Genomic DNA, 55431 nt, shown 5'->3' with positions numbered 1-55431 from the left:
CAGCATCAGGATCGGCGTCACCGCCCAGGGCGCGAAGGCGCTCAGCAGCAGGGCGCCCGGCAACAAGAACAGCAGCTTGTTGCGGAACGAGCCGACCGCGATCTTCCAGACGATCGGCAGCTCGCGATCCGGCGTGAAGCCCATGGCGTAGCCGGGCGTCACCGCCGCGTCGTCGACCACCACCCCCACCGCCTTGGACCCCGCCTTGCCGGCCGCCCCCGAGACGTCGTCCAGCGAGGCGGCGGCGAGCTTGGTGATGCCGGCGATGTCGTCGAGCAGGGCGGCGAGGCCGGAGGGCATGGGCGTTCTCTAGGCGCGTGGACGATCCCCTGGCGAATAGACCGGACCGCGCGCCCGGGTCGAGCCCTGATCCGGACCTGCCGGGATGGGCGTCGATGTTTTTTCGCTCAGCGCTTGGGATGGGCGGTCCCCAGCGCCTCGGGCGCCGCGTCGTCCTCGTCGCCGTCGGGCGTGACGATCTCGGCCGGCTCGTCCTGCCGGGCCAGGTCGCGGGCGCCGACCCCGCCGCCCTGCTGGATGTTGCGGTTGGCCTCGACCGTCGAGGGGTCATAGGCGTCGTCGGCTTCATCGCCGTTGGTCACGTCAGGTTCGGCCATGGGAGGTTCTCCGGCATCCCAAGCCAACGATGGGACGCCCAGGACGTTCCCTCAGGCGAATCCCGACCATCACCGCGGCATTTTCGCCCGAGTCCGCGTCCCTTGCGCCAATCGCTGCGTTGGGTCTTCACCGGGCGGCGCGCAGCGGATACAGGCTTAACCATGAGCGAGACCAACGATCACTGGAAGACCGTCCTGCAGCGCGGCGTGGCGGCGCTGGACTTCCGGATCACCAGCCTTCCCAACGCCCTGCCGGCCATGGCCGGCGAACCGGCGCCGCGCAAACGCGCCCTGCCCGTCATGGTCCAGAACGCCGTGGCCGCCGCCGCCGTGGTCGACGGCTGGGTGGCCGGGGGCGAGGGCGAGGTGCTGATCGACCGCCCAGCGATCCTGGCCCGCCAGCGGCTGCTGGGCGCCAAGGCCGCCGAACCGCCCGGCAGCACCCCCTCGCCGTTCTCGGCCGGCTACGCCGCGGCCTACAAGCTGGAGCTGGCCCGCCTGCTGTGGCTGGCGATCATCGACCACCCGTCCCGCCGGCTGGAGTCCCTGGCCGCCGCCTACGCGCCGGAACCTGGCGTCAAGCTGGTCTAAACCCTACCAGACGCCGGTGTTGGGCATCGAGGCCCAAGGTTCGGCCGGTTCCAGCGCGCCGTCCTGCAGCAGCTCCACCGAAATGTCGTCGGGCGAGCGGACAAAGGCCATGTGGCCGTCGCGCGGCGGCCGGTTGATGGTCACGCCCATGTCCATCAGCCGCTGGCAGGTCTCATAGATGTCGTCGACCCGATAGGCCAGGTGGCCGAAATTGCGGCCGCCCTGATAGTCCTCGGGATCCCAGTTGTAGGTCAGCTCGACCAGCGGGGCCTTGCGCTCGCGGGCCAGCTCGACGTCCTCCGGGGCAGCCAGAAACACCAGGGTGAAGCGGCCCCGGTCGTTCTCGGTCCGGTACATCTCGATCAGGCCCAGGCCGCCGCAATAGAACCGCAGCGAGGCGTCGAGATCCTTCACGCGGACCATGGTGTGCAGATAGCGCAAGGGCGGCTCCAGGGGGCTTGGACGGGGGCTGACCAGGATATAGCGCGCGCCGGCCGTCGCACAATTCGGCGGGCGCAAAGGGATGGTCCTTAGTCGGCCGTCCGCGCCACGTCGCCCTGCAACACCCGCCGGGCCCGCTCCACGGCGTCCATCAGATGACCCAGGGCCAGGCCTTCGGGGCTGTCGGCGCGATAGATCTCGCGCAGGGCCGGCACGCGATCCTGGCAGGCGGCCATGGCGTCCAGGGCCCGATCGATCTTTCGCGTCAACATGACAATAACCGCCGTTTCAGTTCTGCTTTTGTTCTAGGCCGACCAGCGCCGGAGTCAATCTCCGCCCTACTCGGCCGCCACCGGTTTCTCGCGAGTCTGCCGCCGCCACAACGCCGCATATTCGCCGCCGGCCTCCAGCAAGGCCGCGTGGGCGCCGCGCTCGACCACCTTCCCCCGGCGCAGGACGATGATCTCGTCGGCGTCGGCGATCGTCGACAGCCGATGGGCGACGACCAGGGTGGTGCGGCCGGCCCGGGCCTTGCGCAGGGTGGCCTGGATGGCGGCCTCGGTGCGGCTGTCCAGGGCGCTGGTCGCCTCGTCGAGGATCAGCACCCGGGGATCGGCCAGCAGGGCCCGGGCGATGCCGACCCGCTGGCGCTCGCCGCCCGACAGCTTCAGGCCGCGCTCGCCGACCTTTGTGGCCATGCCCTCGGGCAGGTTGCGGATGAACTCGCCCAGCTCGGCGGCCTCGGCCGCGGCCCAGACGTCGCCTTCGGAGGCCTCGGGCCGGGCGAAGGCGATGTTGGCGATCAGGCTGTCGTTGAACAGGGCCACGTCCTGCGGCACCAGGGCCACGGCCCGGCGCAGCGACGCCTGTTTCAGGGCCTTGAGGTCGTGGCCGTCGAGGGTGACGCGACCGCCCTGCGGGTCGATCATCCGCAACGCCAGGCGCACCAGGGTGGTCTTGCCAGCGCCGGAAGGCCCGACAATCGCAGTGGTCGCGCCCGGCTCGACCGCGAAGGTCACGTTCTGCAGGCCTTCCGAGCGCGCGCCATGGCGGAACGACACCGCCTCGAAGGCCACCGCCCCGCCGCGCCGGTCGGCGGCCGGCGGCAGGTCGATGGCGTCTTCGGCGTCAGCCACGTCCGGCTGGGCGCGGCGCAGGTCGAGCATGGCCTCCATGTCGATGAACGACTGGCGGATCTCGCGATAGGCGAAGCCCAGGATGTTGAGCGGACCATAGAGGTTGACCAGGATCAGCACCGCGGCGGTGACGTCGCCGGGCCCGATGCGGCCGCCCGCCGCCTCGCTGCCGGCCAGGATGGCCATCACCCCCAGACCCAGGCTCATCACCGCCGACTGGATGGTGTTGAGCAGGGTCAGTGAATTGGTCGCCTTGATATTGGCCGCGCCATAGGCCCGCAGGGCGCGGTCATAGCCGTCCACCGCCCGGTCCTCGGCCCCGAAGGCCTTGACCGTTTCATAGTTCAGCAGGGCGTCGACGGCCCGGCCGGCGGCCTCGGCGTCGGCCTCGTTCATCTCGCGGCGATGGCCGATCCGCCAGTCGGAGATCGCGAAGGTCAGGACGCCATAGACGGCCACGGTGACGATGGCGGTCAGGGCGAAGCGCCAGTCATAGGCCTTGGCCAGCACCACGGCGGCCATCAGCAGCTCGACGGCGGTCGGGGCGATGTTGAACACCAGGCCGCGCAGCAGAAAGTCCATCGATCGCGCGCCGCGGTCGATCACCCGCGACAGCGAGCCGGTGCGCTTGGTCTGGTGGAAGTCGATCGATAGCGACAGGGCGTGGGCGAAGGTCTCGACCGCCGCCCGGGTCTGGGCCGCCTGGGCCACGGGGGTGAACACCGCATCGCGAGCCTGGGGCGCGACGGCCGAGATGAAGCGGATCAGCGCCCAGCCGGCGGCCAAGCCCGCGAAGGCCAGGCCGACCTGGGCGACGGCGCCCCTGCCGGCGCTCAGTTCGTTGACGGCCTTGCCCAGCAGCAGCGGCGCGACCACGCCTAGGAACTTGCCGGCGAAGGTGAAGGCCAGGGCCAGGGTCACCCGCCAGCGCAGGCCGGGGGCGTTGGAACGCATGACCAGCCGGGCCAGGTCGGCCAAGGCCTTCCAGCCGTTGGGCTTGACCTCGGGGGCCGACACCGCGCCGGCCACCGGCCCCGACCGAGCCGCCATGCCCCTCACTGGGCGGCGTCCAGCAGTTGGGTGGTCTGGACCCCGCCGCCCGGCGTCATCCAGTCCACCCGCCAGCCGAGCGCGGTCTGGATTGAGCGCACCGGCCCCTTGGTTGGCGGCTGCGGCGGGGTGACATCCAGCACGATCTGCTGCTCGCCGCCCTCCCCGGCCACCTGGATGGTCCGAGGCCCGGCCTCCAGCGGCTGGCTGAGCGAAATGGTGAAGCGTCCGGCGTCGTCGGCCTTGCCCTCGCCCCTTGTCGTGCGGTCGACGCGGACGCCCAGGCCCGCGCCGGGCGCGGCGACGCCGGAGATCACCGCCCCGCCGCTGTGGTCATAGTCGATGGCCAGGATATGCGGCGAGGACGAGGCCTGGGCCATCACCTCGGCCCCGCCCCCGGCCCGCAGCAGCACGCCGCGGCCGTTGGGGGTGACCATCAGATAGCCCTGGGCCTGGACGGTGCGGCCCTCCAGGGTCATGGACAGGCCGTAGAGCCGCGGCTCGGCGGCCAGCGGAACCACCAGCCGCCAGCGCCCGGCGCCGTCGGCCTTGCCCAGCAGGGCCTCGCCCGTCGGCGCGCCCAGCCGGACGCTGGCCAGGGGCGTGGCCTCGCCGGCCAGCGCCACGCCGCCGCCCTGGCGGACGGCCGAGATCACCCGCGGCGGCTTCAGATAGTCGGCCTGAGGCGGCGTCGGCTCGGACTGCGCCGCGGCCGGATCCTGCCGCCAACCGTTCTCGCCGCGGCCGCAGCCGCCCAGCGCCAGCACGGCGACCGCCGCCATGGCCGAGGCCGACTTGAAACCGATCTTGCGAATCCTGATCATGACGTATCCAACGGCCGCGACGCCCCGGCGGCCCTTCTTGGCTGTTCACGTGCGGCGCGCCGGGCCTGTCCACAAGGACCGGCGCGCTGTTTATTTCTCTGGAGTGGACGACGATGCCCGACCTGTCCAGCCGGCAAGCCGGCGCCGCGACCCGCGCCCTGAGTTCGGTCTGCGTCTATTGCGGCTCGTCGAACGCCGCCGATCCGGCCTTCCTGGAGGCGGCCTTCGAGATCGGCGCGGCGTTCGCCGGGGCCGGGCTGAAGCTGGTCTATGGCGGCGGCGGGGTCGGGCTGATGGGCGCGACCGCCCGCGGCGCTCATCAGGCGGGAGGCCGGGTGCTAGGGATCATCCCCGACTTCCTGCGCGGCCGCGAGCAGCCGTTCGACGACGTCGAGACGGTGATCGTCGCCTCGATGCACGAACGCAAGATGCTGATGTTCGAACGTTCCGACGCTTTCGTGGTCCTGCCCGGCGGCATCGGCACTCTGGAGGAGATCATCGAGCTCTTGTCCTGGCGTCGGCTCGACCTGCACCGCAAGCCGATCATCTTCCACAATCCGCGCGGTTTCTGGGACCCGCTCTTCGCCCTGCTGCGGCACACCATCGACGAGGGCCTGACCCCGCCCAGCCTGGCCGACTGCTGGCGCAGCGTCGAAAAGGCCGAGGACGTCACCCCCGCCCTGCTGGACTGGCACGCGGAACCCGGGCAGACAGGCGACGCGGACGCGCTTCGGTTGTTGACTTAGTTTCGAAAAGAAACGAACCTGTACTCTGGATCGGCCTCCCGTTGTCGGTCCGGGGATAGAGGAAACAGCCATGCGAATCTTCATCGCCGCGCTCGTCGCGGCCTCCAGCCTGTCGACCGCCGCCCTGGCTGCGGAAGGCGCGATCATCAAGCTGCAAGGGCCGGCCAAGGTCGCCAGCCTGATCCAGGACGGCGCCGCCTGGCGCTGCGCTGGCGACACCTGCGCCGCCCCCCAGGTCAAGTCGCTGCCGATCGGCCGCGCCTGCCGCAAGATCGCCGCCGAACTCGGCCCTGTGGCGGCCTTCACCTATCGCGGCGCGGAACTCGACGCCGCCGGCCTGGCCGACTGCAACACCGCCGCCAAGCCGTCGTGACGCCCGGGAAGCATCGGGGATAAGGACCAGCAAGGGCGGCGCGCGCGGCGGGCCGCCCTTTTCTTCGCCTACTTGCCGCCGGTCGGCTTCGAGGTCGGCTCGGTGACCGGCGGCTTGGGCGCCGACCGGCCCCCGACCAGCATCCCGCCCATCAGGGCGAAGGACAGCATGGCGTGGTTCATCTTCGATACGTTCATGGCGGCGTCTCCCAGACAGGCCGTTGGACCAGGAGACGCGCGCGGCTTACAGGGGCTTGCACCCTCCTAGTCGTCAGCGCGTCGCCCAGAATCATGCGCTGACGCTTGCCGAACGCAAGAAAAATAATCCGAACACGGATTAAATCAGTCCACGGACGATCGAAGTCGACAGGCCGTTCCCGGCCCGATTCCGCTCCCCGCGCGCACGGACGAAAGCCTGTTTGCGGCCGGCGGGGCGGCGCACAACCGCTCCGGGCCGGCGATCCGTTGCAGGCCAAGGCCTTCCCTCCTGGCCTGGATCGTCGACGACCACACCACCAAAAGAAAAGCCGCCCGCGACGGCGTGCCGCGGGCGGCGCCCCGCCCAACCATCGGTTGTCTGTAGGCGGTTTTACGCCGCCGCGCCGAACGACAGCGATTCGTAGCGCCTGAGGTGATGGTCGACCGAGCCGAACAGGCCTTCGATGATCGTCGCCCGCTTGAAATAGTGGCCGATCGCCAGCTCGTCGGTCATGCCCATGCCGCCGTGGATCTGGATCGCGTTCTGGCCGACGAACCGGCAGGCCCGGCCGATCCGCACCTTGGCGGCCGAGACCGCCTTGGCGCGTTCGGCGTCGTCCTCGTCCAGCTTGAGCGTGGCCATGTAGGTCATCGACACCGCCTGCTCGACCTCGATGAACATGTCGACCATCCGGTGCTGCAGCACCTGGAAGTTGCCGATCGCCGTGCCGAACTGCTTGCGCTGACGGGCGTAGTCCAGCGTGCCTTCGTGCAGCCGGCGCAGCACGCCCACCGCCTCGGCCCCGACGGCGGCCGTAGCCTCGTCGACCACCTTCTCGACCAGGGGCAGTCCCCCGCCCTCCTCGCCGATCAGGGCGTCGGCCGGGATCGAGACGTTCTCGAAATAGACCTCTGAGGCGCGGCCGCCGTCGACGGTCGGATAGTCGCGGGTGACTATGCCCTTCAGGCTCTTGTCGACCAGGAACACCGAGACGCCGCCGGCGTCGCGCTGGCCGCCGCCGGTGCGGGCGGTGACCACCAGGTGGCTGGCGAACGGCGCCCCGACCACCACGGCCTTGTGGCCGTTGAGCACGTAGCCTGCGCCCTCTTTCCGGGCGGTCGTCTTCAGGTCCTGCCAGGTGTAGCGGGCCTGCGGCTCGGCATAGGCGAAGGCGATCGTCGTCGTGCCGGCGATGATCGCCTCGATCACGCTGGCCGCCCCGGCGTAGCCCGAATGCTTGAGGAAGCCGCCGCCGATCACCACCGTGCCCAGATAGGGTTCGATGACCAGGGCTTTGCCGAACTCCTCCATGACGATCATGTTGTCGACCGCCCCGCCGCCCAGGCCGCCCAGCTCTTCGCTGAACGGCGCGCCCAGTATGCCCAGCTCCTCGGCGATGGCGCGCCAGTAGTCGGCCTGCCAGCCGCTGTCGGACGCGACGATCTTGCGGCGGGTCTCGAAGTCGTACTTGTCGCGCAGGAAGCTGGCGACGGTGTCGCGCAGCATCGACTGCTCTTCGCTGAAGTTGAAGTCCATGAGGGCGGTTTCCTCTTATGGCTCCCCTCCCTTGCGGGGAGGGGAACTGCAAATGCTCAGGCCTTGATCACAGCCCCAGAACCATCTTGGCGATGATGTTGCGCTGGATCTCGTTGGAGCCGCCGTAGATCGAGGTCTTGCGGACGTTGAAATAGGTCGGCGCAGCGCGGTGGGCGAAGTCGGGGCCGATCGGATGGGCGTTGTCGCCGTCGGCCGGGAAGCCGCGGAAATAGGGCGCGGCGTAGTGGCCCGAGGCCTCCAGCGCCAGTTCGGTGATCCGCTGCTGGATCTCGGTGCCCTTGATCTTCAGCAGGCTGGATTCCGGCCCCGGCCCCTTGCCGGCCGCCTCGCCGGCCAGGGTGCGCAGTTCGGTATATTCCAGCGCCGTCAGGTCGATCTCCAGCTCGGCGACCTTGCGCCGGAACATCGGGTCGTCGATCAGCGGCGCGCCGTCGTCGCTGACCTCCTCGGCGGCGATCTGGCGGATGCGGGCGATGCCGCGCTTGGAGCGCGCCACCCCGGCGATGCCGGAGCGCTCGTGGGCGAGCAGGAACTTGGCGCAGGTCCAGCCCTTGTTCTCGTCATAGATCCGGTTCTCGACCGGAACCTTGACGTTCTCCAGCCAGACCTCGTTGACCTCGTGCTCGCCGCCCAGGGTGATGATCGGGCGCACGGTGACGCCCGGCGACTTCATGTCGATCAGCAGGAACGAGATGCCCTCCTGGATCTTGGCGGCCGGGTCGGTGCGGACCAGGCAGAAGATCCAGTCGGCGTGCTGGGCCAGGGTGGTCCAGGTCTTCTGGCCGTTGACCAGGTAATAGTCCTCGCCGTCGTCGCCGCGGATGCGTTCGGCCTTGGTCTTCAGGCTGGCCAGGTCCGAGCCCGCGCCCGGTTCAGAATAGCCCTGGGCCCACCAGATGTCGCCCGACAGGGTCGGCGGCAGGAAGCGCTGCTTCTGCTCGGGCGTGCCGAAGGTGTAGATCACCGGCCCGACCATGTTGATGCCGAACGGCAGGATTTGGATGCAGTCGGCGCGGGCGGTCTCTTCGGACCAGATGTAGCGCTGCACCGGCGTCCAGCCGGGGCCGCCGTATTCGGCAGGCCAGGCCGGCGCCACCCAGCCCTTCCGGGCCAGGATCCGGTGCCAGGCCAAAAAGTCCTGCTTGGCCATCTCCTCGCCCTCGTCCTGCTTTTCGCGCAGGTCGGCGGGATAGTTCTCGGCGATGAAGGCGCGGACTGCGTCGCGGAAGGCGACGTCTTCAGGCGAGAAATCGAGGTTCATGGTCGGCTCCCGGAATCGGCCTCTCAGCGGGCCGTCTTTGGCTTCCGGGTCATGATAGGGTTCGAACGAACGTTTGGAAAGATGACCCTAGCGTCAACGTAAACGCCGATCAGTTCCCGGCCGGCGCTAGCGAACCTCGCAGGCCAGCCGCACCAGGGCCAGGGCCGTCGCGCCCCCGACGCCCTCCTCCTCGGCGACGTCCAGCGCGACCAACGGGCGCTTGCCCAGCATCTCCAGCAGCCGGCCATGACCCTTGGCCGTCCCCAGGTGTGCGGCCAGGCAGTGATCGATCAGAGCGGGATCGAGGGCGTGCAGCACCGCGGCGGCGGCGCAGGCGGCGTAGCCGTCCAGCAGCAGCGGGATCTTCTGGACCCGGGCGGCCAGGATCGCCCCGACCAGGGCCGCGGTCTCGCGGCCGCCCAGCTGGCGCAAGGCCGCCAGGGGGTCGGAGAGGTCGTCCTCGCCAGCGGCGCGGGCCACGGCGGCGGCGACCGGTTCGGGCGCCTCGCTCCAGTCGGAAGCCTCGCCGCCGAACAGCGCCAGGGCCAGGGCTGCGGCCGAACGCCCGGCCTCGGCGGCGATGACGCCGGGGATCAGCAGGTCGGGCTGCTTGGCCAGGGCCTCCATGCCGAAGGCCATGGTCGCCGCGCATTCCTTCTCGCTCATCGCCGCCTTGGCCACCGGGTCGGGCGTCGGCCGATCGACGGCGAGGTCGAAGGCCTCCAGCCCCGCGCCCTGGACGCCGGCCAGCCGGCAGACATTGGCCCCGCCCGCCGCCACGGTCTCCAGGCGCTCGCGGGCGTAGCCCTGCGGTCCGACGCCCTGGCGGGCCCCGGCATAGAGAGCCACGACCGGCCGCAGCACCGTCGGCGGCGTCTTGCCGGTCCAGGCCGTCAGCCAGGCGGAAACCTCGGCCAGCCGGTCGCCCGTGAAGGCGTCGGCGGCCCAGGGCGAGGCCGGCGCGTCGGCGGCCAGCTGGCGGATGTCGTCGAAGGGGGAAACGGTCATGGCGCGGACTTAAGCCAGCCCGCGCCCGATGCAAAGGGCGCCCACGCGATGATCCATGCGCGGCTTGCCCTTGCGCGGTTCGTCCGGAACGCCGAAATTGGCGGTCATGACCTCGCCCGCCGCCACGCCGCCCCGCGCCATCGCGACGCCCTGCGTCAAGGTCTGCGCGGTCGACGGCCTGACCGGCGTCTGCCTGGGCTGCCGGCGAACCCTTGCGGAGATCGCCGGCTGGTCGCGGTTGAGCGACGCGGAACGGGCGGCGGTCATGGCCGCCCTGCCCCTCCGCCCCGACCCCGTGGCCAGCCTGGTCATTGACCAGGCCTGAGCCTTCTAGTTGGCGGTGTTGACGGCGGCGCCGGTGGGCGCGCCGCTGAGCCAGGCCGAGCAGGCGCTCGACCGTTCGGCCAGCAGCTTTTCCTTCTTGGCGCCCTCGGCCTTGTCGCCCTCCTTCTGGGCGCCGACGATCTTGTTGTTGGCCGAGACGCGGATCGGCAGGTCGCGATCGCCGGTTTCCTGCTTCAGGAAGGCGTCGATATTGGCGGTGTCGAGCTTGCCCAGGCCTTCCGAGGCGGCCAGGCCGCGGCAGCGGGCGGCCTTCAGGAAGTCCAGGTTGCTGACCGTGGTCCCCGCCTGGGCGGCGCCGGCCAGGGCCGAAACGGCGACAACGGTCGCGACGATGATCTTGTTCATGGCGGTATTCCCTCGATACGCGTTCATATTTCGAGGGTCATGAATGGCCCGAAAACACCGCAGCTTGAAGTTAAATCGAAGTCATGTTGCACATTACGCAAGTTTAATACTCAACACTCCAAGTGTTACGTATTTTTAATTTGCCATTCACTTAGATACTTGTTAACCGTAAACGATCGTCGCTTGGCCGATTCACGGGTTGAAAACCCCTTGGCGACTATTCTCCCCGCAACAGCCGTAGAAACGGCCGATAAGCCTGTCATGGCGGGGTGATTGAATGCTCAAGTTCGCGACCATCGCGATCGTCGGCGCGCTCTCGGCGGTCGGGGCGGCGAAGGCCGTCGTGTCGCTGGACGACCTGCGCCAGCCGGACCTGCGCGGGCCCGCCCCGGCGGCGGCCGCGACCGACGACGGCGCCGCCCAGATCGTCAAGGGCGCCGACGGCCATTTCTGGGCCGAGGCCAAGGTCGACGGCCGGGCCGTGCGCTTCCTGATCGACACCGGCGCCACCACCGTCGCCCTCAGCCAGACCGACGCCCAGCGCCTGGGCATCGACATCCACAGCCTCGACTACCGCTACAAGGTGATCACCGCCTCGGGCCAGACCCGCGCCGCCTCGGTCAAGCTGGCCAGCGTCGCCGTGGCCGGCGCCCAGGTGCGCGACGTCGACGCCATGGTCATCGAGAAGGGCCTGGAGACCTCGCTGCTGGGCATGAGCTATCTGGGCCGGCTGTCCAGCTTCCAGGCCACGCCCAGGGCGCTGATCCTGCGGTCGTAACGGCTCGAGCGACCGGCCGACGCACCCTCGTCAGCCAGCTTTCTCAGCCAGCGGCGTATCGGGCGCCGCTTCGAGACCCGCGATTCGATCGAGGTTGGCGATCAGGCGCGTCAGCAGGGCGACGAGCAGTTCGGCCTCCTCCTCCGTGAAGTCGCGCAGCACCTCTTGATTGCCCCGAAGCAGGACAGCCACCGCCTCCGGCAGGCGCGCTTCCGCGGCTTCCGTCAGCGTAATACGGCGGCTGCGCCCATCGGCAGGATCGGGCGCGTACTGAATCAGGCCGTCCCGCGCCATTCGGGCGAGCATCTGCGCCATCGGCGGCTGCTCGATCCTGGCGAAGCGGGCGAGATCGCGTTGGGTGCTCGCCCGGCCGTCCTGCAGCGCCACCAGCACCGGCAGGTGTCCGACGCCGAAGCCCAGCGGCTTCAGCCGCGCTTCGCTGAGGCGGGCGAACCCGCGCGCGGCGAGACTGATCAGGTGTCCCGGCGTCGAGAGCACGTCCAGATCCATGGCGCTTCCCCTTGCCGAACCCATATACATACGTGCATATGTATATGGGTTCGGCGCGAATGCAAACCGCGCGCGGCAGGGAGAGGTCCGATGGACGATGACATCAAGATTCTCGAAGGCCTCTACGATCGCTTCAACGCCCGGGACATTGATGGCGTGCTGGCCGCCCTCACCGAGGATGTCGCCTGGGCCAACGCCATGGACGGCGGCCATGTCGATGGCCGCGAGGCGGTCCGCGCCTACTGGACGCGCCAGTGGGCCCTGGTCAGTCCGCAGGTCGAGCCGGTGGGCTTTCATCGAACGGCCGATGGCGCGGTCGTCGCGGAAGTCCGGCAGACCATCCGCGATCTCGACGGCAAGCTGCTTCAAGGACAGACGCATGGACTTGAGAACAAGACGGTCGAACATGTTTTCCGTCTTCGCGCCGGCAAGGTGGCGCGCTTCGACGTCCAGGACGCTTGATCGCCTAGCCCCGTTCAGAACCGGTAGTTCACCCCGACCTGGACGATCGGGAAGTACTTGAAGCCCTTGGCGTCATGGCGGACGTCATCTTCCTCCCGTTGCAGTTCGGCCTGGAAGGTCGGATCGCCGGCCAGCGTGCCGTCCGTGGCCGTGAGGTCGACCTTGGGCTTGTCGCTGAACGACACGCCGCCCAGCACCCGGAAACCCCAGCGGCTGTTGCGAACGAAGGTATTGTCCCAGCCCAGGCCCAGGAACGGCTGGGTCTTCGACATTTCGACATCGCCACGGATCGTGCCGATCTGCTCGGGCGTGAAGGTCAGGTCGCCGATCTGGGTCGGCCCGGTCGGCCGGCCGTCCAGCCGGGCCTTGCGCTCCCCGAAGTAGCTGCCTCCCGACAGGAAGAAACCGCCGCCGCCCGGATGCCAGTCGAGGAACGCGCCGCCGGTGGCGGTCTTCAGCTTGGCCGAATAGTTGACGCCGCTGTAGCTGTGGTCGTGGTCGAATTTCATCCAATCGCCGCCGCCGCGGACGACCAGGTTGTCGCTGAGCCGGTATTGCAGTTCGACGCCCAGGCCGGGCGTGCCGATATTGCCGCCCACGGCGAAACGCTCGTCCTGGGCCCAGGCGCCCGTCGCGCCGGCTAGGAGCGTGGCGCCAAGCACCGCGGCCAGGGAAAGACGTAACATCGCATGACCTCGCGTCAGGTTTTCCCCGACCCATAGGTTCAAACCCGACGTCCGCCCGGCTTGTTCCCAAGGCCTAGCCCGCGACGGCGTCCAAGGTCCGCGCCTCGCGCGCGTCCACCGCCTGGCGGACGGCGGCCAAGGCGCGGTCGACGACCTCCAGCCCCGCGCCGGCCGCCACGCCCTCGACCGTCAGGATGCGGCGCCAGGCGCGCGCCCCCGGCATGCCGTGGAACAGGCCCAGCATGTGCCGGCTCATGGCCGCCAGATGCACGCCCGCCGCCAGCTGCGCGGTCATGTAGGGCTTGTAGAGCTCGACCGCCTTGAAGGCGTCGATGTCGCGGCCTTCGCCGAACACCCGGCGGTCGACCTGCCCCAGCAGGCCCGGCTCGTGATAGGCGGCCCGGCCCAGCATCACGCCGTCGACATGCTCCAGCTGGGCCAGAGAGGCGTCGAGATCGGGAACGCCGCCGTTGATGACGATGGTCAGGTGCGGCCGCTCGGCCTTCAGCCGGTGGACCAGCGGATAGTCCAGCGGCGGCACGTCGCGGTTTTCCTTCGGCGACAGCCCCTTCAGCCAGGCCTTGCGGGCATGGACGACGAAGCTAGTCACCCCGGCCTGGGCCGAGCGGTCGACCAGCTCGAACAGGCTCTGCTCCGGATCCTGGTCGTCGACCCCGATCCGGCACTTGACGGTGACCGGCACGGACACCGCCGCCGCCATCGCCGCCATGCAGTCGGCGACCAGGGCCGGCTCGCGCATCAGGCAGGCCCCGAACCGGCCGCTCTGCACGCGGTCGGACGGACAGCCGACGTTCAGATTGATCTCGTCATAGCCGAAATCCTCGCCGATCCGCGCCGCCGCCGCCAGTTCGGCCGGTTCCGAACCGCCCAGTTGCAGGGCCACGGGGTGCTGGCCGGCGTCATAGCCCAGCAGCTTGTCGCGGTCGCCGTGCAGCACCGCGCCGCTGGTCACCATCTCCGAATAGAGCAGCGCCCGGCGCGACAGCACCCGGTGCAGCGACCGGCAATGCCGATCGCTCCAATCCATCATCGGCGCCACCGAGAGCCTATGGGCTTGGAACTGCTGCATCACCGTCGATTCAAAGACTCCAACCGCCGCTCGGCGGCGCGAGGGGCGCTATATAGTCCAGGCGAGGCCTCAAGGCGAGCAGGCCGGGGGCGTCTTCGGTTCCGGGAATGGCCAGTCGCGCCGCGTTCGGCCCCGGGGGGCGCGCAAATTTCAGGCAGCGCCGCGCTCGCCGGCGAAAGTTCGATATTACGTATTGCGATATTGGTAATAACTCGCCTAGATCGAGCGATGGACAGCCCTCCTTCCACCCTCGCCCGCCTCAGCGTCAGCCTGCCGGCCGAGCTGCTGGTGCAGCTGGACGCCATGGTCGCCGAGCGCGGCCTGCCCAGCCGCTCGCAGATGATCGCCGAACTGATCCGCCACGAGCTGGCCGAGCACACCGGCGCGCGTTCCGACGCCGTACTGGCCGGCACCATCACCCTGATCTACCGGGCCGAAAGCGGCCGCGTGCGCCACGCCCTGGCCCAGACCCAGCTGAGCTATGTCAAAGAAGTGATCTCGGCCCAGAACGTCTTCCTGGAGGACGATCAGGCCATGGAGGTGCTGCTGGTCCAGGGCCCGTTCGAGCGCCTGCAGCAGCTGTGCGACGACCTGCGCAAGGTGCGCGGCGTGCAGCAGATCAAGCTGGTCACCACCACCGCCCTGCTGCCGCCGCTGCACTTCCATGGCGAGGAAGGGGACGCCGTCTGATGAGCGACACCGCCAATCCCTACGCCGCCCAGGCCCACGCCCGGGCCCAGGCCGGAACCCGGGCCGAGGCCATGCCCACCGTCCCGGCCACGGCGGCGGTCGACCTGCCGGCCGGCGTCGCCGCGCAGGACGTGGTCTGGGACGAGACGATCGCCCCCGGCGGCTACGCCGGCCGCCAGATCGCCCGCGGCGCCCGCCTGCGGCTGACCGACCTGGCCGGCGACGCCAGCGCCTCGCTGCTGCTGTTCAACGCCGAGCGCCCGGTCGAGCGGCTGAACATCGCCGACACCCTGAAGGTGCAGTGGAACGGCTATCTGGGCCAGGGCCGGCTGCTGCTGTCCGACATGGGCCGGGTGCTGGCCAGCCTGGTCGAGGACACCGCCGAAGCCCACGACGCCTTCTGCGGCGCCTCCAACGAGGCCAGCAACGCCCGCAAGTACGGGGACGGCTTCAACCATGGGGCCCATCCCAGCGCCCGCGACCGCTTCTCGCTCGGCGTGGCCAAGTTCGGCCTGGGCCGCAAGGACATCCATCCGTGCCTGAACCTGTTCAAGCCGGTGCGGATCGCCCAGGGCGGCGACACTGCGATCGATATCGGCCCCTACCCGCCCGGCCGCTTCGTCACTCTGCGGGCCGAGATGGACCTGATCGTCGTGGTCGCCAACTGCCCGCACGTGCTCGACCCGCGCCCGGCCTACGCCGTCACCCCGCTGCGGGCCACCGCCTGGCGCGGCCCGGTGACGCCGGAAGCCGATCCGATCCGCAACGCGACGCCGGAGGGCCTGCGCGCCTTCCTCAACGTCGAAGACTATTACCGCCGGTGAGCGCCATGACCCTTTCGCCCCCGCCGCTGGCCGGAACCGTAGTCCATGACGAGGTCGTGCCCGCCCGCGCCCCGTGGCTGCACACGGTCAAGGCCGGCCAGACCCTGCGGATCGTCGACCTGGAGGGCAACCAGGCCGTCGACTTCCTGGCCTACAGCGCCGCTGACGACAGCGAGCGCTACAGCGCCCAGGACACCATCGCCGCCCAGGGCAACGTCTTCCTGCGCGAGGGCTCGGTGCTGCTGTCCAACGAGGGCGCGGCGATGATGACCGTCACCGCCACCGCCGTGGCCTATCACGACACCATCGGCGGGGCCTGCTCGTGCGAGAGCAACACCCTGCGCTACGGCCACCACACCAAGGCCCAGCACGCCTGCGTCGAGAACTTCCTGACCGCCAACGCCCGCCACGGCCGCGGCAAGCGCGACATGGTCAGCAACGTCAACTGGTTCATGAACGTGCCGGTCGAGGCCGACGGGGCCCTGGGGATCGTCGACGGCATCTCGGCCCCCGGCCTCTATGTCGATCTGCGGGCCGAGATGGACGTGGTGGTGGTGGTCTCCAACTGTCCGCAGATCAACAATCCCTGCAACGGCTTCGATCCGACGCCGGTGCGCATGATCGTCTCGGGCTAGGACCGCCATGTTCGACAAGGTCCTGATCGCCAACCGCGGCGCCATCGCCTGCCGGATCATCCGCACGCTCAAGGCCATGGGCGTCAAGTCGGTGGCGGTGTTCAGCGACGCCGACGCTGGCTCCCTGCATGTCAGCCTGGCCGACGAGGCGGTGCGCATCGGCCCGGCGCCGGCCGCCGACAGCTATCTGCGCGGCGACCTGATCCTGGCGGCGGCGCAGGCGACCGGCGCCCAGGCGGTTCATCCCGGCTACGGTTTCCTCAGCGAAAACGCGGACTTCGCGCAAGCTTGTGAAGCGGCGGGGATCGCCTTCATCGGCCCGACGCCCGACAACATCCGCGCCTTCGGCCTCAAGCACACGGCGCGAGACCTCGCCCAGGCCCACGGCGTGCCCCTGGCGCCCGGCACCGACCTGCTGGTCGACCCGGCCGCGGCCCTGAAAGCGGCCGAGCGCATTGGTTTCCCCGTCATCCTCAAGGCCACGGCCGGCGGCGGCGGCATCGGCATGCGGGTCTGCGAGACGGCCGAGGCCGTCAGCGAAGCCTTCGCCGCCGTCCAGCGGCTGGCGACCGGCAATTTCAGCGACGGCGGGGTGTTCCTCGAGCGCTATGTGCGCCAGGCCCGCCACGTCGAGGTCCAGGTGTTCGGCGACGGGGCCGGCAAGGTCCTGGCCCTGGGCGAGCGCGACTGCTCGCTGCAGCGGCGCAACCAGAAGGTCGTCGAGGAGACCCCCGCCCCCGGCCTGCCCGCCGCCACCCGCGCCGCCCTGCTCGAGGCCGCCGTCCGCCTGGCCTCGGCCGCCGGCTACCGCTCGGCCGGCACGGTCGAGTTCCTCTACGACGCCGAGCGCGACGACTTCTTCTTCCTGGAGGTCAATACCCGCCTGCAGGTCGAGCACGGCGTCACCGAGCAGGTGACCGGCGTCGACCTGGTCGAATGGATGGTGCGCGGCGCGGCCGGCGACTTCGCCTTTCTCGACGCCCCAGCGCCCGAGCCCAAGGGCGCCGCGATCCAGGTGCGGCTCTATGCCGAGGACCCGGCCCAGGACTATCGACCCAGTTCCGGCGTGCTGACGCAGGTGCGCTTCCCCGACGGCGTCCGCGCCGACGGTTGGGTGGTCGACGGGACCGAGGTCAGCGCCTTCTACGACCCGCTGTTGGCCAAGCTGATCGTCACGGCGCCGGACCGTCCGGCGGCGGTGACGGCGCTGCAGACGGCGCTGGACGACACCCGCCTGGCCGGCATCGAGACCAATCTCGACTGGCTGCGGGCCGTGGTCCGCAGCCCGCCCTTCGTCACCGGCCAGGTCTCGACCCGGGCCCTGGAGACCGTGGCCTGGGCGCCCGACACCGTCCAGGTGCTCAGCGGCGGCCCGGCCACCACCGTCCAGGACTGGCCGGGGCGGCAGGGCTACTGGGACGTCGGGGTGCCGCCGTCGGGACCGATGGACGACCTGGCCTTCCGGCTGGGCAACCGCCTGCTGGGCAATGGGGACGACGCGGCCGGGCTGGAGATCACCGCCCTCGGCCCAAGCCTGAAGTTCAACCGCCCGGCCGTCGTCTGCCTGACCGGCGCGGCCTTCGACGCCAGGCTCGACGGCGTCCCGGTCCCGGCCTACGCCCCGTTCGCGATCGCCCCCGGCCAGGTGCTGAAGATCGGCCGCGTGGTCGGCGCCGGCCTGCGCGGCTACCTGCTGTTCCAGGGCGGGCTGGACGTGCCGGCCTATCTGGGCAGCCGCTCGACCTTCACCCTCGGCGGCTTCGGCGGCCATGCCGGCCGCAACCTGACGGCCGGCGACGTGCTGCGACTGGGCGACGGCGGTGCGGCGGCGGCGGCCGCCCCGGTCCTGGCCGAGGCCCCGCGCCCGGCCACGACCAAGGCCTGGACGATCCGCGTCCTGCCCGGCCCGCACGGCGCGCCCGACTTCTTCACCCCCGCCGACGTGGCGATGATCGCCGGGACCGACTGGAAGGTCCATTACAACTCCAACCGCACCGGCGTGCGGCTGGTCGGCCCCAAGCCGCAATGGGCGCGGCGCGACGGCGGCGAGGCCGGGCTGCACCCGTCCAACATCCACGACAACGCCTATGCGGTCGGCGCGGTCGACTTCACCGGCGACATGCCGATCATCCTGGGGCCGGACGGACCCTCGCTGGGCGGCTTCGTCTGCCCGTTCGTGATCATCCAGGCCGACCTGTGGAAGGCCGGGCAGCTGGCGCCCGGCGACACCGTGCGGTTCGCGGTCGTCGACGACGCCGCGGCGGCCCTGGCGCTGGATGAGCAGGAAGGCCTGCTGGCGACGCTGCGAGCGGCTCCGGCCCCGGATGCGGCGCCCGCCGCCCATGCGTCGGCCAGCCCGATCCTCGCCGAACTGCCCGAAGACGGCCACCGCCCGCACGTCACCTACCGCCGCCAGGGCGACCAGCACCTGCTGGTCGAATACGGCCCGATCGTGCTGGACCTGGAGCTGCGGCTGCGCATCCACGCCCTGCTGCTGGACCTGCAGGCCCTGGCCCTGCCCGGCGTCATCGACCTGACCCCCGGCATCCGCTCGCTGCAGGTCCACTATGACAGCCGCCGCCTGACCCAGGCCGAGCTGCTGGCCGTCCTGGTCGCGGCCGAGCAGCGGCTGGGAGGGCTGGACGATTTCGAGATCCCGTCGCGCGTCGTCCACCTGCCGCTGAGCTGGAAGGACCCGGCGATCTACCAGACGATCGACAAGTACATGCAGGCGGTCCGCGACGACGCGCCCTGGTGTCCGGACAACATCGAATTCATCCGTCGCGTCAACGGCTTGTCGAACATTGATGATGTGAAGCGGATTGTCTTCGACGCCCGCTACCTGGTGATGGGGCTGGGCGACGTCTATCTGGGCGCGCCGGTCGCCACCCCGGTCGATCCGCGCCATCGCCTCGTGACCACCAAGTACAATCCCGCCCGCACCTGGACCCCGCCCAACGTGGTCGGCATCGGCGGGGCCTATATGTGCATCTACGGCATGGAGGGCCCGGGCGGCTACCAGCTGTTCGGCCGCACCATCCAGGTGTGGAACACCTGGCGCCAGACCGACGCCTTCACCGGCGGCAAGCCGTGGCTGCTGCGGTTCTTCGACCAGATCCGCTTCTTCCCGGTCAGCGCCGAGGAGCTGGTCGAGTGGCGGCGCGACTTCCCGCTCGGTCGCCGCCAAATCCGCATCGAGGAAGAGACCTTCCGCCTGTCGGACTACCGCAGGATGCTGGCGGAGAACGCTGAAAGCATTGAGGCTTTCCAGACCACTCGCCAGGCCGCCTTCGACGCCGAGCGGGCCGACTGGGTGGCCCGCGGCGAGTTCGCCCGGGTCGAGGCCCTGTCGGGCGTGGCCGACGAGGCCGGCGAGGCGGCGGCCGTCACCGTCCCCGACGGCAGCGACCTGGTCGAGGCCCCGCTGGGCGGCAATGTCTGGAAGGTGCTGGTCGCGCCGGGCCAGCGGGTCGAGGCCGGGGCGGTGATCGCCGTGATCGAGGCGATGAAGGCCGAGTGCGACGTCAACAGCCCGGCGGCCGGGATCGTCACCGCCGTCTACGCCCAGCCGGCCCAGGCCATCGCCGCCGGCGCCCCGATCGTCGCCATCGCCCCGGACTTGTCCGGTCTTGGGCCCGATCTTGGGGACGACGCCGCATGAGCGATTTCCAGCGCTTGTCGGTCACCGCCATAGCCGAGGCCGTCAACGGCGGGGCCAGCGCGGTCGCCGTGGCGCAAGCGGCGCTCGACGCCGTCGCCGCCTATGACCTGGTCCAGCCCCAGGCCTGGATTCTGCGCCTGCCGCCCGAGGCGGTTCTGGCCCAGGCCCGGGCCGTCGAGGCCAGGGTCGCGGCCGGCGAGGCCCTGCCCCTGGCCGGGGTTCCCTTCGCCGTGAAGGACAATATCGACGTCGCCGATTGGCCGACCAGCGCCGCCTGCCCGGCCTTCGCCTATGTCCCCGCGCGCTCGGCGACGGTGGTCGAGCGGCTGGTCGCGGCCGGGGCGGTGCTGGTCGGCAAGACCAATCTCGACCAGTTCGCCACCGGCCTGGTCGGCGTCCGCAGCCCCTATGGCGCGCCGCTGTGCGTGTTCGACCAGGCCTATGTCAGCGGCGGCTCCAGCTCCGGCTCGGCGGTGGCCGTGGCCGCAGGCCTGGTCGCCTTCGCCCTGGGCACCGACACCGCCGGCTCGGGCCGGGTGCCGGCCGCCTTCAACCACCTGGTCGGGCTCAAGCCGAGCAAGGGCCGCTGGAGCACGCGCGGCGTGGTCCCCGCCTGCCGCTCGCTGGACTGCGTCAGCGTGTTCGCCGCTGACCTGGCCGGGGCGGCGCGGGTCGACGACGTGCTGGCCGCCTTCGACGCCGAGGACGACTATTCGCGCCGCGCGCCGGCCGCACCGCCCGCCGCGCCCGTCGGGACCTTCCGCTTCGGCGTCCCCCGCCCCGACCAGCGGCTGTTCCTCGGCGACGACCAGTCCGCCGCCCTCTACGCCGCCGCCATCGAGCGCATGACGGCGGCCGGCGGCACGCCCGTCGAACTCGACATCGCCCCGCTGCTCGACTGCGCCAAGCTGCTCTACAGCGGCCCGTGGGTGGCCGAGCGCACGGCGGCCGTCGAGACCCTGCTGCGCAACACCCCTGGCGTGATCCATCCGACCGTGCGGGCCATCGTCCAGGGCGGGCTGGCGGTGACCGGCGTAGAGACCTTCAAAGGCCTCTACGCCCTGGAGGCCTATCACCGGGCGGCCGAGCCGATCTGGGACGCGGTGGAGGTGATGCTGCTGCCCACCGCCCCGACCATCTACCGGCTGAAGGAACTGCTGGCCGAGCCGATCGCCCTGAACGCCAATCTGGGCCTCTACACCAATTTCGTGAACCTGCTCGACATGAGCGCCCTCGCCGTCCCGGCCGGCTTCCGCGACAACGGCACGGGCTTCGGCGTCACCCTGATCGGGCCGGCCTTCGCCGACCGCGCGCTGCTGGCCCTGGCCGAGCGCTACCTGGAGACCTTCCCCATGGCCGACACCCCGCCGCTCGACCTGACCCCGCGCAAGCCCGGCGTGAAGCTGGCCGTGGTCGGCGCCCACCTGGCCGGCATGCCCTTGCACTGGCAGCTGACCTCGCGCGAGGCCCGACTGGTGTCGGCCACCCGCACCGCCCCGGCCTACCGGCTCTACGCCATGGCCGAGACCACCCCGCCCAAGCCGGCCCTGATCCATGTCGGAGAGGGCGGGTCTTCGATCCTGGTCGAGGTCTATGAGCTGGATTTCGAAGCCTTCGGCTCGTTCGTCGCCGAGGTCCCCGCGCCGCTGGCCATCGGCACGGTGACCCTGGAGGACGGGACCTCGGTCAAGGGCTTCGTCGCCGAACCCCGCGCCCTGGACGGCGCGACCGACATCACGGCCCTGGGCGGCTGGCGGGCCTATATCGCGTCGGCGGGTTAGCGCGGATGAGGCCAGATAGAAACCTCCATTATATTCCGTCTCCCCGGCGAAGGCCGGGGTTCAGATCGTAAGGCCGTGTGTCTCGGGTCAGCCTCTGGCGCCACGGCTGAATCTGGGCCCCGGCCTTCGCCGGGGAGACGGGCTTAGAGAGGCTTCGGCCCTCCGGCCCTAGCGCGGCCGGACAAAGGCCTGCTGCCAGTCGATGCCCATGGCCAGGAAGGTGAAGGACGCCGACCAGCCGATCAGGATCAGCCCGACCAGGGGCTCCAGGCTGGCGACCAGCCGCAGGGGGCCGACCGGATAGACGTCGCCGACCCCCTGGGTCGTGAAGGCCTCGATCGAGAAATAGAAGAACTGGCCGATCTGCATGTGCGGCGCGCCGAAGAAGGCCCCCAGGTGCAGCCAGTCCGCGCCGATCCAGTAGCCGCCGGCGAACACCAGGGCCTCCAGGCTATGGGCGGCGATCAGGCCGAAGATGATCACCAGGATCTTGAAGTGGCCGGAGGCGGCGACCCGCTCCTGCCAGGCGGAAAGCCCAAGGAGCGCCTGGAAATGCACGGTGACGACCGCCAGGATCAGCACCAGCGAAAGGCCCAGCGCGGCGAGGTCGGCCATGGAGCACTCCTTCATCGGTTCGACGAGGAAGTTCACGGCGCTCGGGCGAAATTGTGATGGGCCGCTTTCCTTCTCCCCTTGCGGGAGAAGGTGGCGCGAAGCGCCGGATGAGGGGTCTCTCAGAAGGCGGCCGCCGCACCCAGCCGTTCCGCCCGTCGCAGCTGTACCGCCTATCGACCCCTCATCCGACCTCGCTCCGCGAGGCCACCTTCTCCCGCAAGGGGAGAAGGAAAGGTTGTGCCCATCCTCGGAGAATCCGGGATAGATATGAGTTAAATCAAAGCCTTAAAATTTCTCGACCCGATTTGCTCCGCACCCTTCCAGGCCGCCGCCATAATGCTCCTCGTCCCACCGCAGGGGAGGCCGTCCAGCTGGCGACCTGACGGGCGGCGGGGGCGGTCGAGCGGGAAGCGTCCGTCGGCCGGTTGCGTGGGGCCCTCCGGGTCGGCGCGGGAGGATGGAGGATCCGGATGGACCTTCAGTCTTCCGGTCGGACGGCGGGAACACCCCCGCGGAGCCGAAAGACGGTCGCCACAGGCGCGGGCTGAAATCGCCCGCGCGGTCCGGACGGGGTCGCTGCCCCTCCGCCCGCCGGGGGCCTCCATCGGAGCGGGTTAAAAATCCGCGATCCGAAGGCTTCCGTCCACCGGCCGCGCGGAGCGCCCGTGTCCTGTCGAAACGGTACTCTCCAAAATACAATTCCGGGCATGGCCCGGGCGCTCCGCCGCCTCCCCAGCCCCGCCGGCGTCTTCCGGCGGAAGGGCGCCGGCGTGCGCCTGCCTAGATGCCGTCGCCCACGTTCGGCGCAGCGCCGGGGGCGCGGGCGACGTGGATGCCGCATTCGGTCTTGTCCTGCCCGGCCCAGCGACCGGCCCGGACGTCGGCGTTGGGGTCGTCGACCGGCTTGGTGCACGGCCAGCAGCCCACCGACGGAAAGCCCTGGCTGACCAGCGGATGGGCCGGCAGGGCGTGCTCGGCGACATAGGCGTCCAGCTCGGCCTTGCCCCAATTGGCCAGCGGGTTGAACTTGATCTTGCCGTCGGCTTCCTCGACCACGGCCAGGCGCAGGCGGTCGCCGCCGTGGAAGCGCTTGCGGCCGGTGGTCCAGGCCTCAAACCCGCCCAGGGCGCGGTCCAGCGGCAGCACCTTGCGGATGTGGCAGCAGGCGTCTGTGTCGGTGCGCCACAGGTCGGACTTGGGATCGGTGACCGCCAGGTCGGTATAGGCCGGGCGCAGGTCGCGCACGTCGGCCAGGCCCAGCTGGCCGGCCAGGGCCTTGCGATAGTCCAGGGTCTGGCCGAACAGCATGCCGGTGTCGAGGAACAGCACCGGAATGGTCGGCGAGACCTGGGCGGCCAGGTGCAGCAGCACCGCCGACTCGGCCCCGAACGACGAGACCAGGGCCAGCCTGTCGCCGAAGGTCTCATAGGCTTTGCGCAGGATGGTCAGGGGATGGGCGTCGCGCAGTTCGGCGTCCAGTCGCGCGGCCAGGTTCCTGGCCGTCGGCTGCTGAGCGGCAGTCGGCTTCACCTCGGTCGCGGTCTGGTCATAGGCCATCAGACGGCCCTCTCCTCGAAGGCGACGGGACGATCGTCCGCCGCGCGCTGATAGACATGGCGGAAGCGATGGGCGGCCTTGGTCCAGGCCTCCGGCGTCGCGCCGTCATTGGGTTCGAAGGCGTCGAAGCCGCAGCGGACCATGAAGCCGGCCTGCTCCTGCAGCACGTCGCCGACCGCCCTCACCTCGCCGGTATAGCCCAGCCGCTCGCGCAGTAGGCGGGCCGAGGTGTAGGCGCGGCCGTCGCGATATTTCGGGAAGGCCAGGGCCACCACGGCCAGGCGCGGCAGGTCATAGGCCAGGGCCTCGACCTCCTGGTCCGGCTCGATCCGCACCCCCACCCGGCGGCTGTTGGACAGCAGGATCTCGCCCTCGGCCTGGAAGCGGGTCAGGGACAGGATCACGTCGCCCTCGGGAATGGCGTCGTCGTCGGCCACATGGACGAAGCCGTCCTCGGCCCATTCGGCGCCGGCTCCGGCCAGCTTAATCAGCCTGGGCATAGACCGCCTCCTTGAAGGGTTCGAGACCGACGCGGCGATAGGTGTCGAGGAAGCGCTCCTCGCCGGTGCGGAACGACAGATAGGCCTCGACCAGGGTGTCGATGGCCGGCGCGACCCGGTCGGCCGGCAGGGCCGGGCCGAGGATCTTGCCGATCGAGGCGTCCTCGGCTCCCGAGCCGCCGAGCGACAGCTGGTAGAATTCCTCGCCCTTCTTGTCGACGCCGAGGATGCCGATGTGGGCGACGTGATGGTGGCCGCAGGCGTTGATGCAGCCGCTGATCTTGATCTTCAGCTCGCCCACCCGCTCGGCCCGGTCGGGGTCGGCGAACTTCCTGGCGATGTCCTGGGCGATCGGGATGGCCCGGGCGTTGGCCAGGGCGCAATAGTCCAGGCCCGGGCAGGCGATGATGTCGCTGGCCAGGTCGATATTGGGCGTGGCCAGGCCCGCCGCCGCCAGGGCCGCGTGCACGGCCGGCAGGTCGTCGAGCCTGACGTGGGGAAGGACCAGGTTCTGGGCGTGGGTGACCCGCAGGTCGTCCAGGCTGTAGCGCTCGGCCAGGTCGGCGACCAGGTCCAGCTGGTCGGCGCCGGCGTCGCCGGGCGTCTGGCCCGGCGCCTTCAGCGACACCTCGACGATGGCGTAGCCGGGCTGCTTGTGGGCCTTGACGTTGTTGCGCACGAAGCGGGCCAGGGCCGGGCTGGCGGCCTTGGCCGTCTCGAAGGCCTCCGAGCGAGCCGGCAGGGCCTCGAACCGGGTCTGGGCGAAGGCGGCGCGGATGCGGGCCAGCGCCGCGGCCGGCAGGTCGGCGCGGGCCAGGTCGATCTTCTCCCACTCGGCCTCGACCTGGCGGGCGAACTCCTCGGCCCCCAGGGCGGCGACCAGCACCTTGATGCGGGCCTTGTAGATATTGTCGCGACGGCCGTGGCGGTTATAGACCCGCAGGATCGCCTCGACATAGCTCAGCAGGTGCTCGGCCGGCAGGAACTCGCGGATGGTCGGGCCGACATAGGGCGTGCGCCCCTGGCCGCCGCCGACGATGACCTCGAAGCCCAGAGAGCCGTCGCGGTTCTGGCGCAGGATCAGGCCGACGTCGTGCACCTTGGCCGCCGTGCGGTCCTTCAGGGCGCCGGTGACGGCGAACTTGAACTTGCGCGGCAGGAACGAGAATTCCGGGTGCAGGGTCGACCACTGGCGCAGCACCTCGGACCAGACGCGCGGATCGTCGATCTCCTCGGCCGTGGCGCCGGCATAGGGGTCGGCGGTGACGTTGCGGATGCAGTTGCCGCTGGTCTGGATGGCGTGCAGGTCGACCTCGGCCAGGGCGTCGAGGATGTCGGGCACGTCCTTCAGCTTGATCCAGTGCAGCTGCAGGTTCTGGCGGGTGGTGAAATGGCCGTAGCCCTTGTCATAGGTCCGGGCCACCCAGGCCAGGCGGCGGACCTGGCGGCTGTTGAGCGCGCCGTAGGGCACGGCGATCCGCAGCATGTAGGCGTGCAGCTGCAGATAGAGGCCGTTCATCAGCCGCAGCGGCTTGAACTGGTCCTCGGTCAGCTCGCCGGCCAGGCGGCGGGCCACCTGATGCCGGAACTCGTTGGAGCGATCGGTCAGGAACTCGCGATCGATGACGTCGTACTGATACATGCGGCTATTTCCTGCGGATCAGGTCGACGCGGCCGGTCGAGCGGGCGGCGCCATGGGCGTGGCGCAGGGCCTCGATCACCGCGCCGCCGACGGCCTGCTTGCCGTGGGTGGGTTCGTTGGTGGGGCCAAGCGCCCGGATGCGCTCGCGGTAGCTGACGGGAGCCAGGCCGCCGTCGACCGGGGCCAGGTCGATCGCATAGGGATCGACGATCACCGTCGACTGGGCCTTGCCGGTCGCGACGGCGGTCTCGACCTCGGCGGCCTGGTCGTCGTCGAACAGCTGGGCGTCGCCGAAGCCCTCGACCCAGGCGCCCGCCTTCCAGAACACGACCTCGCCGTCGATCAGGCGATTGGCGGTGATGGCTTTCATTCAAAAACCCCGTTCATCCCGGCGAAAGCCGGGACCCATTCTGACTCGCCGCTTGGGTCCCGGCTTTCGCCGGGATGAACGGAGAGAGGTTGCGCCATCGCCATGGCCTCGCCGACCATCAGCAGCGCCGGGCCCTTCAGGCCTTCAGCGGCGACGGCCAATGTGTCCAAGGTGGTGAGTATCCGCCGCTCGTCGGGGCGGCTGGCGTTCTCGACGACCAGGGCCGGGGTCGAACCCGCCCGGCCGGCGGCGGTCAGGCGCTGCGCGATCAGGCCGGCGGTGCTGACGCCCATATAGACCACCACGGTCTGGTTGGGACGGGCCAGGGCGGCCCAGTCGAGATCGGGTTCACCATGAGCGGCGTGGCCGGTGACGAAGGTCACGGCCTGGGCCGCGCCGCGATGGGTCAGGGGCGCGCCGGCTCCGGCGCTGGCGGCCAGGGCGGCGGTGACGCCGGGAATCACCTGGCAGTCGATCCCGGCCTGGCGGCAGACGGCCAGCTCCTCGCCGCCGCGGCCGAACAGGAACGGGTCGCCGCCCTTCAGCCGCACGACGTTCAGCCCTTCGCGGGCCAGGGCCACCAGCAGCTGGTTGATGTCGTCCTGCGGCAGGGTGTGGCGCGACTTGCGCTTGGCCACGTCGATCCGCCGGGCCGAAGCCGAGGCCAGGTCGAGGATCTCGGACGAGACCAGGCCGTCATGGACGATGACCTCGGCGGCCTGCAGGGCCTTCAGGGCCTTGATCGTCAGCAGTTCGGGATCGCCGGGGCCGGCGCCGACCAGGGTCACGCGACCCGGGGCGCGCACGCTTTCCCCGCCGCCGAGGGCGACCAGTCCGGTCCGGGACCGGGGGGAAGCGGATCGGACCGTCGGCCGAGCCATGATTCAGGTCCTCTATAAGCCAAGCGCCGTCGACAAAAGGCCGGGCCGGCCTTGCGGCCAAACCGGTTGCGCCCAATGAATTGCGGGGCGAACCCTAGGGTCCGCCCCGCTCGCGTCCATCGATGAAAAGGGCCGTTCCATCAGCGAACGCTTGCAAATTGGGCAAAGGCGGGCCACTTCGCAAACAAGGTCTTCTGCCGGGGCGTTCAGTAAAACTCATGGAAAGACAGTCGGAACGGCGGCGCCTGCCTCCCCTCAACGCCCTGCGCGCCTTCGAGGCCGCGGCCCGGCACCTGAACTTCAGCCGCGCCGCCGACGAGCTGTCGGTGACGCCCGGGGCCGTCAGCCAGCAGATCCAGAACCTCGAGGACTATGTCGGCGCGGCCCTGTTCAAGCGCACGCCCAAGGGCCTGCTGCTGACCGACGCGGCCCAGACCGCCCTGCCCGCCCTGCGGGAGGCCTTCGACCGCCTGGCCGAGGCCGCCAGCCTGCTGACCGCCGCCGTCGACGGCCGCCGCCTGACCCTGACCGCCGCCCCGTCCTTCGCCGCCAAGTGGCTGGTGCCGCGGCTGGGCAAGTTCGAGCAGGCCCAGCCCCAGGTCGACGTCTGGCTGTCGGCCGGCATGGAGGTCGTCGATTTCGCGGCCGGCGAGGTCGACCTGGCCATCCGCTACGGTTCGGGCCGCTATCCGGGGCTGGAAGTCATCCGCCTGCTCAGCGAGACGGTGATTCCGGTCGCATCGCCTGAACTTCTGGCCGCCAACCCCTTGGAATCGCCCGAGGACCTGTCGCGCCACATCCTGCTGCACGACGGCTCGCCCGACGCCGACGACAGCTGCCCCGACTGGGCCATGTGGCTGGCGGCGCGCGGCATCCGGTCGGTGGACGGGGCCCGCGGCCCGCGCTTCAACCAGTCCAGCCTGGTGATCGAGGCCGCCGCCAACGGCCGCGGCGTCGCCCTGGCCAAGCAGACCCTGGCCCAGGCCGACCTGGATTCCGGCCGCCTGGTGATCCCCTTCGAGATTCCCACGGCCGTGGACTTCGCCTATTACGTCGTCCATCCCAAGGCCAAGGGACGGCTGCCGCAGGTCAAGGCCTTCGTCGCCTGGCTCAAGGAAGAGGCCGCCGCGCACGAGGCGGCCCTGCTCACCATGGACAACGGCGCGGGTATCTAGGGTTAGATGGTCAAGACGATGATCGAGGTCGGCGAACGGCGGGTTCCCGGCGACTGCCAGTCCATGGCCGAGGTCCGCCAGGGGGTCGACGCCCTCGACCGGGCCCTGGTCCAGCTGCTGACCGAGCGCCAGGGCTACATGGACGCCGCCGCCCGCATCAAGGCCGACCGCTCCAAGGTGTTCGACCAGGCGCGGATCGAGGACGTGGTCGACAAGGTCAAGGCCGCCGCCCGCGAGTCGGGCCTATCGGAAGCCATCGCCGAACCGGTCTGGCGCACCCTGATCGACCGCTGCATCGCCTATGAGTACGACAGCTGGGACCGGACGAAGGGTTAGACGGCCAACGCCGGACGCCCCCTCCGTCCGCTTCGCGGCCACCTCCCCCGTCTCACGGGGGAGGAAAAGATTCTCCTCACCCGCATCGCGGGAGAGGTGGCGCGGCGCGAATACGCGCCGTGACGGAGGGGGCGTCCTGCGCCTACCCCTTCAGCGACCGCAGCGCCCGTTCGTGGGCGTAGGCGGCGATGTCCATCAGGGCCACGTCCAGGGCGTTGCGCACCGCGTCCAGGCTCTGGGTCCCGGCCTCGGCCCCCTCGCAGACGTCGCCCAGGGCGAAGGCCCCGACGCCCCGCGCCGCGCCCTTGACGGTATGCACCGCGTCGCCCCAGCCGGGATGGCTCTTGTCGAGCATCGGGGCCCAAAGCGCGGCCTGTTCACGGAACAGGGCCAGCACCTCGTCGATGACCCCGGAATCGCCGGCCGCGAACCCTTCCAGATAAGCGAAATCGACAGCGCCGCTGATGTCTCGTCTGGCCAAAAAATAGTCCCTTGCGTTCCAAGATTCTTTGCGTATGTTCCGCGCCTCGCCGCCGGGGCAAACAAAGCTTCGGACCGAGCGGGCGCATAGCTCAGTTGGTAGAGCAGCTGACTCTTAATCAGCGGGTCGTAGGTTCGAATCCTACTGCGCCCACCATTTTCCTCAAAATCCCGACGACTTGAAGACACTCCCTTCGGGGAGACCATCAAGTCCCGCCCGCTGCGGGCCTGACGTCCTAGCTCAACCCTGACGTACGACGGCGAGCCGAAAAACGCCAGCCGTGCAGGCCGCCGACGCCGGCTTCGACCCGCGCCGAATCGCGAATCGCCGGTTCCAGGCGCCGGACGCCCGCGATTCGAGCGTCGCTCCCGAGGGCGGAACCGTTTGCCGGGGCGAGGTGTTCGACGGCGAGCTTGGTTCGCTTGCGACCTATGCTATGGACCCCTCCAATTCCGCAGGGCTCGCGCCCGACCGAGCAACCACGCGCATGTCCGATCCCGCCGTCGAGTCCGAGAGCGTCATCGACGCCCCGCCGCCTGCGCCGGCCGCCAGGAAGCGGCCGCTGTGGAAGCGCCCCGTGTGGCTGGTCGCCGCCGGCCTGCTCGTCGTGCTGGCGGCTGTGGTCGGGTGGCTGTTGTGGTCCCTGCCCCTGGGCCGGGCGCTGGAACCCCTGGCCAACCCGACCCTGATCCTGGAAGCTTCCGACGGCCGGCCGATCGCCCGCCGCGGCGCCTATAAGGAGGCGCCGGTCGACGCCGCCAAGCTGCCGGCCTACGTCCCGGGGGCCTTCATCTCGATCGAGGACCGGCGCTTCTACAGCCATATCGGCGTCGACCTCAAGGGCGTGGCGCGGGCCATGGGCGCCAACGCCCGGGCCGGCGGCGTCTCCGAGGGCGGCTCGACCATCACCCAGCAACTGGCCAAGAACGCCTTCCTGTCCAATCGCCGCAGCCTGAGGCGCAAGGCCCAGGAGGCGCTGATCGCCTTCTATCTCGAGGCCCGGCTGTCGAAGAACGAGATCCTGTCGCGCTACCTGTCGTCGGTCTATTTCGGCGACGGCGCCTTCGGTCTGCGGGCTGCGGCCCGGCACTATTTCGACAAGACCCCTGAGACCCTGTCGGTGGGCGAGGCGGCGATGCTGGCCGGCTTGGTCAAGGCCCCCTCGCGCCTGGCCCCGACCGAGAACTTCGCCGGCGCCAAGGCCCGGATGCGCACCGTCCTGGCGGCCATGGTCGACACCGGCGCCATCACCCAGGTCCAGGCCGACCAGGCGATCCGCGACATCCACGTGCAGTCGGGCCGGCCGAAGCTGCCGACCGGCTCCTATTTCGCCGACTGGGTGTTCCCCCAGGCCAAGGCGGCGTTCGAGCGCGTCTATGGCGAGACCGAGGTCCGCACCACCCTGGATTCCGACCTGCAGGCCCGGGCCGAGCGCATCCTCGACGCCGCCCTCGACCGCGACGGCAAGGCCCTGAACGTCAGCCAGGGCGCGATCGTCGCCATGCGGACCGACGGCCGGGTGGTCGCCATGGTCGGCGGCCGCGACTACAAGGCCAGCCAGTTCAACCGCGCCGACGCCGAGCGTCCGCCGGGCTCGTCCTTCAAGCTGTTCGTCTATCTGGCCGCCCTGCGCGAGGGCTGGACCCCGACCAGCCCGATCCTCGACGCCCCGGTCGAGGTCAGCGGCTGGAGCCCGAAGAACCACGAGAGCAAGTACGCCGGCCGCGAAGTGCCGCTGATCACCGCCTTCGCCGCCTCGTCCAACGTCGCGGCCGTCCGCCTGGCCCAGCAGGTCGGGCGCGACGACATCGTCCGCACCGCCCGCGACCTCGGCGTCACCGACCCGATCCCCGACGACCTGACCCTGGCCCTGGGCACCGGCCCGATGAGCCTGGTGCGGCTGACGGCCGCCTACGCCGCCATCGCCGCCGGCGAGGCCCCGGTGGTCCCGCACGGCCTGGCCGCCTGGCGCAAGCCGCCGACCCATCCGCTGGGCAAGGGCGAGCTGGCGGGCATGCGCGACCTGTTGCGCTCGGCCGTGCATCACGGCACCGGGGTCGAGGCCGCCATCCCCGGGGCGTTCGGCAAGACCGGCACCAGCCAGAACTACCGCGACGCCCTGTTCGTCGGCTATGTCGGCGACCTGGTGGTCGGGGTCTGGGTCGGCAATGACGACAACAGCGCCATGAACGGCGTGGTCGGCGGCGGCCTGCCGGCCAAGATCTGGCGAGAATTCGCCAGCTACGCGGTCGGCCGCGGCGCGCCGCGCCTGGCGCCCGCCGACGACCCGCCGCCGCTGACCGAAGAGGACCTGATCGACCCGGCCCTGGCGCCCGACGCGCCGGACGAGGCGGTTCCCGCCGTCGACGCCGCGCCGATCGCCACCGACCCCGCCGTGCCGCCGCCGGATTCCGCCGCGCCGCCCGCCGACACGTCGCCGCCGGTGATCGCCCCGCCAGTCCCCGCGGCCTCGCGGCCGAACAACTAGCCCGTCGTCGCTGTCGCCAGGACGGCGCCGGATGACCCCGCGCGGGCAACCGGGCGCAAACCCGCGCGGCCGGGCCTGCGCCCTGTTGATCCGCTCCCGCGGCCGTCCAAGTCTCGTCGCCGGACTGAACCGTCGAGGGTCGGGTGAAACAGAGTCGCGCCGAAATCGTCGCCTTCGTCGGCGGCCAGATCCTGCCGCACGAGGCGGATGTCCGGGCCTGGCTGCGGCGGACCGGCGCCCTGGCCGCTGATGTCGACGACATCATCCAGGAGACCTATTGTCGGCTGGCGGCCTTGGAAACCGTGACCCACATCGTCAGCGGCCGCGCCTACTTCTTCCGCACCGCCCGCAACATCGCCATCGAGAAAATCCGCCGGGCGCGCATTGTTCGCATCGACTGCGTCACGGAAATCGACGCGCTGAACGTCGTAGATGATGAGCCCTCGCCAGAACGCGTCGTCGCCGGACGGCGCGAACTGCTCCGGGTTCAGCGCCTGATCGAGGGATTGCCCGAACGTTGCCGACAGATCTTCACCCTCCGCCGCATCCAGGGCCTCTCGCAGCGCGAGGTGGCCGCCCGGCTCGGCGTGACCGAGAACGTCGTCGAAATGCAGTCGATGCGGGGCTTGCGTTTAATACTGCGCGCCTTAACGGAGACTTCAGCGCAAGATCAGCCGGCAGCCGACAAGGGTCATGACTTCATTTCAGTCCGCAAACGAGATCGATGACGCGGCGGCCGACTGGGCCGCCCGCGCCGATGCTCGCGGACTCGACGTCGAGCACGATCCCCAGCTCCAGGCCTGGCTGGACGGCGACCCGCGCCGGCGCGGCGCCTTCCTGCGCGCCCAGGCGGCGATCAGCTTCCTCGACCGCGGCCGCGCCCTGGCCGGAACCCCGGCGGCGGCGCCCAAGGCCCCTGCCCGTCCCGACCGCCGCGCCCTGATCGCCGGGGCCGGCGGCGCCTGCGCCGCGGCCCTGGTCGGCGGCGTCGGCCTGTGGGCCGCCCGGCCCCAGCGCCTGGACACCCGCCTGGGCGAGATCCGCCGCGTCCCCCTGGCCGACGGCTCGCTGGTGGCGATCAACACCCAGACCGCCCTCGACGTGGCGATGAAGACCGGCTCGCGCCAGATCGTCCTGCGCCAGGGCGAGGCCTGGTTCCAGGTCGCCAAGGATCCCGAGCGCCCCTTCGTGGTCGCCGCCGGCAAGGTGCGGGTGCGGGCGGTGGGCACGGCCTTTTCGGTGCGGCGCGGCGACCGCGAGGCCGACGGCGTCGACGTTATGGTCACCGAGGGCGTGGTCGAGACCTGGATCCAGGGCGAGGCCGCCCCCCGCCAGCGGCTGGCCGCCGGCAGCAAGATCCTGCTGGCCAGCACGGCCTCGCCCCAGGTCGCGCAATCCCCCTCCGAGATCGAGCGGAGCCTGGCCTGGCGCAATGGCGAGATCGCGCTGGACGGCGAAAGCCTCGGCGAGGCCGCCCGGCTGTTCAACCGCTACAACAGCCGCCAGATCGTCATCGACGACCCGCGACTGGCCGAGGAGCGCTTCATCGGCCTGTTCCAGACCAACGACCCCGACAGCTTCGCGGCGGCGGTGGCGGCGACCCTCGACGCCAAGGTCAGCGACGATCAGCGGACCATCCGGATCAGTCGCGACCGTGTTTCCTGAACAAAGACGCCGCGGTCGATAATCAGCAGATCGAATATGCGCCATCAGTTTCGACGATATGAGCAAACCTTATTCATGTCTGATTTATACTGATTGAGCATCTGTGGCCGAGTCCCGCCTATCCTCCAGAACAAACCTGGGGATAGTCATGAAGAACCCGCGAACTGTATCGACGGATCTCGCCACACCCGCTGCGCCCGGTCCAGCCGAGACCGCGCACGCGAAACGGGCGCCGGGTGTCGCCGAGGGGGCAAAAGCGGGCTTGTTCGGCCGTGGCCGGAACAATCGCCCGATCCGACGCCGGAAAATCGGCCCGCAACCCTCGTCCTGTCAGGAGGCCGCGTTTGGCGGGCTCCGGATCGATGGGGGATTGTCGATGGGCGATTGGACGAACCGTTCCGCGAGACGCAGGCTGCTGTGCGCCGCGTCAGCCGTGTGGGCCCTGAGCGCCGGGGCGGCTTTCGCCCAGGCCATGCCGTTCAAGATCAACGCCCAGCCGGCCGCCACCGGCATTCCCCAGTTCGCCCGCCAGGCCGGGGTGCAGATCCTCATCCAGTCCGAAGCCGCCCAGGGTCGGCGCACCGCGCCGGTGCAGGGCGCCCTGTCGGTGCCCGAGGCGCTGGACCGGCTGCTGGCCGGCACCGGCCTGGTGGTGGTGTCCAACGACGGCAAGACCATCATCCTGGCCCCGCCGCGCACCGGCCTGGTCAAGGCGCGCTGGTCGGCCGCCCCTGACGCCGCCCCGGCCGCGGCGCCCGAACCGCCCCCCGCGCCCGACGAGCCCAGCGTCATCGAGGAGGTGATCGTCACCGGCACCCGCTCGACCTCGCGTACGGTCACCGAAAGCATGGCCCCGATCGACGTGATCTCGGCGGCCGAGCTGAGCAAAAGCGGCAAGCAGTCGACCCGCGACCTGATCTCGACCCTGGTGCCGTCGGCCAACACCTCCAACAGTGGCGCCGGCGCCAGCTTCGCGGTCAAGACCGTGTCGCTGCGCGGCCTCAGCGCCGACCAGACCCTGGTGCTGGTCAATGGCAAGCGCCGGCACAACACCGCTATCCTGTTCGTCAACGGCACCACCCAGAACGGCCAGTCGCCGGCCGACCTGGACCTGATCCCCTCCGCCGCGGTCGAGCACATCGAAGTGCTGCGCGACGGCGCCTCGGCCCAGTACGGCTCCGACGCCCTGGCCGGGGTGATCAACATCATCCTCAAGAAGAGCCCCGAGGGCGGCTCGCTGTCGGCCCTGTACGGCAAGACCGCCGAGGGCGACGGCGAGACCGGCCAAGTCTCGGGCAATATCGGCATGAGGCTGGGCGAGGCCGGCTACCTGAACCTGACCGGCGACGTGCGGATCAACGACCTGACCGACCGCGGCGACAAGACCCCTAACACCACGGTGATGTACTTCCCGCGCAACGCCCAGGGCCAGCCGGTCAGGGTGGGGACGCCGGGCGCCACGCCCGACCCGCGCGAGGCCACCGCCAACCGCCACACCAGCCACCCCGGCTCGCCGGCCGTGCAGCTGTTCTCGCTGGGCTACAGCGCCGGGACGCCGATCACCGACGACATCGACCTCTATTCGTTCGGCACCTTCGCCAGCCGCAACACCGCCGCCTGGCTGACCTTCCGCAATCCCAACGCGGTCAACAACAACGTCGCCGTCACCCCCGACGGCTACACCCCGCGCCTGTTCCTCAAGGACCGGGACTTCCAGGTGACGGCGGGCGCCGAGGGCAAGGCGCTGCTGGGCTTCGACTGGGACCTCAGCTCGTCCTTCAGCCGCGACAGCGTCGGCTATCACGAGAACTCCCTCAACGCCTCGATGGGGCCGGCCAGTCCGACCCGCTTCTACATCGGGACCCTGAAGTTCCAGGAGTGGACCACCAACCTCGACGTCACCCGCGAGATTCCCACCGCCTGGTTCGCCAAGCCGCTGTTCCTGGCCGGCGGCCTGGAATATCGCGCCGACCAGTTCCAGATCGAGGCGGGCGAGCCGGCCTCCTACGTCAACGGCGGCTATGTCGCGCCGGCCGGCAGTCCGCAGGCCGGGGTGGTGTTCGCCGGCGGCTCGCAGGGCGTGACGGGCTTCCCGCCGTTCTCGGCCGGAACCTTCAAGCGCAACAACGCCAGCGCCTATCTCAACATCGAGCAGAGCCTGACCGATAAGTGGGAAGTCGCCCTGGCCGGCCGCTTCGAGCACTATTCGGACTTCGGAAACGCCAAGACCTTCAAGCTGTCCAGCCGCTACGCCTTGACGCCCTGGCTGGCGGTGCGGGGCACGGCCAGCACCGGCTTCCGCGCCCCGTCCCTGCAGCAGCAGCACTACGCCTCGTCCAGCACCATCGGCGTCATCGTGCCGCCGGCCACCACCACCCAGCTCTATCCCGTGCAGCTGCTGCCGCCCGACAACCCGGCCGCCATCGCCCTGGGGGCCAAGCCGCTGGAAGCGGAAAAGTCGACCAACTACTCGGTCGGCCTGGTCGCCCGGCCCCTGCCCCGCCTGAACGTCACCCTCGACGTCTACCAGATCAAGATCGACAACCGCATTCTGCAGAGCGGCAATCTGGGCCCGAACGCGGCGGTCAGCGCGGCCCTGGCCAGCCAGGGCCTCAATCCCCAGCAGGCGGCGTTCTACTACGGCAATTTCGCCGACACCTCGACGCGCGGGGTCGACCTGGTCGTCGACTACAAGACCGATCTCGGCGATTTCGGCGCGGTGCGCTGGACCTTCTCGGCCAACCACAACAAGAGCAAGTTCGACCGCATCGTCGCACCGCCCCCGGTGCTGGCGGCGGCCGGCCTGGTCTATATCGACCGGGTCAAGATCGGCGACCTGACGGTCGGCACGCCCAAGGACAAGTACATCTTCGGCGCCGACTGGACCCTGGGCAAGTTCGACACCAACCTGCGCCTGACCCGCTATGGCGAGGTCATCCAGCGCACCGCCTTGGCGACCAACGACGAGACCGTCAGCCCCAAGCTGATCGTCGACCTCGACCTCAGCTACGCGGCCACCGAAACCATCACCGTCAGCGTCGGGGCCAACAACCTGCTGGACGCCTATCCCGACAGCGTCCGGGCCGCCAACCGCGGCACCCCCGCCTTCGCCTATTACAACCAGTACTCGCCCTACGGGATCAGCGGCGGATTCTACTACGCCCGGCTGGCCGCGCGGTTCTAGGCTTCAGTTCGCCGGCCCGGGTCGCGGATCCGGGCCGGCCTTTTCTCGTGGGTTGACGCAATGACCAAGACTTCCCCGCCCGGCGTCAGCCGGCGTCGGCTGTTCTCTCTGGGCGGGGGCGCGATCGCCGCCACCGGCGCCGTCGCCCTGGCGGCGACCGCGGCAGACGCCGCCGAGCCGGCCCCGCGCGAGGACATCCGGTCCGCGACCGCCGTCGAAGGCACCAACATCTGCGCCGCCGTCTCGCCCGACGGCTTGACGATCGCCTTCGACGTCTACGCCATGCTGTGGCTGATCCCGATCGCCGGCGGGCCCGCCAAGCGCCTGACCGACGACATCTTCGAGATCGCCCAGCCCGACTGGTCGCCCGACGGCAAGCGCCTGGCCTTTCAGTCCTATCGCGACGGCAATTTCCATGTCTGGACGATCGGGGTCGACGGCTCGGACCTCAGGCAATTGACCCGCGGCGCCTTCGACTGCCGCGAGCCGCGCTGGTCGCCGGACGGGGGCAGGATCGCCTTCTCGTCCGACCGCGGCGGCCGCTACGGCGTCCACGTCCTTGACCTGGCCAGCGGCCAGATCACCGCCTTCAGCAGCGGGCCGGGCGACGAATTCGAGCCCTCCTGGTCTCCCGACGGCCAGAGCCTGGCCTTCACGGTCGACAAGGTGCGGATCGACGTCCAGGACCTTGCCGGCGCCCGGCGCACGATCGCCAAGGTCAAGGCCTCGACCGACCGCTTCAATGCCGCCTCGGTGGCCAGCCCCGCCTTCACCCCTGACGGCCGCGACGTGCTCTATACGGCGATCGAGGACGGCAAGGCCGAGCTGCGCAGCGGCGCCGCCGGGCCGATCGTCCAGGGCGAGGACGTCTTCCCGTTCCGCGTCTCCTGGCTGCCCTCCGGCGCGTTCGTCCACACCGCCGACGGCCAGATCAAGCGCCGCGCCCTGGGCGGCGGCCCGGCCCAGGCGATCGCCTTCACCGCCACCGTGCCGGTGATCCGCCCCCGTTACACCAAGAAGAGCCGCGACTTCCTGTCGGCCAAGACCCGGCCGGTGGTCGGGATCGGCAGCCCGGCCCTGTCGCCCGACGGCCAGCAGATCGTCTTTCGCGCCCTCAACGACCTCTACCTGCTGCCGGTCGCGGGCGGCCGCGCCCGGCCGCTGACCGAGGATGCGTTCAGCAAGGTCGACCCGGCCTGGTCGCCGGACGGCAAGACCCTGGCCTATTCGACCGACAAGGGCGGCAGCCTCGACATCTGGCTGCGCGACATGGCCACCGGCCAGGCCCGCCAGCTGACCCGGTTCGAGGGCGCGGCGGTGTCCAGCGCCTGGTCGCGCGACGGCAGGTCGATCGCCTTCCTCAGCCAGAACGGCGGACTGTTCGCGGCCGACGTCGCCACCGGCCAGACCCGGCGGCTCTACGCCGACCTCTGGGAGCCGGGCAAGCCCAGCTGGGGTCCAGGCGACAAGACCATCGCCTATGCGGCCTTCAAGCCCTATTCGGCCCGGTTCCGCGAGGGGCTCAGCGAGATCCTGACCGTCGACCTGGAGACCGGCAAGGGAAGCTACGCCCCGATCCTGCCCGACCGCTCGCTGGGCACGCGCGGCGACGACGGCCCGGCCTGGTCGCCGGACGGCAGCCGCATGGCCTTCGTGTTCGCCAGCCGCCTGCATGTCGCCCCGGTCGACGCCGCCGGCCGGCTGACTGCGCCGCCGCGGGCGATCAATGACGAGGTCACCGACGCCGTCAGCTGGAGCGGCGACGGCAAGACCCTGCTCTATCTGTCGGCCGGCGTGCTGAAACTGATCGCGGCCGACGGCGGCGCCCCGCGCGTCGTGCCGCACGGCCTGACCTGGAGCAATGTCCGGCCGCAGGGGCGGATGGTGGTGCGGGCCGGCCGGCTGTGGGACGGCAAGTCGCCCGAGCTGCGCGAAAACGTCGACGTGCTGATCGCCGACGGCCGCATCACCGACGTGGCCAAGGCCGGCGAGGTCGGCGGCGACGTCCAGATGATCGACGCCACGGCCTCGACGGTGATGCCCGGCCTGATCGACATGCACACCCACCGCCAGATGCAGGGCTACGGCTATGGCGACCGCGAGGGCCGGCTGTGGCTGTCGCTGGGGGTGACCACCACCCGCTCGCCCGGCGGCCCGGCCTATCACACCGTCGAGGACCAGGAGGCGATCGAGTCCGGGGCTCGCGTCGGCCCGCGCTACTACGCCACCGGCGAGGCGATCGACGGCTCGCGGATCTTCTACAACTTCATGCGGCCGGTCACCGAGCCGGGCCAGATGGCGCTGGAGATGAAGCGGGCCGAGGCGCTGTCTTACGACCTGATCAAGACCTATGTCCGGCTGTCGGGCGAGCGCCAGAAGGAGGTGATCGCCTGGGCCCACGCCAAGGGCCTGCCCCTGACCTCGCATTACCATTATCCGGCCCTGGGCCTGGGCATGGACGGCATGGAGCACCTGGGCGCGACCAGCCGCACCGGCTATTCGCGCACGGTCAGCGCCCTGGGCGTGATTTACCAGGACGTCAACGCCGCCTTCCTGGCCAGCCGCGCGGCCCGCACCCCGACCCTGTTCACCTCGACAGCTTTGCTGGCCGACGACCGCTCGCTGGTCGACGATCCACGGATCCGCGCCCTCTATCCGCCCTGGGAATACGCCCGGCTGCAGGAGCGGGCCAAGCAGATGGCCGGCATGGACCGCACGGTGATCCTGGCCTCGCTGGCGCGCAATGTCGCCGAGGTGGCCCGCACCGTCCGGGCCGGCGGACGCATCGTCACCGGCACCGACTCGCCGATCGACTTCAACGCCGTCAGCCTGCACATGAACCTGCGGGCCATGGTCCGCTACGGCATGACCCCGTTCGAGGCCCTGGTCACCGCCACCAGCGCCTCAGGCGAATATCTCGACGAGCCGCTGGGCGTCATCGCGCCGGGGGCCTATGCCGACCTGGTGGTGGTCGACGGCGATCCGCTGGCCCGCATCGAGGACGCCGCCAAGGTGGTCAAGGTCGTCAAGCACGGCCAGGCCTATACGGTCGCCGACCTGATCGCCCCGTTCGCGGCGCACGAGGCCCATGCGGCCCTGGACGGCGGCCGGCGGTTCGTCTGCGAGGCGACGCCGGAATATTGGTGGCACGATCCGGACTTCCTGGCCCATGCTCGCGCTTCGTGCTGCGACGGCGCCTGCGGCTTCGCGCCGGGCATGGGTCTACGCGTCTAGCTTTCCTTCGGTTTTCAAGATCGCTCGGGGACGACAATGGGCATTTCGCGACGCAATTTTCTGACGGCGGTGGGCGGCGCAGGCGGCTATGGCGCGCTCTACACCACCATGATGGGCCTGGGCCTGCTGGCCGCGCCGCGCGCCTATGCCGGCGCGCCGAAGCTGCCGGCCGACGGCGGCGCGGGCAAGTCGGTGGCGATCCTCGGCGCCGGCATCGCCGGCCTGGTCTCGGCCTACGAGCTGCGCAAGGCGGGCTACGAAGTCACCGTGCTGGAAGCGCGCGATCGGCCCGGCGGCCGGGCCTGGTCGGTGCGCTCGGGCTCGAAGATCGTCCAGACCGGCCGGCCGGACCAGGTGGTCGACTGGGCCGAGGGCAAGCACGCCTATTTCAACGCCGGCCCGGCCCGCATCCCGCAGTGGCACCACGCCATCCTCGGCTACTGCCAGGAACTGGGCGTGCCGCTGGAGGTGATGGTCAACGCCAACCGCTCGGCCAAGCTGGACTTCGGCGGCCAGGTGGTCACCGAGCGCCAGGCGGTCGACGACACCCGCGGCGCCTTCACCGAGCTGCTGGCCAAGGCCGTCGACAAGGGCGCGCTGGACCAGGAACTGACCGGCGTCGATAAGCAGAAGCTGCTGGGCTACCTGTCGGCCTATGGCGACCTTTCCAAGGGCAATGTTTACGCCGGCTCGACCCGCGCCGGCTTCCTCGCCTCGCCCGGCGGCTACGACCATCCGCCCAAGGGCGGCGAGCCGCTGCGCATGGCCGACATGATGAAATCGCAGTTCTGGGGCGCCAGCCTGATCTTCGAGGAGATCATCGACATGCAGGCCACCATGCTGCAGCCGGTCGGCGGCATGGACCGGATCTCCTACGCCCTCTACGAACAGGTCAAGCCGGCGGTGAAGTTCGAGGCCGTGGTCCAGCAGCTGCGCAAAACTGCGAAAGGCGTGAAGATCGTCTATGCCGACGCCGCGGGCGAGCACGCCCTGGACGCCGACTTCTGCATCTGCACCATCCCCCTGCCCGTGCTGTCCAAGATTCCGTCCGACTTCTCGCCGCGGGTGAAGCAGGCGATCGCCGCGGCCGAGTACCACCACGGCACCAAGGTGGCCTGGGAGACCCGCCGGTTCTGGGAGCAGGACGATTTCCAGTACGGCGGCCTGGGCTGGACCGACGAGGCCAACGAGCTGGTCTGGTATCCCAGCGGCGGCATCGGCGAGAAGACCGGCATCCTGGTCGGGGCCTATTCGATCGGCTTTTCCGGCCCGGCCAGCCCGCCGAAATACGCCGGCATGTCGTTCGAGGACCGCTTCGCCCTGTCGCGCAAGGTGATCGACAAGTTCCACCCCGGAAAGGGCCAGGAACTGACCAAGCCGTTCACCGTCTCGTGGAAGCAGACGCCTTATAACGAAGGCGTGGCGGTCGGCTGGACCGACGCCCAGCGCGCCACCGACTATGCCGAGCTGTGCAAGCCGGACGGCCCCTTCTACTTCGCCGGCGAGCACATGAGCTACATCAACGCCTGGCAGGAAGGCGCGGCGCTGTCGTCGCACGAGGCGATCAAGCTGATCCAGGCGCGAGTTTCGGCGGCATGACCGGCCGGGCCAAGGCCGCCTGTGGGCTATTGCCGGGCCGCTTTCGATCAAGTCCGGCGCCTTGTCCAAGGCCTGGAAAGGCGCCGGGCGCCGCCACGCGCGGCAGAGCGTACCTGCCGGCTCCCCGTCCCCGTCGTCAATTGACATAGGACCTGTTGCCGATACCGTCGAAAGGCTCTCGCGGGAGAGACCGGGCCTGGCCCGGCGCTGAAGGCGAAACCACCCCGGAAACGCTCAAGCAGAAGGACCGCCCGAGCTTCTAAACGCTGGAAAGCAGGGCGCCGCATGCGCCCTCGCCGAAGGAGCAAGGCGACGCCGTCGCTGAATCTCTCAGGCGCCAAGGACAGCGGGGGTGTGCAAGGCGGGCCATTCCGGCGCGCCCGACATCCCTGGCGCCTTCATGACCTGACTCGCAAGCTTTACCCTGTTCAGAACGCGCCGAAAATCTCACAACGCGATGATCAAGACGATCATGGCGAAGCGCCCTTTTGCAAGGTCAATACTACACATTAGCAATGTTCATAATTTAGACACAAGTGGTTGCCGTTTTCACTTCTTAATTGCTTTTAGCAACCCACAAACCTTTCGGAGTTTACCGAAACGCCAGGAACAGTGATCTTTCCCATCAGCAAAAAGATTGGGGATAATCATGACAAGAAACAGCCGCTCGCCCGCCACCCGTCCGCTCAGGGCCCTTCTGCTCGCCGCCTCGATCCTTGGCGGCGCAACGCCCGTTCTGGCCCAGGAAGTCGACAAGAGCTCGGAAGTCGACGCCGTCGTCGTCACCGGCAGGCGGGTCTCGGAGGCCAGCGTCGCCATCGGCACCGACCACGCCACTGCGACGGTCTCGATCACCCGCGCCGCCCTGCTTTCGGCCCCGGCCGGCATCACGGGCCTGAAGATGCTGGAGTCCCTGCCCGGCTTCAACGTCCAGGCCAACGACGCCCTGGGCATGTACGAGTTCGGCAATTCGGTCTCGGTGCGGGCCTTCAACTTCCAGCAGATCGGCTTCCTGCTCGACGGCATTCCGATGGGCCGCAGCGACCAGTTCGGCGGCAGCCCGATCTATCGCTATGTCGACAACGAGAACCTCGACCGCGTGACCGCCTCGGCCGGAGCCGGCGACGTCGCCCTGCCCAGCTATGCCTCGCTGGGCCCGATCGTCGACTATTTCACCAAGGTTCCGGACAAGACGATGGGCGGCGCCTTCAGCCAGACCCTGGGCAGCGACTCCCTGCGCCGCACCTTCCTGCGGCTGGAGACCGGCCAGCACGGCGGCCTGTCGGCCTATGCCAGCGGCTCGTGGATCAAGGGCGACCTGTGGCGCGGGCCCGGCACCATCGACCGCAAGCACTATGAGGCCAAGGTTCGCTACGACATGAGCAACGGCGGGAACCTGATGTTCCAGACTGTGCACAACCACTATTTCGACTACGACTCGCCCGACATCACCATCGCCCAGTACAAGAACACGCCCGACCCGTTCTACGGCACCACGCCGGACCTGTTCGGACGATCGGGCCGCAGCTTCGCCTACTTGGGCTATGTGCCGACGCTTCCGGAGACAACGGCGGGCGTGAAATACTCCAACGCCAACTACAACCAGTACTACAAGTTCGCGGTCAACAAACGCCTCGACCACCTGTACGGCCTGACCCTGAACACGCCGATCACCGACGCGATCAGCATCAGCAGCACGGCCTATTACGAGAAAAAGGGCGGCTATGGCGTGTCGCCGGAGTCCTATGCCACATCCCTGGCCGCCTATCGGGCCGAGGTTGCGGTCGGCATCGCCGGCCTGACCGCGCCCAAGGGCCTGCAATACGGGCGCTCGGGCGTCGAGGGCGAGCGCAAGGGCGTCACCTTCAGCGGCGACTGGAAGATGGGCTTCAACACCCTGTCGGCCGGCGTCTGGCTGGAGCGGGACGACTATCACCGCACCCAGGCGCGCTACAATGTCGTCGACGGCAATCCCGACGGCGCGCCCCTGCTCAACGAACCGGTCCGTCTGCAGCGCAATTACCAGTCCAGGCGCGACACCGTGCAGTTCTTCGTCAAGGACACGGTCAAACTGCTCGACGACAAGCTGAAGGTCGATCTGGGTTTCAAGACCCTGGACATCGACTACAACATCAATGGCAAGCGGCAGGTGGCCGACTATCTGAACCTGCGCACGCCGTCGATCGACGCCAACTGGAAGGACAGCTTCCTGCCCCAGGTGGGCCTGGTCTACACGGTCAATCCCCACGACCAGCTGTTCTCGTCCTATTCGGAGAACATGGCCCTGCCGCGCGGGGCCGACGACGTGTTCTCGGCCGCAAGCCCGATCGTTCCGGCCCCCAAGGCCGAGACCTCCAAGAACATGGAGCTGGGCTATCGAACCAACCGCCCGACGATCAACGCCTCGTTCGTGGTCTACAACACCACCTTCCAGAACCGCCTGCAGTCCTATTCGGCCCTGGTGCCGGGCAGCACCACCACCGAGACCTTCTATCAGAACGTCGGCGGGGTGAAGGCTCACGGGGCCGAGTTCAGCGGCCAGTGGAAGCCCGAACTGCTGGGCGGCAAGGTCTATTTCAACGGCAACCTGTCGTACAACGTGTCCAAGTTCGAGGACAACTTCGCCGGCAACAAGATCGCCGGCAATCGCCTGCCCGACTTCCCCGAATGGCTGTTCCAGGGCGGCGTGACCCTGGAGCCGGCCGACGGCGCCCTGGTCAATATTTCGGCCCGCCACAGCAGCTCGCGGTTCTCCAACTACACCAACACCGAGGAGACCAAGGGCTATACGATCTTCAACGCCTATATCGAGCTGGGCGACGGGTTCGCGGCCGGTCCGTTCAAGCAGGTCAAGACCCGGGTCAACATCGATAACATCTTCGACAAGGACTATCTGGGCACGATCAGCGCCCCGATGGTCGCCACCCCGGCCTTCTTCCGTCCGGGCCCGGCGCGGACGATCCAGTTCACCCTGTCCGCCGACTTCTAGGCCCATGGTCCGGCCGGCCCACGAGGCCGGCCGGACATCGCTGAAAGCGTTTTTTATGACCCGTCCCATCGCCCGCGCCCTGCTGCTGGCCGCCGCGTCCGCCCTGGCGCTCGCTGCGCCCGCTTTGGCAGCCGAAACCGCCGCTTCGGCCCGCAAGCTGCACGAGAGCCTGCTGACCCTCGACACCCACCTCGACACCCCGGCCAATTTTGGCCGTCCTGGCTGGGACATCCTCGACCGCCACGACGCGGAAAAGGACGGCTCTCAGATCGACTATCCGCGGATGGTCGAGGGCGGCCTCGACGGCGGCTTCTTCGCCATCTACACGCCGCAGGGCCCGCGCACGCCGGAGGCCACCCGCGCCGCCCGCGACGCGGCCCTGATCCGCGGCGTCGAGATCCGCGAGATGGTCGCCAAGCACGGCGACAAGTTCGGCCTGGCGCTGAAGGCCGACGACGCCCAGGCCATCGCCGCCCAGGGCAAGCGCGTGGTCTTCGTCAGTATCGAGAACAGCTATCCGATCGACGGCGACGTCACCCTGCTCTCGACCTTCTACGCCCTGGGGGTGCGGATCTCGGGTCTGGCCCACTTCAAGAACAACGACATGGCCGACAGCTCGACCGACAAGCCCGAGTGGCATGGCCTCAGCCCGCTGGGCAAGCAGTACGTCGCCGAGGCCAACCGCCTGGGCGTGGTGCTGGACGGCTCGCACTCGTCGGACGAGGTGCTGGACCAACTGATCGCCCTGTCGAAGACGCCGGTGATCCTGACCCATTCGGGCTGCAAGGCGGTGTTCGACCATCCGCGCAACATCGACGACGCCCGGATCAAGGCCCTGGCCGACAGCGGCGGGGTGATCCAGATCGACGCCTTCTCCAGCTATCTGATCGAGACGCCCAAGAACCCCGACCGCGAGGCGGCGATGGGCGCCCTGATGGCCAAGGCCGGGGCCCGCGCCAAGATGACCGAGACCGAGCGCGCCGCCTTCATGGGCCAGTACAAGGCGATCGAGGCCCAGTATCCGGTCCCCAAGGCCACGTTCGAGGACTTCATGAACCACCTCAACCACGCCCTGAAGGTGGCGGGGGTCGACCATGTCGGCATCGGCATCGACTTCGACGGCGGCGGCGGGGTCACCGGCCTGAAAGACGCCGCCGACTACTGGAAGATCACCGAGCGCCTGCTGGCGGAGGGCTATTCGCGCGACGACCTGGCCAAGATCTGGAGCGGCAACGTCCTGCGCCTGCTCCGCGCCGCCGAGGCCGCCAAGGCGCCGGCGGGCTGATCGGCTAAGCCCGCCGCCCCGCCGCGCTGACATTGTCGACGCCGAGCGCCGATAGCGCCCCGCGCAGGATGCCTCGGCGTCCAGGCCGGCCTGGGCGCACATCAGTTCGGGCTTGTCCTGGTCCTGGAGACGTCGGGCAGCACCAGGGTGCGGATCTTCAGGCTGCGGTCCAGAGCGCCGGGGAAACGGGGACACGCTTCTACTCTTTCGGCAGCCTGACACCCCTGCCAACTTTCAATTGACGACACCTCACAGCGCAGCTCTAGATCGGCATTAAACACCCCGCTCAGCGCGTGCACCGCCCATGATCTCTCGACTTCCCCGGCGTCGCGCTCTTGGGCTGATCGCCCTCGCCTTGTTCTCGCCGTCCGCCGTCCTGGCGCACAGCGTAGCGCCTAGTGTCGACAGCGAGCAATTCGACGATTGGACTCTGGTCTGCGACAACGGCCGCCGATGCACGGCGGTCGGCCTACCAACGCAAACGGTGCGTAGCCATGAGCCGGAGCTTTACGAGGGCGCAATCCTGACGATCGTCAGAGATCCTCAAGCCCAGGCCCGGGTCAAGGTGGAAATCCTGCTGTCGGATTGGGAGGATTTCCACCTCGGCAGCCGTTGGACGCTGATCGACGCATCTGGCAAACTCATCATTTCGGCCACTTCGGTCCAGGTCATCCCGGCCGCCCGCGCGCTGCGGATTCGCCTGCCTCCCACGTCTCTCGCCACGCTGCTCGGCAAAACGGACGAAGTCGCTCTGGCTACCTCCGGCAAGCCGGCGATCGCACTGTCCCTGGTCGGCATGAAGGCCGCCCTGATGCGCCTCGACGAGGTTCAGGGCAGATCCGGCGGCGTGACGGCAACAGTATCGAAGGGACCCCGTCCCGCAAGCGCCATCCCCGCACCGCCAACCCTGCCGCTGGTGATACAAGCTCCGCCTTCGCGCGCGCCCGCGCCTCGCCTGAAGCCGCCAGGCGTGCTGGTGGCGCTGTCGAAGCAACTGAGCGAACTCGAAGTCTGCGACGGAATGGGTGGTTCCCCCGCCGCGGCGGTGACCGGCCCCCAGCGGCTTGATGACAAAACAATTCTCTGGACGATCTGGTGTTCAATGGGAGACGTTAAAGGCCTCCATCAGCCCTACGTGCCGGTGCTGAGCGCCAGCGACGGCCGCAACGTGCGACTGGCCCCATTCGAAGGCGACGATAGGCCAGCGTCCCCGCGCTCGATCATGAAGGCCCGCACCAAGGAAGAGGCCGAAAATCTCTCGATCCCGATACTCCTGAGTCCCGAATTCGATCCTCGCACCGGTGTTCTGGACGAAGAGGATGAGAGCGTGTCCCTGTCGTACTCGCAGGGATCCTTTGACCGCTACATCTGGACGGGACGTGCGCTAGCCAGGTTTGAGGCGAAAACAGTAAGCGTTCCATTCGCCGGCGACGTCGCCAACTCGGTGCCCTATTTCAAGATCTGGCCGCCCTACTACCGGGCGATCGTCAGGCCGATTAAGACGACCCGGCGGATCGTCACGCCCGCCGCCCCGCCGCACTGACGTTGTCGACGCCGAGCGCCGACAGCGCCCCGCGCAGGATGCCTTCGGCGTCGAGGCCGGCCTGGGCGTACATCAGCTCGGGCTTGTCCTGGTCCTGGAAGACGTCGGGCAGCACCAGGGTGCGGATCTTCAGGCCGCGGTCCAGCGCGCCGTGCTCGGCCAGGGCCTGCAGCACGAAGGCGCCGAAGCCGCCGGTCGCCCCCTCCTCCACGGTGATGATCGCCTCGTGCTCGCGGGCCAGCCGCAGCAGCAGGTCGATGTCCAGCGGCTTGGCGAAGCGGGCGTCCGCGACCGTGGCCGGCAGGCCGCGGGCGGCCAGCAGGTCGGCGGCCTTCAGGCATTCGGCCAGGCGGGTGCCCAGCGAAACGATGGCGACGCTGGTCCCCTCGCGGACGATGCGGCCCTTGCCGATCTCCAGCGGCGCGGCCAGGTCCGGCAGCGCCAGGCCCAGGCCCTCGCCGCGCGGATAGCGGAAGGCGCTGGGGCGGTCGTCGATCTCGACGGCGGTGGCCACCATGTGGGCCAGCTCCAGCTCGTCGGCGGCGGCCATCAGCACCATGCCGGGCAGCGCCCCCATGAAGCCGAGGTCGAACGAGCCGGCGTGGGTGGGGCCGTCGGCGCCGACCAGGCCGGCCCGGTCCATGGCGAAGCGCACCGGCAGGCGCTGGATGGCCACGTCGTGGACCACCTGGTCGTAGCCCCGCTGCAGGAAGGTCGAATAGATCGCCGCGAACGGCTTCATGCCGTCGGCGGCCAGGCCGGCGGCGAAGGTCACGGCGTGCTGCTCGGCGATGCCGACGTCGAAGGTGCGGTCCGGGAAGGCCTTGCCGAACAGGTCCAGCCCGGTGCCCGACGGCATGGCGGCGGTGATGGCCACGATCTTGTCGTCGATCGTCGCGTGCTTGATCAGTTCCTGGGCGAAGACCTTGGTGTAGCTGGGCGGACCGGCGGCCGGCTTGTGCTGCTGGCCGGTGACCACGTCGAACCGGGCCACGGCGTGCAGCTTGTCGTCGGCGCCCTCGGCCGGGGCGTAACCCTTGCCCTTCTGGGTGACGACATGGACCAGCACCGGCTTCTCGTCGAAATCGCGGGCGTTCTTCAGCACCGAGACCAGAGCGTCCATGTCGTGGCCGTCGATCGGGCCGACATAATGAAAGCCCAGCTCCTCGAAGAAGGTGCCGCCGGTGACCATGCCGCGGGCGTATTCCTCGGCCTTGCGGGCCACGTCGCGGATCGGCGACGGCAGTTTCTCGACCACCGTCTTGCCCAGCTTGCGGACCTTGCGATAGGTCCCGCCCGAGACCAGGTTGGCCAGATAGGCGCTCATGCCGCCGACCGGCGGGGCGATCGACATGTCGTTGTCGTTGAGGATGACGATCAGCCGCTTGGTGGTGTCGACCGCGGCGTTCATCGCCTCATAGGCCATGCCGGCGCTCATCGAGCCGTCGCCGATCACCGCCACGACGTTGTTGTGTGCGCCGCCGGCGGCGACCCGGGCGTCGCGGGCCGCGCAGAAGCCCAGCGCCGCCGAGATCGAGGTGGCCGCGTGGGCGGCGCCGAACGGGTCGTATTCGCTTTCGGCCCGCTTGGTGAAGCCCGAAAGCCCTCCGCCCTGGCGCAGGGTGCGGATGCGGTCGCGGCGACCGGTCAGGATTTTGTGCGGATAGGCCTGGTGGCCGACGTCCCAGATCAGGATGTCTTTGGGCGTCTCGAACACGTGGTGCAGGGCCACGGTCAGCTCGACCACGCCCAGCCCCGCCCCCAGGTGGCCGCCGGTCACCGAGACGGCGTCGATGGTCTCGGCCCGCACTTCGCCCGCCAGCTGCTTGAGCTCGGCCACGGAGAAGCCGCGGGTGTCGGCGGGCGAGGAGACGGTGTCGAGAAGTGGGGTCAAGGAAGGCATGTCCGAAGAAAGCGCGGTCAGCTGCGCCGGTCCAGCACGAAATCGACGCTACGGCGAAGATGGTCGGCCCGTTCGCCGAATATATCCAGGTGCGAGCGGGTTTGCACGGCCAACAGGTTGACCCGCTCCTTGGCGGCCTCCAGGCCCAGCAGGGTGACGTAATTGGTCTTGCCCTTGGCGGCGTCCTTGCCGCCGGCGGCCTTGCCCAGCAGGGCTTCGTCGCCCTCGGCGTCGAGAATGTCGTCGACGATCTGGTATGCCAGGCCCAGGTCCTGGGCGAAGCCCATCAGGGCGGCGCGCTCTTCCGGCTTGGCGCGGGCGATGATCAGCGGGATCTCGAAGGCGAAGGCGATCAGCGCTCCCGTTTTCAAGCGCTGCATGCGGGCCACCGCCCCCAGGTCGTCGCGAACGCCCAGCAGGTCGATCATCTGGCCGCCGGCCATGCCCTTGGCCCCTGAAGCGATGGCCAGCTTGCGCACCAGCTCGGCGCGGACATGGCCGTCGTCATGGGTGTCGGGGTGGGCCATGATCTCGAAGGCGGCGGTCTGCAGGGCGTCTCCGGCCAGGATCGCGGTGGCCTCGTCGTACTGCACGTGCACCGTGGGCCGGCCGCGGCGCATGTCGTCGTCGTCCATGGCCGGCAGGTCGTCATGGACCAGGCTGTAGGCGTGGATGCATTCCAGGGCGCAGGCGGCGCGCAGGACCGGCCGCTCGGGCAGGTCGAACATCTTGCCGGTCTCCAGGGCGAAGAACGGCCGCAGCCGCTTGCCGGGCCCCAGGGCGGCATAGCGCATGGCCTCGGTCAGCCGGCTCTCGGGACCGTCGGCCCGCGGCAACAGCTCGTCCAGCGCCACGGTGACGATGTCGGCCGCCTGGACGATGCGCTTTTCGAGGTCGATCAAAACAGTTTCCCCCCATTGGGAACATCGCGGTCCACATCGACCAGCACCACGCCCCCCTCGGCGTCCGGAAAGCCCAGGCACAGCACCTCCGACTTCATCGGACCGATCTGGCGTGGCGGAAAATTGACCACCGCCGCCACCCGCCGGCCGACCAGTTCCCCCGGAACATAGTGCTTGGTGACCTGGGCCGACGATGTCTTGACGCCGATCTGCGGCCCGAAATCGATGGTCAGCCTGTAGGCCGGCTTGCGCGCCTCCGGAAACGGCTCGGCCTTCAGGATCGTACCGATACGGATATCGACCCGCTCGAAGTCCTCATAGCCGATCTGGGAGGAGGCCTGGCCCATCAGCTGAACTCGGCCGGCTCGGCGCCGATCGCGCCGCCTTGGCCCAGCACGATCTTCTCGACCTTCAGGCGAGCGGCTTCGAGCTTCTTCTCGCAGTGGGCCTTGAGGGCCGCGCCGTCCTCATAGATCTCGATCGAGCGCTCGAGTTCGGCCTTGCCGGACTCCAGCTCGCCGACGATCTGCTCCAGACGCGCCAGGGCCTGCTCAAAGCTCATGCCTTCAAGATCTTGTGGACTGATCATTTTTTCTCCGGAGCGAACGGGCGCACCCTAGTGGCGGGCCGCCGTGCGGGCAACGCCGTTGGCGGCGCTTTTGGTGAACAGCGGCCGGATGGGCGCCGGCGAGTCGCCCGCGAAGGCGCCTCAGGGCCGTTCGAAGCGCTTCACGCACCAGTAGCGGAAGCCCTGGTCGACGGTCTTCTTCAGGCCGCGTTTCTGCAGGGCCAGGCCGATCATGGTGTTGAAGAAGCCGTGGGCCAGGACCAGCACCTCCTGGCCGTTCTGCGACAGGCCGATCAGTAGCTCGGCGGCCTGGTCGGCGCGGGCCTCGGCCTGGGCGCGGCTTTCTTGGCCGTCATGGTGGTTGAAGAACCACCACCAGAAGCGGGCGAAGAAGCCCCAGTTCTTGGGCGACATCCGAATCCAGCGCGGCCAGGGCGGCGGCGGCAGCGGGGCCTCGATGAACAGCGGGTCGGTGGCGAAGGCCTTGCCGCCGGTGACGGCGTGGGCGGTCTCGATCGAGCGGCGGCGGGTGGAGGCGATGATCGTCCCGGCCCGCCGGGCGGTCTCGACCAGCGACGGCGGCGGCGTCTGGCCGGGCAGCAGGCCGCCCTCCTCGTAGCGGGCCCACCAGGCGCCGTAGGTCTCGGCGTTGAAGCGAACCTTGCGCGACAGGGCCGGCTCGCCATGGCGGGCCAGGGTGATGGCGCCGGGCCGGGACGCAGGCGCGGCGGCTTCGGGGGAAAGGTGGTCGGCGGCGGATTCGTCGGCCATAGATTTCGGAGGTTCGACGCCGCGCCCTGCGCGAATCCTCGAACCTCTCACCCCTCCTGCAACGCTTTGACATGCGCGGCCGCCGAACGGCCGAGCGCCTCTAGGTCGTAACCGCCCTCGAGCGAGGAAACAATACGCCCGCCGCAACGCCGGTTCGCCACCGAGACGATCGCCCGGGTCGCCCAGGCGAAATCCTCGGCCTCCAGGCTCTGGGCGGCCAGCGGGTCGCGGACATGGGCGTCGAAGCCGGCCGAGACCAGGATCAGCTCCGGGGCGAAGCCGTCGACCCGCGCCATCAGCCCCTCGAAGCCGCGCCGCCAGGTCTCGCGGGAGGCGTTCGGCGGCACAATGGCGTTGGCGACATTGCCCACCCCCGACTCGGACGGATCGCCGGTGCCCGGATACAGCGGCGACTGGTGGATCGAGGCGAAGAACACGCTCGGATCGTGCTCGAACGTGGCCTGGGTGCCGTTGCCGTGGTGGACGTCGAAATCGACGATCGCCACCCGCTTGAGGCCCGCGGCCTGGGCGGCGCGGGCGGCCACGGCGATGTTGGAGAACAGGCAAAAGCCCATAGCCGTGGCCGGCTCGGCATGGTGGCCCGGCGGCCGCACGGCGCAGAAGGCCCGCGTCCGCTGGCCCGCCGCCACCGCCCGCGCCGCCGCGACCACCGCCCCGGCCGCCCGCCGGGCCGCCGTCAGGCTGCCGGCCGACAGCACGGTGTCCGGATCCAGAGCCCGGGTCCCGCTGTGCGGAGCCGCGTCCAGCACCGAGTCGATGAAGTCCTGCGGATGCACCAGGGCCAGGTCGGCGAACTCGACCAGCGGGGCGTCGAGCGGCTCCAGGTCCAGGCCCCCGTCATCCTCCAGCGCGTCGATCACCGCCCTCAGCCGTTCGGGCCGCTCGGCGTGGTTGTCACCGGGCCGGTGGTCGAGCATATCGACGTGGGTGTAGAGCGCGACATCCATGCGAGGACTTTAGCCGTTGAACACCGCCGCGACCATCCGCCCCTCGGTTCTTCGGCGCGCGACCGCCGAAGACGCCGGCGTCGTCTCCAGCCTGGGGGCGCGCACCTTCACCGAGACCTTCGGCCACCTCTATCCGGCCCAGGACCTGGAGACCTTCCTGGCCTACGCCTACGGGCTGGAGCGGACCCGGCGCGACCTGGCCGATCCGGCCAAGGCCACCTGGCTGCTGGAGGACGAGGACGGCGAGGCGATCGGCTACGCCCTGGCCGGCCCCTGCGGCCTGCCCCACCCCGACGCCCGGCCCGAGCATGGCGAGCTGCACCGGGTCTATGTGCTGAAGTCCCACCAGGGCGGCGGCCGCGGCTCGATGCTGCTCAACACCGCCCTGGACTGGCTGGAACGCGACGGCCCGCGACCGCTGTGGATCGGGGTGTGGTCAGAGAATTTCGGGGCCCAGAAGCTTTATGAGCGCATCGGCTTCGTCAAGGTTGGCGAATATCGCTTCGCCGTCGGCGAGACGCGGGACCTGGAGTTCATCCTGCGGCGAGGATGACCGCATGGGCCTCGGCTTGCGCCCGGGGCCCGAACCGGCCATCCTTCGAACGTCCGTTCGAAAGCCCCCTCGCCCATGTTCCTCCGCTTCTTCTCTGAGCTGCGCGCCGCTAAGGTGCCCGTCACCCTGCGCGAGTACCTGCTGCTGATGGAGGCGCTGGACAAGGGCGTCATCGACCGGCGGATCGAGGAGTTCTACTTCCTGTCGCGGGCCAGCCTCGTCAAGGACGAGAAGAACCTCGACAAGTTCGACCGGGTGTTCGGCCATGTGTTCAAGGGGCTGGAGACCGTCGAGGAAGGCCTGACCGCCGACATCCCGGAAGAGTGGCTGAAGGCCCTGACCGAGAAGTTCCTGACCGACGAGGAAAAGGCCCAGATCGAGGCGCTGGGCGGCTTCGAGAAGCTGATGGAGACCCTGCAGGAGCGGCTGCGCGAGCAGAAGGAGCGCCACCAGGGCGGCAACAAGTGGATCGGCTCGGGCGGCACCTCGCCGTTCGGCAATAACGGCTACAATCCCGAGGGCGTGCGCATCGGCCAGGACAAGGGCCGCCACGGCCGGGCGGTCAAGGTTTGGGACAAGCGCGAGTACAAGAACCTCGACGACTCGGTCGAGCTGGGCACCCGCAACATCAAGGTCGCCCTGCGCCGGCTGCGCAAGTTCGCCCGCCAGGGGGCGCAGGACGAGCTGGACCTCACCGGCACCATCCGCGGCACGGCCGAGAAGGGCTATCTCGACATCCAGATGCGCCCCGAGCGGCGCAATACCATCAAGGTGCTATTGTTCTTCGACATCGGCGGCTCGATGGACGGTCACATCAAGCTCTGCGAGGAGCTGTTCAGCGCCGCCAAGACCGAGTTCAAGCACCTGGAGTTCTTCTACTTCCACAACTGCCTGTACGAGAGCGTCTGGAAGGACAACCGCCGGCGGCTGACCGAGAAGACTCCGACCTGGGAGGTGCTGCACAAGTTCCCCCACGACTACAAGGTCATCTTCGTCGGCGACGCGACCATGAGCCCCTACGAGATCACCTATCCAGGCGGCAGCGTCGAGCATTGGAACGAGGAGGCCGGGGCCGCCTGGGTGAGCCGGGTCACCGACATCTACCAGAGCGCCGTCTGGCTCAATCCCACTCCCGAGCGCCACTGGGATTATACCCCCTCGATCGGGGTGATGAAGCAGCTGATGAACGACCGGATGTTCCCCCTGACCATCGACGGCCTCGACAAGGCCATGCGCGAGCTGGTGCGGGGCTAGGCTGGGTCGGCGAGGACACGGCTTTCCCGCCTCACGCGGACGACCGCTGAGTCGATGGGGAGGGTGCGAAGCGCCCGGGCCTCGCCCGGAGTAGCTTTGATGTTGTTACCGTTTCGACGAAGTGCAGGCGCTTCGCGTGGAACCGTTATCCGGAAGCCATCGGGTCGCGGATTTTTAACCCGCTCCGATGGAGGCCCCCGACGGGCGGAAGGCTGGCTGACCTTCCGGACCGCGCGGGCGATTTCAGCCCGCGCCTGCTGCGTTCGCCGGTCCCTCGCCGCCAAGGCTTCGTCCCGATGTTTCAGGGAACCTGCCCAGGACCGCCGCGAGGCGTCACTGAAGACCACCGAAGAGCGCTTCCCGCTCGACCACCCCCAAAAGCCGCATCGGTCGCCGTACGTGCGCCCTCCCCGTGCTCTTGGGTGGGAGCATTATCGCGGCGCCCTGGGAGGGTGAGGACGGAAAAAAGTGAGAAAATCGCAGGGCTTTGATTTCGTTGAGTTCGACTGCCACCGATCTCCGCAAAGCGCGGGGATAGAGCGCGATTTCCTTCTCCCCTTGCGGGAGAAGGGAAGATCTTGGCCTGGGCGGGATGTTGGACAAGGCGAGATTACAGACAAGATACTTGAACATCCCCGGCGCAGACGGCCAAGATCGGGGCCAGGGGCGATCGCGGGTGGCGGCGCATCGAGTCGGGACTTGGCCATGGATCATGGAAACCAGAAGCTGATCAGCTACGCCGTGACCGGCGCGATCGTCGCCGTGGTGCTGTTCCTGCGGATGCGCAGCCTGACCCGCGAGCGGCGGCTGCGGCTGGAGCTGATGTGGATCCTGCCGGTGGTTATGCTGGTCGCCGCCGCGGCCCTGTTCCTGCAATATCCGCCGCACGGATCCGACTGGCTGTGGCTGGCGGCGATCTTCGCCGCCGGCGCGGGCCTGGGATGGTGGCGCGGCCGGCTGATCCCGATCAGCGTCGACCCTGACACCCACCTGCTCAACACCAAGCCCTCCCCGGCCGCCCTGCTGTTCCTGCTGGCATTGTTCGTGGTCCGCTTCGGCCTGAGGGGGACTTTGGCGGCGGAGTCGGCCAGCTGGCGCATCAGCCCGGCCCTGATCACCGACGGCTTCGTGGTGTTCAGCGTCGGGCTGTTCTCGATCTCGCGCCTGGAAATGGCGCTACGGGCCTGGCGGCTGCTGGGCGCGGCCCGGGCGGCCAAGGCGCTGGCGAGCGCCTAGTGTCCTGACTCAGAAGTTCGCGGACTCGGTATCGACTCAGTCGTGACAGACTCTCTTGGTTTTAGGGAGGCTGCGGGATGGTGGGTCGGGAGTTGCCGGCGGTGGAGTTGGAAGAGGCGGAGC

52 protein-coding genes, 1 tRNA gene, 1 pseudogene and 1 riboswitch (1 of these 55 only partly in view) are annotated in these 55431 nt (G+C 69.4%); of the genes and pseudogenes, 26 read left to right on the top strand and 28 right to left on the bottom strand.

Annotated elements, in window-relative coordinates; all coding sequences use genetic code 11:
• Both ACIPQB_RS19245 and ACIPQB_RS19240 read right to left on the bottom strand, forming a co-directional pair.
• Positions 1-300, bottom strand: partial view of a DUF808 domain-containing protein gene (locus tag ACIPQB_RS19245; protein ID WP_446486873.1) — the 5' end (the start) only. The gene continues 636 nt to the left of window position 1, outside the view; only the first 300 of its 936 coding nucleotides appear in the window; the start codon lies at positions 298-300; the stop codon falls past the left edge of the window.
• Positions 301-407: 107 nt separating this feature from the next.
• Positions 408-617, bottom strand: coding sequence for a hypothetical protein (locus tag ACIPQB_RS19240; RefSeq protein WP_446486872.1), 210 nt, complete (start codon positions 615-617; stop codon positions 408-410).
• A 162-nt stretch (positions 618-779) separates the two neighbouring features.
• Between ACIPQB_RS19240 and ACIPQB_RS19235 the strand changes: the two genes are divergently transcribed.
• Positions 780-1208 carry a hypothetical protein gene (locus ACIPQB_RS19235; protein ID WP_446486871.1) on the top strand — a complete coding sequence of 143 codons (429 nt, stop codon included), beginning with the start codon at positions 780-782 and terminating at the stop codon, positions 1206-1208.
• A 3-nt stretch (positions 1209-1211) separates the two neighbouring features.
• Here ACIPQB_RS19235 and ACIPQB_RS19230 read toward each other — a convergent pair whose 3' ends face one another.
• From ACIPQB_RS19230 to ACIPQB_RS19215, 4 genes are all read right to left on the bottom strand, one after another.
• A complete protein-coding gene (locus tag ACIPQB_RS19230) occupies positions 1212-1649 on the bottom strand; it encodes a VOC family protein (RefSeq protein ID WP_446486870.1) in 438 nt (145 codons plus the stop codon).
• Between the two features lie 89 nt (positions 1650-1738).
• Complete coding sequence (locus tag ACIPQB_RS19225) at positions 1739-1921, bottom strand: hypothetical protein (protein ID WP_446486869.1); 183 nt, start codon at positions 1919-1921, stop codon at positions 1739-1741.
• 66 nt (positions 1922-1987) lie between these two features.
• Positions 1988-3835 carry an ABCB family ABC transporter ATP-binding protein/permease gene (locus tag ACIPQB_RS19220; protein WP_446486868.1) on the bottom strand — a complete coding sequence of 616 codons (1848 nt, stop codon included), beginning with the start codon at positions 3833-3835 and terminating at the stop codon, positions 1988-1990.
• Between the two features lie 5 nt (positions 3836-3840).
• Positions 3841-4659 (bottom strand): hypothetical protein, encoded by an 819-nt coding sequence (locus ACIPQB_RS19215; RefSeq protein ID WP_446486867.1) that lies wholly within the window; start codon positions 4657-4659, stop codon positions 3841-3843.
• Between the two features lie 113 nt (positions 4660-4772).
• Between ACIPQB_RS19215 and ACIPQB_RS19210 the strand changes: the two genes are divergently transcribed.
• Positions 4773-5405: an LOG family protein gene (locus tag ACIPQB_RS19210; protein ID WP_446486866.1), complete on the top strand. Its 633-nt coding sequence runs from the start codon at positions 4773-4775 to the stop codon at positions 5403-5405.
• A 70-nt stretch (positions 5406-5475) separates the two neighbouring features.
• Entirely contained in the window at positions 5476-5778 is a 303-nt protein-coding gene (locus tag ACIPQB_RS19205; protein WP_446486865.1) for a CC_3452 family protein, read from the top strand.
• 68 nt (positions 5779-5846) lie between these two features.
• On the opposite strand, the gene ACIPQB_RS19200 is transcribed toward ACIPQB_RS19205, so the two are convergent.
• The 4 genes from ACIPQB_RS19200 to ACIPQB_RS19185 all read right to left on the bottom strand — a co-directional run bounded on the left by ACIPQB_RS19200 (position 5847) and on the right by ACIPQB_RS19185 (position 9802).
• Positions 5847-5990 (bottom strand): hypothetical protein, encoded by a 144-nt coding sequence (locus tag ACIPQB_RS19200; protein ID WP_446486936.1) that lies wholly within the window; start codon positions 5988-5990, stop codon positions 5847-5849.
• Between the two features lie 376 nt (positions 5991-6366).
• Positions 6367-7512, bottom strand: a complete 1146-nt coding sequence (locus tag ACIPQB_RS19195; RefSeq protein ID WP_446486864.1) for an acyl-CoA dehydrogenase family protein — start codon at positions 7510-7512, stop codon at positions 6367-6369.
• A gap of 67 nt (positions 7513-7579) precedes the next feature.
• Positions 7580-8794, bottom strand: a complete 1215-nt coding sequence (locus ACIPQB_RS19190; RefSeq protein WP_446486863.1) for an acyl-CoA dehydrogenase family protein — start codon at positions 8792-8794, stop codon at positions 7580-7582.
• A gap of 126 nt (positions 8795-8920) precedes the next feature.
• A complete protein-coding gene (locus ACIPQB_RS19185) occupies positions 8921-9802 on the bottom strand; it encodes a nicotinate-nucleotide--dimethylbenzimidazole phosphoribosyltransferase (RefSeq protein WP_446486862.1) in 882 nt (293 codons plus the stop codon).
• A gap of 106 nt (positions 9803-9908) precedes the next feature.
• On the opposite strand from ACIPQB_RS19185, the gene ACIPQB_RS19180 reads away from it, so the two are divergent.
• Positions 9909-10127 (top strand): DUF1289 domain-containing protein, encoded by a 219-nt coding sequence (locus ACIPQB_RS19180; protein ID WP_446486861.1) that lies wholly within the window; start codon positions 9909-9911, stop codon positions 10125-10127.
• Positions 10128-10132: 5 nt separating this feature from the next.
• Here ACIPQB_RS19180 and ACIPQB_RS19175 read toward each other — a convergent pair whose 3' ends face one another.
• A complete protein-coding gene (locus tag ACIPQB_RS19175) occupies positions 10133-10492 on the bottom strand; it encodes a hypothetical protein (protein WP_446486860.1) in 360 nt (119 codons plus the stop codon).
• Between the two features lie 277 nt (positions 10493-10769).
• On the opposite strand from ACIPQB_RS19175, the gene ACIPQB_RS19170 reads away from it, so the two are divergent.
• The gene (locus ACIPQB_RS19170) at positions 10770-11270 is read left to right on the top strand and encodes a TIGR02281 family clan AA aspartic protease (protein WP_446486859.1); all 501 of its coding nucleotides are present in this window, start codon (positions 10770-10772) and stop codon (positions 11268-11270) included.
• Between the two features lie 30 nt (positions 11271-11300).
• On the opposite strand, the gene ACIPQB_RS19165 is transcribed toward ACIPQB_RS19170, so the two are convergent.
• Positions 11301-11780 carry a MarR family winged helix-turn-helix transcriptional regulator gene (locus tag ACIPQB_RS19165; protein ID WP_446486858.1) on the bottom strand — a complete coding sequence of 160 codons (480 nt, stop codon included), beginning with the start codon at positions 11778-11780 and terminating at the stop codon, positions 11301-11303.
• A 90-nt stretch (positions 11781-11870) separates the two neighbouring features.
• On the opposite strand from ACIPQB_RS19165, the gene ACIPQB_RS19160 reads away from it, so the two are divergent.
• A complete protein-coding gene (locus ACIPQB_RS19160; RefSeq protein ID WP_446486857.1) occupies positions 11871-12242 on the top strand; it encodes a nuclear transport factor 2 family protein in 372 nt (123 codons plus the stop codon).
• 14 nt (positions 12243-12256) lie between these two features.
• Here the strand turns inward: ACIPQB_RS19160 and ACIPQB_RS19155 are convergent, their stop codons facing one another.
• Together ACIPQB_RS19155 and dusA are read right to left on the bottom strand one after the other, a co-directional pair.
• Complete coding sequence (locus tag ACIPQB_RS19155) at positions 12257-12928, bottom strand: hypothetical protein (RefSeq protein ID WP_446486856.1); 672 nt, start codon at positions 12926-12928, stop codon at positions 12257-12259.
• A gap of 73 nt (positions 12929-13001) precedes the next feature.
• Positions 13002-14018 (bottom strand): tRNA dihydrouridine(20/20a) synthase DusA, encoded by a 1017-nt coding sequence (gene dusA, locus ACIPQB_RS19150; protein WP_446486855.1) that lies wholly within the window; start codon positions 14016-14018, stop codon positions 13002-13004.
• Positions 14019-14246: 228 nt separating this feature from the next.
• Between dusA and ACIPQB_RS19145 the strand changes: the two genes are divergently transcribed.
• Genes ACIPQB_RS19145 through atzF form a run of 5 tightly spaced genes read left to right on the top strand, consistent with a single transcriptional unit; the run spans position 14247 to position 21609 of the window.
• Positions 14247-14708, top strand: coding sequence for a CopG family ribbon-helix-helix protein (locus tag ACIPQB_RS19145; RefSeq protein WP_446486854.1), 462 nt, complete (start codon positions 14247-14249; stop codon positions 14706-14708).
• Positions 14708-15532 (top strand): urea amidolyase associated protein UAAP1, encoded by an 825-nt coding sequence (locus ACIPQB_RS19140; RefSeq protein ID WP_446486853.1) that lies wholly within the window; start codon positions 14708-14710, stop codon positions 15530-15532. The genes ACIPQB_RS19145 and ACIPQB_RS19140 overlap by 1 nt, the downstream gene beginning before the upstream one ends.
• Positions 15533-15537: 5 nt before the next feature.
• Entirely contained in the window at positions 15538-16167 is a 630-nt protein-coding gene (locus ACIPQB_RS19135) for an urea amidolyase associated protein UAAP2 (RefSeq protein WP_446486852.1), read from the top strand.
• A 7-nt stretch (positions 16168-16174) separates the two neighbouring features.
• Positions 16175-19828 (top strand): urea carboxylase, encoded by a 3654-nt coding sequence (gene uca, locus ACIPQB_RS19130; protein ID WP_446486851.1) that lies wholly within the window; start codon positions 16175-16177, stop codon positions 19826-19828.
• Positions 19825-21609 (top strand): allophanate hydrolase, encoded by a 1785-nt coding sequence (gene atzF / locus ACIPQB_RS19125; protein ID WP_446486850.1) that lies wholly within the window; start codon positions 19825-19827, stop codon positions 21607-21609. The genes uca and atzF overlap by 4 nt, the downstream gene beginning before the upstream one ends.
• Positions 21610-21777: 168 nt before the next feature.
• On the opposite strand, the gene ACIPQB_RS19120 is transcribed toward atzF, so the two are convergent.
• The 6 genes from ACIPQB_RS19120 to cobA form a co-directional block, all read right to left on the bottom strand.
• A complete protein-coding gene (locus ACIPQB_RS19120; RefSeq protein WP_446486849.1) occupies positions 21778-22224 on the bottom strand; it encodes an ion channel in 447 nt (148 codons plus the stop codon).
• Positions 22225-23004: 780 nt separating this feature from the next.
• On the bottom strand, positions 23005-23781 hold the full coding sequence (locus tag ACIPQB_RS19115; protein WP_446486848.1) for a phosphoadenylyl-sulfate reductase: 777 nt from the start codon (positions 23779-23781) through the stop codon (positions 23005-23007).
• Complete coding sequence (locus tag ACIPQB_RS19110; RefSeq protein WP_446486847.1) at positions 23781-24281, bottom strand: DUF934 domain-containing protein; 501 nt, start codon at positions 24279-24281, stop codon at positions 23781-23783. Before ACIPQB_RS19110 ends, ACIPQB_RS19115 begins: the two co-directional genes overlap by 1 nt.
• A complete protein-coding gene (locus ACIPQB_RS19105; protein ID WP_446486846.1) occupies positions 24265-25923 on the bottom strand; it encodes a nitrite/sulfite reductase in 1659 nt (552 codons plus the stop codon). The genes ACIPQB_RS19110 and ACIPQB_RS19105 overlap by 17 nt, the downstream gene beginning before the upstream one ends.
• Positions 25924-25927: 4 nt before the next feature.
• Positions 25928-26293 (bottom strand): DUF2849 domain-containing protein, encoded by a 366-nt coding sequence (locus ACIPQB_RS19100; protein WP_446486845.1) that lies wholly within the window; start codon positions 26291-26293, stop codon positions 25928-25930.
• Positions 26290-27174 (bottom strand): uroporphyrinogen-III C-methyltransferase, encoded by an 885-nt coding sequence (gene cobA / locus ACIPQB_RS19095; RefSeq protein ID WP_446486844.1) that lies wholly within the window; start codon positions 27172-27174, stop codon positions 26290-26292. Before cobA ends, ACIPQB_RS19100 begins: the two co-directional genes overlap by 4 nt.
• A gap of 218 nt (positions 27175-27392) precedes the next feature.
• Between cobA and gcvA the strand changes: the two genes are divergently transcribed.
• A complete protein-coding gene (gcvA, locus tag ACIPQB_RS19090) occupies positions 27393-28349 on the top strand; it encodes a transcriptional regulator GcvA (RefSeq protein ID WP_446486843.1) in 957 nt (318 codons plus the stop codon).
• A 6-nt stretch (positions 28350-28355) separates the two neighbouring features.
• On the top strand, positions 28356-28685 hold the full coding sequence (locus tag ACIPQB_RS19085) for a chorismate mutase (RefSeq protein WP_446486842.1): 330 nt from the start codon (positions 28356-28358) through the stop codon (positions 28683-28685).
• A 142-nt stretch (positions 28686-28827) separates the two neighbouring features.
• On the opposite strand, the gene ACIPQB_RS19080 is transcribed toward ACIPQB_RS19085, so the two are convergent.
• A complete protein-coding gene (locus ACIPQB_RS19080) occupies positions 28828-29166 on the bottom strand; it encodes an Hpt domain-containing protein (protein ID WP_446486841.1) in 339 nt (112 codons plus the stop codon).
• An 80-nt stretch (positions 29167-29246) separates the two neighbouring features.
• On the opposite strand from ACIPQB_RS19080, the gene ACIPQB_RS19075 reads away from it, so the two are divergent.
• The 9 genes from ACIPQB_RS19075 (at position 29247) to ACIPQB_RS19035 (ending at position 45610) form a co-directional block, all read left to right on the top strand.
• Positions 29247-29322: transfer RNA gene (locus tag ACIPQB_RS19075), tRNA-Lys, on the top strand.
• A 331-nt stretch (positions 29323-29653) separates the two neighbouring features.
• Positions 29654-31654, top strand: coding sequence for a transglycosylase domain-containing protein (locus ACIPQB_RS19070; RefSeq protein WP_446486840.1), 2001 nt, complete (start codon positions 29654-29656; stop codon positions 31652-31654).
• Positions 31655-31797: 143 nt separating this feature from the next.
• Entirely contained in the window at positions 31798-32382 is a 585-nt protein-coding gene (locus ACIPQB_RS19065; RefSeq protein WP_446486839.1) for an RNA polymerase sigma factor, read from the top strand.
• On the top strand, positions 32348-33319 hold the full coding sequence (locus tag ACIPQB_RS19060; protein ID WP_446486838.1) for a FecR family protein: 972 nt from the start codon (positions 32348-32350) through the stop codon (positions 33317-33319). The genes ACIPQB_RS19065 and ACIPQB_RS19060 overlap by 35 nt, the downstream gene beginning before the upstream one ends.
• Positions 33320-33752: 433 nt before the next feature.
• Entirely contained in the window at positions 33753-36503 is a 2751-nt protein-coding gene (locus tag ACIPQB_RS19055) for a TonB-dependent receptor domain-containing protein (RefSeq protein WP_446486837.1), read from the top strand.
• 60 nt (positions 36504-36563) lie between these two features.
• Positions 36564-39737: an amidohydrolase family protein gene (locus ACIPQB_RS19050; protein WP_446486836.1), complete on the top strand. Its 3174-nt coding sequence runs from the start codon at positions 36564-36566 to the stop codon at positions 39735-39737.
• Positions 39738-39773: 36 nt separating this feature from the next.
• A complete protein-coding gene (locus ACIPQB_RS19045; protein ID WP_446486835.1) occupies positions 39774-41336 on the top strand; it encodes a flavin monoamine oxidase family protein in 1563 nt (520 codons plus the stop codon).
• Between the two features lie 256 nt (positions 41337-41592).
• A riboswitch (glycine riboswitch) is annotated at positions 41593-41693 on the top strand.
• 292 nt (positions 41694-41985) lie between these two features.
• A complete protein-coding gene (locus tag ACIPQB_RS19040; RefSeq protein ID WP_446486834.1) occupies positions 41986-44325 on the top strand; it encodes a TonB-dependent receptor in 2340 nt (779 codons plus the stop codon).
• A 55-nt stretch (positions 44326-44380) separates the two neighbouring features.
• Entirely contained in the window at positions 44381-45610 is a 1230-nt protein-coding gene (locus tag ACIPQB_RS19035) for a dipeptidase (protein ID WP_446486833.1), read from the top strand.
• Between the two features lie 4 nt (positions 45611-45614).
• Here ACIPQB_RS19035 and ACIPQB_RS19030 read toward each other — a convergent pair.
• A pseudogene (locus ACIPQB_RS19030) lies at positions 45615-45789 on the bottom strand (hypothetical protein); the annotation flags it as partial.
• A gap of 125 nt (positions 45790-45914) precedes the next feature.
• On the opposite strand from ACIPQB_RS19030, the gene ACIPQB_RS19025 reads away from it, so the two are divergent.
• Complete coding sequence (locus ACIPQB_RS19025) at positions 45915-47153, top strand: DUF1176 domain-containing protein (protein ID WP_446486832.1); 1239 nt, start codon at positions 45915-45917, stop codon at positions 47151-47153.
• On the opposite strand, the gene dxs is transcribed toward ACIPQB_RS19025, so the two are convergent.
• The 6 genes from dxs to ACIPQB_RS18995 all read right to left on the bottom strand — a co-directional run bounded on the left by dxs (position 47128) and on the right by ACIPQB_RS18995 (position 52265).
• On the bottom strand, positions 47128-49056 hold the full coding sequence (gene dxs / locus ACIPQB_RS19020) for a 1-deoxy-D-xylulose-5-phosphate synthase (RefSeq protein ID WP_446486831.1): 1929 nt from the start codon (positions 49054-49056) through the stop codon (positions 47128-47130). The two genes, ACIPQB_RS19025 and dxs, sit on opposite strands and share 26 nt — an antisense overlap.
• Before the next feature lie 17 nt (positions 49057-49073).
• Positions 49074-49958: a polyprenyl synthetase family protein gene (locus ACIPQB_RS19015; RefSeq protein WP_446486830.1), complete on the bottom strand. Its 885-nt coding sequence runs from the start codon at positions 49956-49958 to the stop codon at positions 49074-49076.
• Entirely contained in the window at positions 49955-50305 is a 351-nt protein-coding gene (locus ACIPQB_RS19010; RefSeq protein WP_446486829.1) for a tRNA-binding protein, read from the bottom strand. The genes ACIPQB_RS19015 and ACIPQB_RS19010 overlap by 4 nt, the downstream gene beginning before the upstream one ends.
• Entirely contained in the window at positions 50305-50547 is a 243-nt protein-coding gene (locus tag ACIPQB_RS19005) for an exodeoxyribonuclease VII small subunit (RefSeq protein ID WP_446486828.1), read from the bottom strand. Before ACIPQB_RS19005 ends, ACIPQB_RS19010 begins: the two co-directional genes overlap by 1 nt.
• A gap of 120 nt (positions 50548-50667) precedes the next feature.
• Positions 50668-51297 (bottom strand): histidine phosphatase family protein, encoded by a 630-nt coding sequence (locus ACIPQB_RS19000; RefSeq protein WP_446486827.1) that lies wholly within the window; start codon positions 51295-51297, stop codon positions 50668-50670.
• 47 nt (positions 51298-51344) lie between these two features.
• Complete coding sequence (locus ACIPQB_RS18995) at positions 51345-52265, bottom strand: histone deacetylase family protein (protein ID WP_446486826.1); 921 nt, start codon at positions 52263-52265, stop codon at positions 51345-51347.
• Between the two features lie 16 nt (positions 52266-52281).
• On the opposite strand from ACIPQB_RS18995, the gene ACIPQB_RS18990 reads away from it, so the two are divergent.
• The 3 genes from ACIPQB_RS18990 (at position 52282) to ACIPQB_RS18980 (ending at position 55308) form a co-directional block, all read left to right on the top strand.
• Positions 52282-52818, top strand: coding sequence for a GNAT family N-acetyltransferase (locus ACIPQB_RS18990; RefSeq protein ID WP_446486825.1), 537 nt, complete (start codon positions 52282-52284; stop codon positions 52816-52818).
• Between the two features lie 75 nt (positions 52819-52893).
• Positions 52894-54072 carry a vWA domain-containing protein gene (locus ACIPQB_RS18985; RefSeq protein ID WP_446486824.1) on the top strand — a complete coding sequence of 393 codons (1179 nt, stop codon included), beginning with the start codon at positions 52894-52896 and terminating at the stop codon, positions 54070-54072.
• Positions 54073-54777: 705 nt separating this feature from the next.
• Positions 54778-55308 (top strand): hypothetical protein, encoded by a 531-nt coding sequence (locus ACIPQB_RS18980; protein ID WP_446486823.1) that lies wholly within the window; start codon positions 54778-54780, stop codon positions 55306-55308.
• Positions 55309-55431 lie beyond the last annotated feature (123 nt).

This window comes from Caulobacter sp. LARHSG274, from assembly GCF_052871235.1.
This window is presented reverse-complemented; position numbering and strand designations above follow the sequence as displayed.

Bases quoted from the DNA above. Each gene is read 5' to 3' on its own strand.
- ACIPQB_RS19240 (WP_446486872.1), bottom strand. From the start codon at position 617: ATGGCCGAACCTGACGTGACCAACGGCGATGAAGCCGACGACGCCTAT.
- ACIPQB_RS19235 (WP_446486871.1), top strand. From the start codon at position 780: ATGAGCGAGACCAACGATCACTGGAAGACCGTCCTGCAGCGCGGCGTG.
- ACIPQB_RS19225 (WP_446486869.1), bottom strand. From the start codon at position 1,921: ATGTTGACGCGAAAGATCGATCGGGCCCTGGACGCCATGGCCGCCTGC.
- ACIPQB_RS19220 (WP_446486868.1), bottom strand. From the start codon at position 3,835: ATGGCGGCTCGGTCGGGGCCGGTGGCCGGCGCGGTGTCGGCCCCCGAG.
- ACIPQB_RS19215 (WP_446486867.1), bottom strand. From the start codon at position 4,659: ATGATCAGGATTCGCAAGATCGGTTTCAAGTCGGCCTCGGCCATGGCG.
- ACIPQB_RS19210 (WP_446486866.1), top strand. From the start codon at position 4,773: ATGCCCGACCTGTCCAGCCGGCAAGCCGGCGCCGCGACCCGCGCCCTG.
- ACIPQB_RS19205 (WP_446486865.1), top strand. From the start codon at position 5,476: ATGCGAATCTTCATCGCCGCGCTCGTCGCGGCCTCCAGCCTGTCGACC.
- ACIPQB_RS19195 (WP_446486864.1), bottom strand. From the start codon at position 7,512: ATGGACTTCAACTTCAGCGAAGAGCAGTCGATGCTGCGCGACACCGTC.
- ACIPQB_RS19190 (WP_446486863.1), bottom strand. From the start codon at position 8,794: ATGAACCTCGATTTCTCGCCTGAAGACGTCGCCTTCCGCGACGCAGTC.
- ACIPQB_RS19185 (WP_446486862.1), bottom strand. From the start codon at position 9,802: ATGACCGTTTCCCCCTTCGACGACATCCGCCAGCTGGCCGCCGACGCG.
- ACIPQB_RS19180 (WP_446486861.1), top strand. From the start codon at position 9,909: ATGACCTCGCCCGCCGCCACGCCGCCCCGCGCCATCGCGACGCCCTGC.
- ACIPQB_RS19175 (WP_446486860.1), bottom strand. From the start codon at position 10,492: ATGAACAAGATCATCGTCGCGACCGTTGTCGCCGTTTCGGCCCTGGCC.
- ACIPQB_RS19170 (WP_446486859.1), top strand. From the start codon at position 10,770: ATGCTCAAGTTCGCGACCATCGCGATCGTCGGCGCGCTCTCGGCGGTC.
- ACIPQB_RS19165 (WP_446486858.1), bottom strand. From the start codon at position 11,780: ATGGATCTGGACGTGCTCTCGACGCCGGGACACCTGATCAGTCTCGCC.
- ACIPQB_RS19160 (WP_446486857.1), top strand. From the start codon at position 11,871: ATGGACGATGACATCAAGATTCTCGAAGGCCTCTACGATCGCTTCAAC.
- ACIPQB_RS19155 (WP_446486856.1), bottom strand. From the start codon at position 12,928: ATGTTACGTCTTTCCCTGGCCGCGGTGCTTGGCGCCACGCTCCTAGCC.
- dusA (WP_446486855.1), bottom strand. From the start codon at position 14,018: ATGCAGCAGTTCCAAGCCCATAGGCTCTCGGTGGCGCCGATGATGGAT.
- ACIPQB_RS19145 (WP_446486854.1), top strand. From the start codon at position 14,247: ATGGACAGCCCTCCTTCCACCCTCGCCCGCCTCAGCGTCAGCCTGCCG.
- ACIPQB_RS19140 (WP_446486853.1), top strand. From the start codon at position 14,708: ATGAGCGACACCGCCAATCCCTACGCCGCCCAGGCCCACGCCCGGGCC.
- ACIPQB_RS19135 (WP_446486852.1), top strand. From the start codon at position 15,538: ATGACCCTTTCGCCCCCGCCGCTGGCCGGAACCGTAGTCCATGACGAG.
- uca (WP_446486851.1), top strand. From the start codon at position 16,175: ATGTTCGACAAGGTCCTGATCGCCAACCGCGGCGCCATCGCCTGCCGG.
- atzF (WP_446486850.1), top strand. From the start codon at position 19,825: ATGAGCGATTTCCAGCGCTTGTCGGTCACCGCCATAGCCGAGGCCGTC.
- ACIPQB_RS19120 (WP_446486849.1), bottom strand. From the start codon at position 22,224: ATGGCCGACCTCGCCGCGCTGGGCCTTTCGCTGGTGCTGATCCTGGCG.
- ACIPQB_RS19115 (WP_446486848.1), bottom strand. From the start codon at position 23,781: ATGGCCTATGACCAGACCGCGACCGAGGTGAAGCCGACTGCCGCTCAG.
- ACIPQB_RS19110 (WP_446486847.1), bottom strand. From the start codon at position 24,281: ATGCCCAGGCTGATTAAGCTGGCCGGAGCCGGCGCCGAATGGGCCGAG.
- ACIPQB_RS19105 (WP_446486846.1), bottom strand. From the start codon at position 25,923: ATGTATCAGTACGACGTCATCGATCGCGAGTTCCTGACCGATCGCTCC.
- ACIPQB_RS19100 (WP_446486845.1), bottom strand. From the start codon at position 26,293: ATGAAAGCCATCACCGCCAATCGCCTGATCGACGGCGAGGTCGTGTTC.
- cobA (WP_446486844.1), bottom strand. From the start codon at position 27,174: ATGGCTCGGCCGACGGTCCGATCCGCTTCCCCCCGGTCCCGGACCGGA.
- gcvA (WP_446486843.1), top strand. From the start codon at position 27,393: ATGGAAAGACAGTCGGAACGGCGGCGCCTGCCTCCCCTCAACGCCCTG.
- ACIPQB_RS19085 (WP_446486842.1), top strand. From the start codon at position 28,356: ATGGTCAAGACGATGATCGAGGTCGGCGAACGGCGGGTTCCCGGCGAC.
- ACIPQB_RS19070 (WP_446486840.1), top strand. From the start codon at position 29,654: ATGTCCGATCCCGCCGTCGAGTCCGAGAGCGTCATCGACGCCCCGCCG.
- ACIPQB_RS19060 (WP_446486838.1), top strand. From the start codon at position 32,348: ATGACTTCATTTCAGTCCGCAAACGAGATCGATGACGCGGCGGCCGAC.
- ACIPQB_RS19050 (WP_446486836.1), top strand. From the start codon at position 36,564: ATGACCAAGACTTCCCCGCCCGGCGTCAGCCGGCGTCGGCTGTTCTCT.
- ACIPQB_RS19045 (WP_446486835.1), top strand. From the start codon at position 39,774: ATGGGCATTTCGCGACGCAATTTTCTGACGGCGGTGGGCGGCGCAGGC.
- ACIPQB_RS19040 (WP_446486834.1), top strand. From the start codon at position 41,986: ATGACAAGAAACAGCCGCTCGCCCGCCACCCGTCCGCTCAGGGCCCTT.
- ACIPQB_RS19035 (WP_446486833.1), top strand. From the start codon at position 44,381: ATGACCCGTCCCATCGCCCGCGCCCTGCTGCTGGCCGCCGCGTCCGCC.
- ACIPQB_RS19025 (WP_446486832.1), top strand. From the start codon at position 45,915: ATGATCTCTCGACTTCCCCGGCGTCGCGCTCTTGGGCTGATCGCCCTC.
- dxs (WP_446486831.1), bottom strand. From the start codon at position 49,056: ATGCCTTCCTTGACCCCACTTCTCGACACCGTCTCCTCGCCCGCCGAC.
- ACIPQB_RS19010 (WP_446486829.1), bottom strand. From the start codon at position 50,305: ATGGGCCAGGCCTCCTCCCAGATCGGCTATGAGGACTTCGAGCGGGTC.
- ACIPQB_RS19005 (WP_446486828.1), bottom strand. From the start codon at position 50,547: ATGATCAGTCCACAAGATCTTGAAGGCATGAGCTTTGAGCAGGCCCTG.
- ACIPQB_RS19000 (WP_446486827.1), bottom strand. From the start codon at position 51,297: ATGGCCGACGAATCCGCCGCCGACCACCTTTCCCCCGAAGCCGCCGCG.
- ACIPQB_RS18995 (WP_446486826.1), bottom strand. From the start codon at position 52,265: ATGGATGTCGCGCTCTACACCCACGTCGATATGCTCGACCACCGGCCC.
- ACIPQB_RS18985 (WP_446486824.1), top strand. From the start codon at position 52,894: ATGTTCCTCCGCTTCTTCTCTGAGCTGCGCGCCGCTAAGGTGCCCGTC.
- ACIPQB_RS18980 (WP_446486823.1), top strand. From the start codon at position 54,778: ATGGATCATGGAAACCAGAAGCTGATCAGCTACGCCGTGACCGGCGCG.